Below are 56,668 nucleotides of genomic sequence, written 5' to 3'. Positions count from 1 at the left end.
TCATCCACGGCCGCCAATTGCTCGGCGGTCGACTCCATCCGGTTCATGCGCTGGCGGAATTCTTCGCCGCCCGGCAAGTCCTCGACATACCAGCCGATGTGCTTGCGCGCCGTGCGCACGCCCAGGAATTCGCCGTAGAACGCGTAGTGGGCAGGCAGGTGTTCGTTCATCAGGCCGCGCACTTCCTCGACCAGGGGCGCGGGCAGCAGTTCGCCCGTGCGCAGGTAATGGTCGATCTCGCGGCAGATCCAGGGACGGCCCTGGGCGGCGCGGCCGATCATGACGGCGTCGGCGCCCGTGTAGTCGAGCACGAACTTGGCCTTTTCCGGCGTCGTGATGTCGCCGTTGGCGACGACGGGAATCGAGACGGCCGCCTTCACCGCCTTGATCGTGTCGTACTCGGCGTCGCCCTTGTAGCCGTCGGCGCGCGTGCGGCCGTGCAGCGTCAGCATGGCGATGCCGGCCTGCTCGGCCATGCGGGCGATGGTCAGGGCATTCTTGTTTTCGCGGTCCCAGCCGGTGCGGAACTTCAGCGTGACGGGCACGTCGACGGCACCCACCACGGATTCGAGGATGCGCTGCACCAGGTCTTCGTGCTGCAGCAGCGCGGAGCCGCACCAGTTGTTGCAGACCTTCTTGACCGGGCAGCCCATATTGATGTCGATGATCTGGGCGCCGCGCTCGACGTTGAACTTGGCGCATTCGGCCAGGTCGTGCGGGTCGGCGCCGGCGATTTGCACGGCCTTGGGCTCCATCTCGCCTTCGTGGTCGGTGCGGCGCGCCGATTTTTCGCTGGCCCACAGGCGCGGGTTCGACGCCGCCATTTCCGACACCGCGTAGCCGGCGCCGAGCTGCTTGCAGAGCTGGCGGAACGGCCGGTCCGTCACCCCGGCCATCGGGGCGACGAACACGTTATTGCGCAGCGTATAGGGACCAATTTGCACGGCAGAAAATCACGGGAAAGATCGGGAACTCGCTATTTTACCCGAAGTGCTGCTTAATTTCTCAGCACTATTTTTTGCGAGCTGTTGCGCACATGACATAAGTGGGCTTGCAAAACGGGGCGTCCGTGCTCACGGCGTCCGTGCTCACGGCGTCCGTGCTCATCGCGGTCCGGCTCAGGGCAATTCGTCGAGCACGGCCGGACGCAGGTGTTCGACCTCGCCCCAGCTGCACAGTTCGAGGCGGCCATCCGACGGGTGATAGCGGAAGCGGTTGATGCTGGCGTTATAGACCTTGAAGTCGCGCGGCGTGTCCAGCGGCAAGCCGCGCGCCAGGCGGTAGGCGCATTCCAGCACGCCGCCGTGGGCGACCAGGGCCAGCGTCGTGCCCGGGCTGGCCGCGGCCAGGCGCAGGATGGCGCCGGTGCAGCGGGCAAAGAAGGCGCGGAAGGTCTCCGCCGTGTTGCGCCCGGCCGGCAGGGAAGCGTCGACGTCGCGCGCCTGCCAGGCGGCGAACTCGCGCGGGAAGCGCTGCTCGATCTCGCTGTACAGCAAGCCCTCGAAGCCGCCGTAGCCGCGCTCGCGCAATTGCGCGTCCTGGCGCAGCGGCAAGCCCTTGATGTCGGCCACGGCCTGGGCCGTCTGGCGTGCACGCATCAGGTCGCTGGAAACGACGGCGTCGATGGACTCGGCGGCCAGCGCCGCCGCCAGCAGGGCGGCCTGGCGCTCGCCTTCCGCGTTCAGCGGGATGTCGAGGTGGCCCTGCAGGCGGCGTTCGGCGTTCCAGGCGGTTTCGCCGTGGCGGATCAGGAGGATGTCGGTGGGGGCGGCGTTGGTATCGATGGTCATGCGTCAGGAAGGTTGCCCGATCAGGTCCGGGACCGTGCCGGGGTTCAGCGTATAGATGCCGAAGATGCGCGCCTCGTCGAGGATGTGGCCGGTGATCGCCAGGCGCGCCTCCTGCCCGGTGAAGCGGCCGTCCAGCGGCAGGCGCGGGATGTCGAGCGCGTACAGCGTGAAGACATAGGTGTGCACGCGCTCGTCGTTCCAGGGCGGGCACGGGCCGTCGTAGCCGAAGTACTCGCCGGCCATGTCCGGGTCGTTCGCGAACCAGCCCGTATAGTCGTTGACGCCGTGGCGCAGCTGGTGCTCGGTGCCGTTCTTGATCGTGAACGGCACCAGCGGCCCGGCTTTCCCGCCCGGGGTGACCATGTCCGAGAACAGGCCCTCGCCGAAGGACTCCAGGCAGACGGGAATGTCGGCCAGCACCCAATGGTAGAAGTCCTGGCGCGGCACGGCGTCGGCGACCGTGCGCCCTTCCTGGTTGACGTCCGTGCCGACGGCGGGCACGTCGAGGTCGTGCGCCAGCAGCAGCAGCGACTGGGTACCTGCCGGCACGTCGTCCCACGCGATGTGGGGGCTGCGGTTGCTCGACAGCCGCACATGGCTGTCCGGATCCATTTCCGCGAACGCACAGCGCGGCGGAATCATGTCGCCTTCGGTAAAGGAATCGCTCCAGATTTTCATGATCGTGTCTCCTGCCACCCGGCCCATATGACCCGCGCCCGGCGGCGCAGTTTCATGCATTCAGCTGGCCGGCCTGGGTGGATCAATGCGCAGCCAGAAGGTCACCGGTCCGTCGTTGACCAGGGCCACCTGCATGTCGGCGCCGAAGCGGCCGGTCTCGACGATAGCGTGGCGTTCGCGCGCGCGGCGCACGGCATGGTCGAACAGGCGGCGGCCGTCCTCGGGGGCGGCGGCGGGGGAAAACGACGGGCGGGTGCCGGAACGGGTGTCGGCGGCCAGCGTGAACTGCGGCACCAGCAGCAGGCCACCGGCGACGTCGACGACGCTGCGGTTCATCTTGCCGGCCTCGTCGGAGAACACGCGGTAGCCGAGCAGCTTCGCCAGCAAGGCGTCGGCTTCGCGCTCGGTGTCGCCCTTCTCGGCGCACACGAGCACCATCAGGCCCGGCCCGATCGCGCCGACGACCTCGCCGCCGACGGTGACGCTGGCCTGCGTCACCCGTTGCAGCAGGCCGATCATGCGCTCAAGGTCACGCGGGCGAACTTGCGCTTGCCGACCTGCAGGACGAACGTGCCGGCCTGGACCTGCAGCGCCTTGTCCGACACAACGGCGCCGTCGATGCGCACGCCGCCCTGGTCGACCATGCGCATGGCTTCCGAGCTGGACGCGCACAAGCCGGTCTGGCGCAGCAATTGGGCCAGGCCCAGCGGCGCACCCGAGACGGCCACTTCCGGCACGTCGTCCGGGATGCCGCCCTTGGAGCGGTTGACGAAGTCGGCCAGCGCATCCTCGGCCGCCTGCTGCGAGTGGAAGCGGGCGACGATTTCCTGGGCCAGCGCGACCTTCGCGTCGCGCGGGTTTTTGCCGCCCTCGACCTCGGCCTTCAGCGCGGCCAGGTCCTGCAGCGAGCGGAACGACAGCAGCTCGTAGTACTTCCACATCATCACGTCGGAGATGCTCATCAGCTTGCCGAACATGGTGTTGGCCGGCTCGGTGATGCCGATGTAGTTGTTCTTCGACTTGGACATCTTGTCGACGCCGTCCAGGCCCTCCAGCAGCGGCATCGTGAGGATGCATTGCGGCTCCTGGCCGTAGTCTTTCTGCAACTCGCGGCCGACCAGCAGGTTGAATTTCTGATCCGTTCCACCTAGCTCAAGGTCCGCTTTCAAAGCCACGGAATCATAGCCTTGCATCAAAGGGTAGAGGAACTCATGCACCGAGATCGGAGTCCCACTCTTGTAGCGCTTGGTGAAGTCGTCGCGTTCCATCATGCGGGCCACGGTGTAGCGCGAGGCCAGCTGGATCATGCCGCGGGCGCCCAGCGGATCGCACCATTCGGAGTTGTAGCGGATCTCGGTGCGCTCGGCGTCGAGCACCAGGGAGGCCTGCTTGAAATAAGTCATCGCATTCGCCTCGACCTGCTCGCGGGTCAGCGGCGGACGCGTGACGTTGCGGCCCGACGGGTCGCCGATCATCGACGTGAAGTCGCCGATCAGGAAGATCACCTGGTGGCCCAGGTCCTGCAGCTGGCGCAGCTTGTTCAGCACCACGGTGTGGCCCAGGTGCAGGTCCGGGGCGGTCGGGTCCAGGCCCAGCTTGATGCGCAGCGGGGTGCCGGTCTTTTCCGAACGGGCCAGTTTCTGGGCGAATTCGGCTTCGATCAGCAGTTCGTCGACGCCGCGTTTGGTAATCGCAAGCGCTTCTTTTACAGCGTCAGACAGGGGAAGAGGCGCGGCTGCACTTGTCATTTGTGCATTACCAGATGTTTCTGCGGAGGTCATAAAAATCTTGTAGGAGTAGGACTAAAACGGTTGTAGGACCCCATACTTTGGTATAATTCGCGATCCCGTCAATCTTGCTGCATGAAAAGTTTTACCGACAACAAGAAGCAAAATAACAACAAAGTGGTGTTGGTCTAGGCTGTTCAAGCGGTAAATTTTAACTGATTGCATGAACCCTATACAGAAAATCACCGGCAAGCGCTGGTTCGGCCTTGCCGAGACGAGCCGCAAGACCCGCATCGTTGCCGGCGGCACTGCAGCACTGGCCCTGTGCGCGTTCGGTGCCACCGCAGTCGCCCCGATCGCGCCCGATCCCGCCGACATGCCGGTCAAGTCGATCTCCCAGGACCTGCAACTGCCGAACCTGGCCGACCAGATCGCCGCCCTCCAGCAAGACGAACAGCAATTCATCCGCGAAGAACGCATCCGCCCGGGCGATTCCCTGGCTTCCGTGTTCACCCGCCTCGGCATCGAAGACCAGCAAGCCCAGGCCTTCGTCCGCTCCGACAAGACGGCCCGCGCCATCCTCTCCCTGAAAACCGGCAAGCGCGTGCAAGCCGAGACCGACGAAAACGGCATGCTGCTGACGCTGCGCGCTACCGTGCCGTCGAACAGCAACGAATTCAAGACCATCACCGTCACCCGCAAGGGCGAGAAATTCGTCTCCGACCTGGCCCCGGCCCAGCTGGAACGCCGCGTCGAGATGCGTTCGCGCGAGATCTCGACCTCGCTGTACGCCGCCACCGACGCGAATACCGACGGCGCCCAGATCCCGGATTCGGTGGTCAACCAGATCATCGAGATGTTCTCGACCAATATCGACTTCCGCGGCGACCTGAAGCGCGGCGACCGTTTCAACGTCGTCTACGAAACCTTCTGGATGGACGGCGAGATGGTCAAGACCGGCCGCGTGCTGGCGGGCGAGTTCATCAACCGCGGCGTGGCCTACCAGTCCGTCTGGTATGAAGACCCGGTCACCAAGCAAGGCGGCTACTACAGCCTGGACGGCAAGTCGCTGAAGAAAGCCTTCCTGAAATCCCCGGTCGCGTTCAACCGTATTTCCTCGGGCTTCTCGATGCGCGTGCACCCGGTGTTCGGCACCTGGAAGCAGCACAAGGGCGTCGACATGGCCGCGCCGTCGGGCACCCCGATCCGCGCTTCCGGCGACGGCACCGTGGACTTCGTCGGCGTCTCGAACGGCTACGGCAACATGGTCGTCCTGAAGCACTGGTCGAACTACAGCACCGCCTACGGCCACATGAGCCGCTTCGCCTCGAACCTGCGCAAGGGCCAGAAGGTCGCCCAGGGCGACGTGATCGGCTACGTCGGTTCCACCGGCTGGGCCACCGGCCCGCACCTGCACTACGAATTCCGCATCGGCGGCCAGGCAACGGACCCGATGAAGCTGAAGAACCTGCAGCAACAGCCGCTGACGACGGGCGAACTGAACCGCTTCCGCACCGCGGCGGCCGACATGTCGCACCGCTTCTCGCTGCTGACCCCGGCCGGCGGCGCGATGGCTGCCCGCTGATCCGATCCAGCCCCGACAAGAACGCCTTGCCCCGCCCGCGGAGCAAGGCGTTTTGCTTTTGGAGCCCCGTCGGGTGGGCACCATGCGCCCACCCGACCAATATAGATAGAACAGACCATGGCTGCTTCCACTCTCTACATCGGCCTGATGTCCGGCACCAGCCTGGACGGCGTGGACGGCGTGCTCGCCGACTTCTCCGGCCGTGGCATCCGCACGCTGGACGCCGCCTTCGCCCCCTTCCCTGCCGAATTGCGCGCCGAGCTGATGGCCTTGCAAGCCGCCAGCGCCAACGAGCTGGAACGCGAAGCGCTGGCCGCCAACGCGCTGGCGCACTGCTACGCCGAGTGCGTGCAGGCGCTGCTGGCCAAGGCGCCGGGCCCCGTGCGCGCCGTCGCCGTGCACGGCCAGACCATCCGCCACCGCCCCGAACTGGGCTTCACGCGCCAGACCAACAACCCGGCCCTGCTGGCCGAGCTGACGGGCGTCGACGTGATCGCCGACTTCCGCAGCCGCGACGTCGCGGCCGGCGGCCAGGGCGCCCCGCTGGTGCCGGCCTTCCACGAAGCCCGCTTCGGCAAGCGCGGCCAGGTGCGGGTGGTGGTGAACATCGGCGGCATCGGCAATATCAGCGTGCTGCACGGCGACGGCCGCATCGGCGGCTACGACACGGGACCGGGCAACGTCCTGATGGACTTGTGGATCGCCCGCCACCTGGGCAAGCCCTACGACGAGGACGGCGCCTGGGCCGCCAGCGGCCGCGTCGACAACGCCCTGCTGCACACGCTGCTCGACGAACCCTTCTTCCGCCAGCCGCCGCCCAAGAGCACGGGCCGCGACCTGTTCCATGCCGACTGGCTCGACGCCAGGCTGTCGCGCCATCCGGGCCTGGCCCCGGCCGACGTGCAGGCGACGCTGACGCGTTTGACGGCCGTCTCGATCGCCGACGCGATCCGCCAGGAAACGGGAGGACAGGCCCCGCACGCCGTCTACGTGTGCGGCGGCGGCGCCTACAACGCCATGCTGCTGCGCGACATCGCCGCCGCCCTCGGCGGCAAGGTCCCGGTAGCGTCCACCGAGACGCTGGGCGTGGCGCCGAACCGCGTCGAAGCCCTCGCCTTCGCCTGGCTCGGCTACCGCTTCATGCGGCGCCAGCCGGGCAATCTGCCGGCCGTCACGGGCGCGGCGGGGCTGCGGGTGCTGGGGGCGCTGTATCCGGCGTGATCCGGCAGACGTTACCGCCGGGAGCCGGTGCTCCTGGCCAGTGATGGGCCAACCGTTTCCTTGGGCGAGATATGGCATTCTCACCCTCTGCCTCATTCATGCCAGCGATGCAGAGCATCGTGCCGCATATCGGAACGTGGTCGAGCGCCTTGCCGGAGATAGATTTCAGCGATTACCAAGTTCGGCGCCCAGGACAGCCATGCGATGCACCGGTAGGCAACGGCGAAATCGATACCGATCACTTGGGATAACCGCAGGTATCCACCTATGACGCGGATCGATTCCGAATGTTCGCCCATGGCAGGAGGCGGTCTCTACTGAAGGACCACAATCGACCCATTTCAGACGTTCACCATATGAGGTGCAGCAGACTGTTTTCTCTCCAACAGAAGACGAGTGTCATTGCCCGAACGGGAACTTCTGCAGGATTTGTTCGTGCTCTACTTTCAGCCGTAATCCCCAAGATGGTCTCAAATCTGCCATTAACTTCTCTTGATATGGGAACCACACAGCCCTGCCATCACCAGTCGGCTTTCGATTGCGTAATTCGTACGAAGTGGCCATGATCGAAGTGATCCCCGCAAAAAGCAGGTACAGAACCTCATCATTGTCAAGCCCCGATATCCTTTCAAGCTCCGAGCCACGCTCAGTTACCACGAACTCAAACTTTCCGGACCTCATCTCAACATGGGGCGTCCCATCATGCTGCGGAGACGTATGAAATGCTTTGTAGTATGGCTCTACATCCAGTTGCTCAGCCAATGAACGAAACTCGGCCTCAAGACCGGATAGCGACAGTTTTCCCATCGTAGGTCGTTTTCCGTAACAGGTCGTTTTGATGATCGCAAGAGGTTCGTTTCTGGCCGACTGCTGCCGTTCAATGTACGGCAGTCTTCGACCCGAAGCGAACGAAGTTTTCTATTTCCACTCGTATGACGCGCCACGAATCAATGAGTCAACCGCGCGCTTACTCAACCACGGATACGTCCGCTCTAACTCTTGACGAATCAGTGCATCAGAAGTTTGAAACCTTGGTTCCCGCCAGTACTTCGCATCAGTTACCTCGGCCCAGAGTTCGTTAATAGTCTGTATATCCGAGCTCTCAAGCCCCTGATGCACAAGCACAGCGTGAATGTATTCCCAAGGTCGCCCCCCACTCGTAAAAGCCCCCAAGCGCATCGTTCACCCGACTCCTGTCTGCCATATGCGGTCACCCAGTTCAAGTTGGGAAAGAGGTTGCTCAGCAAAGTCCGCTTCTGGCCGATAGCTGACGGTCTTACGGTTCAGCTTACGAGTCTATTACTTTTATTGCAAGCCGGACATCGTCCGCAGGTCGTCCTTCTCGTAATGCTCTTTATCAGCGAGCCCGCACCGCCGGCTGCACAGGACACGACGCCAACAACATCTCGATCAACGCCCGCGACGCCGCTGACAAGCCGCGATGAGCTGGATAGATGACGGACACGGTACGCGTGCGCCCGCCCAGGCCCGGCAGCACCTCGACGAGGCGCCCGGCCGCCAGGCTGGCTTCCACGAACATGCGCGGACACAGCGCGATGCCCATGCCCTGCTCGGCCAGCCATACCACGCCCAGCGCATCGGTCGACACGGTGACGCTGGCCGGCGGGATCCAGTCGATGTCGCGGCCGCCGCCGCGCAGCTGCCAGGGAATCACTCGGCCGGTGCTGGGGCGGATGAAGGCGAGGCAGCGCTGGCGCGCCAGGTCGTCGAGGCTGGACAGCGGCCCGGCGGCCTCCACGTACTCCGGCGACGCGATCAGGCACAGCGGCGATACCTCGATCGGGCGCGCCACCAGGCTGCTGTTGGGGATGGGACCCGAGCGGATCGCCAGGTCAAAGCCCTCGGCGACCAGGTCGACGAGGCGGTTGCTGATGTCCACCTCCAGCTCGACCAGCGGATAGGCGCGCGCATAGGCGGCCAGCAAGGGCGCCAGGCGCTGCTGGCCGTAGCTGTTCGACACGCTCATGCGCACCTTGCCACTCAGTTGCAGCGTCGTGCTGCGGATGGCCTGCTCGGCCTGCTCGATCTGGCTGAAGGCGACGCGTACGTCGTCGGCATAGCGCCGGACCGCGTCGGTGAGGCTCAGGCTGCGCGTGGTCCGCCTGAGCAATTGGGCACCCAGGCGGCTCTCCAGCCGCGCGACGGCGCGGCTCAGCACCGAAGCCGTGGTCGAGAGTACCACTGCCGCGGCACTGAACGAGCCATGCTCGACCACGCTGAGCAATACTTCGACATCCGACAAGTGATCGAACCTGCGCCCCATCTTCACCTTTCACGAACAAATCATTTGCTGACCTCCTAGTTTATTGCTTGGTGAAGAGGGAATACAATGCTGTCACCCATTATTAACGAGGTCCGCAATGGAATTACTGAATAAACTGCAATGGCGCTACGCCACCAAGGCGATGGATCCGACCCGTCCGGTCGCCGAAGACAAGATCGAACGCATCATCGAGGCGGCCCGCCTGGCGCCGACCTCGTCCGGCCTGCAACCGTATGAAATCTTCGTCATCAAGAATCCGGCCCTGCGCGCGCAGATCCGCGAAGTGGCGTGGAACCAGGCGCAAGTGACGGATGCGTCGCACCTGCTCGTGTTCGCCGCCTGGGACGACTACACGGCCGAGCGCATCAACCACATGTTCGACCTGACCAACGAAGTGCGCGGCTTCCGCAACGAAGGCTGGGAAGCGTATCGCCAGCAACTGCTGTCGACCTATCCGGGCCGCGGCGAGCAGGTGAACTTCGAACACGCGGCGCGCCAGGCGTACATCGGCTTCGGCGCGGCCGTCATCGCGGCCGCCTTCGAGGAAGTCGATGCGACCCCGATGGAAGGCTTCGATCCGGCCGCCGTCGACGGCATCCTGAAGCTGCGCGAGCGCAACCTGCGTAGCGTCGTGATGCTGCCGTTGGGCTACCGCAAGGCCGACGCCGACTGGCTGGTCGACCTGCCGAAGGTGCGCCGCCCGCGCGACCAGTTCGTCACCGAGATCAACTGAACGCGTATCCCGGTAACGCGCACACTGGTGGGCACATGGTGCCCACCCTACGTGAACAGGCCCGTCATTTCTCGTGCACGGCGCTCCATGCCATCTCCGGAGCGCGAACGCATCCACCGCACTCGCTTGCAACGCGAGCTTCTTGAAAGCGACGAGCCACTTCGGCGCTCCCCCCCTGCCGCCTGCGCATCACGCGCAAGGAAAGACGGCCCGCCCCCTGTCGCGTCGCACTCCTGGCCGTTCTGGCCCAGGTACCAATACGGGTCTGGAAATAACAACACCAGAAACGAAAACGGCCGCCGCGGCAATGCCGGGGCGGCCATTCAATGGGACGAAACGTCGATCAGGCGGAGAACGAGGAACCGCAGCCGCAGGTCGAGGTGGCGTTCGGGTTCTTGATGACGAACTGGGCGCCTTCGAGGTCGTCCTTGTAGTCGATCTCGGCGCCGACCAGGTACTGGTAGCTCATCGAGTCGATCAGCAGCTGGACGCCGTTCTTTTCCATCGTCGTGTCGTCGTCGTTGACGATTTCGTCGAAGGTGAAGCCGTACTGGAAGCCCGAGCAGCCGCCGCCCTGCACGAAGACGCGCAGCTTCAGGTCGGGGTTGCCTTCTTCTTCGATCAGCTGGGCGACTTTGTCTGCGGCGCTGTCGGTGAAGATGATGGGCGACGGGATGGTGGTGTCTTGCGACTCTTGCACGTCGGCGACTGCATTCATGGATAAACTCCTGATTGGATTACGGATTTCGTCCATTATAGACCGTTGGCGCAAGTCATGCTGGCGCACCTTCAGGGGCCACCCCGAGGTGGAACACGGGTTCTTCGGTCAGCAATTCGGGCTGGTGGGTCAGCTTGCCCGTGACGAGCGCGCCGCCGTGCATTTCGAGCAGGCGGTAATGGACATCACCATGTATGCGGCCTTTCGGCTGCAATTCAAGTAGCTCGGAGCAATATACGGTACCCGCGATCGAGCCGTTGACGACCAGGTTGGCGCAGCGCACCTCTCCCTCGATGCGCGCATGTTCCGAGACGATCAGCACGCTGTCGGTATCGCCGCCGGCCAGCACGTTGCCGTGCACTTCGCCGTCGATGCGCAGGCCTCCGGTGAAGACCAGGTCTCCTTCGATGCGCGCGGAAATACCGATCAGGCTATCGATTTCGCTTTTTGCGTTACGACCGAACATGGCAATCCCCTCGCAATGAGATCCGGAAAGAAATGGTGCAACGGACAATTTACCGTCCCCCATCCGGCTCGCCTTGATCTGCATCTTGTCGCCAAACCTTGCCAAAAAACAACGCGGCGTCTCCCCCAGGGAAGACGCCGCGTCGATGTGTTGCGGATCGAGCAGATTACGGCAGCAGCGCGATCTGCTTCAGGCCCATGCTTTCCGGCAGGCCGAACATCAGGTTCATGCACTGCACGGCCTGGCCCGAGGCGCCCTTGACCAGGTTGTCCTGCACGACCAGGATCACGACGGTATTGCCGTTGTCCGGGCGGTGCAGCGCGATGCGCAGCATGTTCGAGCCGCGCGTCGAACGGGTTTCCGGGTGCGAGGCGAACGGCATGACGTCGACGAACTCGGCGTCCTTGTACTGCTCCTCGAACAGCTGCTGCAGTGCCTCGTTGGAAATATCCTTGTTCAGGCGCGCGTACAGCGTCGCGTGCATGCCGCGGATCATCGGCACCAGGTGCGGGGTGAAGATCAGGCCGACCTGCTGTTCGGTGTAGCGCTGCAGCTGGGCCGAGGTTTCCGGGGTGTGGCGGTGGCCATGCACGCCGTAGGCCTTGAAGTTGTCGCTCGCCTCCGAAAACAGCGTGCCGATCTCGGCCTTGCGGCCGGCGCCGGACACGCCCGACTTGGCATCGGCGATCAGGCTGCCCGCATCGATGATGCCGGCTTTCAGCAGCGGATAGAAGCCCAGCTGCATCGTGGTCGGGTAGCAGCCCGGGTTGGCGATCAGGCGCGCGTTCTTGATGTCCTCGCGGTTCAGCTCGGGCAGGCCATAGACGGCCTCTTCCAGCAGTTCCGGCGCGGTGTGCGGGATCTTGTACCACTTCTCGAAGGTCGCCTGGTCCTTCAGGCGGAAGTCGGCGGCCAGGTCGATCACCTTGACGCCGGCGGCCAGCAGCTCGGGCGCCTGGGCCATCGCGACGCCGTGCGGGGTGGCAAAGAACACCACGTCGCACTGCTTCAGGTCGGCCTTGTCCGGGCTCGAGAAGGCGATGTCGACATGGCCGCGCAGCGACGGGAACATGTCGGCGACGGGCAGGCCGTCTTCCTTGCGCGACGTAATGGCGGTCAGCTCCGTTTCCGGATGGGCTGCGAGCAGGCGCAGCAGTTCTACCCCCGTGTAACCGGTTCCGCCAACGATGCCAACTTTGATCATGTCTATTCCTTCTTGGTAATAAAGAGTCATTCCCGTACGAGCCCGCAATTCTAGCAGGCTGCTCCCGCTTGTGTTGCATTGCACTGGCTGGCGCCGCCCGTATATTCCCGTGAGGCAGCCGCGCGCGCCGGTCGGGGTGGCAATGCTAGCATCCGCTGCATCGCAACAAAAAACAGGAGAGCGCATGAAGCCGATCGCCGAGCAAGTCGTCGTCATCACGGGTGCGTCCAGCGGTATCGGCCGCGCCAGCGCCCTCGCCTTCGGCGCCAAGGGGGCCCGCGTGGTACTGGCGGCACGCAACCGCGATGCACTCGAGCACGTCGCGACGCAGATCGAGGCCAGCGGCGGCCAGGCGCACGTGGTCGTCACCGACGTCGCCGAGTGGCCCCAGGTCGAGCGCCTGGCCGAGCAAGCGGTGCAACGCTTCGGCCACATCGACACCTGGCTCAACAATGCTGCAGTGAACGAGCACGCCTCGGTACTGGACATGACGATCGAAGAACTCGACCGCATCATCCAGGTCAACCTGATGGGCCAGATCTACGGCGTGAAGGCGGCACTGGGCCCGATGCGGCGCCAGCGCAGCGGCACCATCATCAACATGGGATCGGCGGCATCGAACCGGGCGGTGCCCCTGCACTCCGCCTACGTGGCGTCCAAGCACGGCATCGCGGGCTTCACCGACAGCATCCGGCTGGACCTGATGCGCGAAGAGATGCCGATCACGGTGACGCTGATCCAGCCCGGCTTCCTCGACACACCGTTCTTCCACAACGCCCGTGCCAAGCTGGGCGGGCACCAGTCCAGGCCGATCCCGCCGATCTACGCACCGGAAGTGGTGGCCGAGACCATCCTGTTCGCAGCCACGCACCCGCGCCGCAACCTGGTCGTCGGCGGCCAGGCGGCGATGGCGATCTTCCTGGAGAAGCTCAGTCCGGGACTGGTCGACAAGCTGATGCTCGCGCGCGGCGCCGGCTTCCGGCTGCAGACGGAAAACACGCCGGACGACGGCGTCGACAACCTGTTCGCACCGATTCCCGGCACCGGCGCCGTGCGCGGCACCTGGGGCAATGAAGCGATCGTGTCGAGCTTCTACACGCGCCACATCGAATGCTATCCGAACCGCAAGCGCATGCTGTGGGCGGCGCTGGGTATCGGCCTGGTCGCGCTGGCGCGGCGCGGACCGCCGGGGGCAAGCAGATAAACAAAAAAGCCGCCGGCTTTGCAGCGGGCGGCTTTTTGTTTGGGAGCAGCACCGAGGTGCTGCAATCCAATTAACGCTTCGAGAATTGCTTTGCGCGACGTGCTTTGCGCAGACCAACTTTCTTACGCTCGACTTCACGGGCGTCACGGGTGACGAAACCGGCACGTGCCAGGTCGCCCTTCAGGCCTGCGTCGTAGTCGATCAGCGCGCGGGTGATGCCGTGGCGCACTGCACCTGCCTGGCCGGACTCGCCGCCGCCGTGCACGTTGACCTTGATGTCGAAACGCTCGACGTTGCCGGTCAGTTCCAGCGGTTGACGGATGACCATCAGGCCGGTTTCGCGCGAGAAGTATTCGGCGGCCGGTTTGCCGTTCACGATGATCTGGCCGGTGCCAGCCTTGATGAACACACGGGCCACTGCACTCTTGCGACGGCCGGTGCCGTAGTTGTAGTTACCGATCATGGCAATTCCTTACAGTTCGAGTGCTTTGGGTTGCTGGGCAGCGTGCGGGTGGGTGCCTTCCGCGTACACTTTCAGCTTCTTGATCATGGCGTAGCCCAGCGGGCCCTTCGGCAGCATGCCTTTGACGGCCTTTTCCAGGGCACGGCCCGGGAAGCGCTGTTGCATTTTCAGGAAGTTGGTTTCGTAGATACCGCCCGGGTAGCCCGAGTGACGGTAGTAGGTCTTCGCGGTGGCCTTGGTGCCGGTCACGCGCAGCTTGCCTGCATTGACGACGACGATGAAATCGCCGGTGTCGACGTGCGGAGTGAATTCGGGCTTGTGTTTGCCGCGCAGTCGGAGTGCCACTTCGCTGGCAACACGTCCGAGGACTTTGTCCGTCGCGTCAATCACGTACCAATCGCGCTGGACTTCATGGCCCTTAGCGGAAAAAGTTTTCATGTTGACTTCCTATATATAGGTGTAAATGCTCAAATGGTGGTTCCGCGGGGTCGATGCTGCCGGACTCGCGGACTCGGCCTTATTGTCTTTTCCTGAGCAAATGGAAAGCCTGCGATCATAGCCGATTTTCCACGCACCAGTCAAGCCAGCCGTCGCCTGCCCGCCGCCCTTGGAGGCAGCGCAAGCGGCTTGTTCCCGGAACACTGGATCATGCAATTTTGCAACTTTCAATTGACCGCCAAAAGAATAGCAAACTACTATGATCGGCATCGAAGAGGAGAGCTCGTGAAATCAAGTCCGATCCGGGGAGCGCTGCTGGCGCTCCTGCTGCTGTGCGGCGGCCAGTCCTCGGCGGCGACGCCTGCCGCCGCCCATCCCGAACCGCATGCCTGCCACCTGCCCGGCGTCGAGGAATCCCTGCGTTGCCTGAAGCTGCCCGTGCCCCTGCAGCCGGGCCAGCCGGCCACGCTGTCCCTGCACGTGACGATCGCCCCGGCGCTGCGCGAAGGGGCGCAGCCGGACCCCGTGTTCGTGCTGGCGGGCGGTCCCGGCGAAGCGGGCAGCGACGTGCTGCCCCTGCTCGCCACCGCATTCAAGCGCGTGCGCGCCACCCGCGACATCGTGTTCATCGACCAGCGCGGCACGGGCCTGTCGGGCCGGCTCGAATGCAAGTCCGGTCTCGAGGAAGACGTCCAGCTCAGCGACGACGAGGTCGATGCGGAACTGCGGCGCTGCATCAAGTCCAGCAAGGCGCCGTTCGCGGCCTACACGACAACCAATGCGGCGCGCGACATCGAGGCCGTGCGCCGTGCGCTCGGCTACGGCAAGATCAATCTCTGGGGCGGCTCCTACGGCACCCGTCTCGGCCAGGTGTATGCGCGCGCCTATCCGGCCAGCGTGCGCGCGCTGATACTGGACGGCGTGGCCGCGCCCGAGCAGGTGATCCCCGCCGGCGGGCGCGACAGCCAGGCCGCGCTCGACCGCCTGTTCGAGCAATGCGCCAAGGATGCCGCCTGCCGCGCCGCCTATCCGACCCTGCGCGCCGACTTCGCGGCCCTGGTGGGCAAGCTCGATGCCACCCCGCTCAAGCTGAATTTGCCCGACCCGCGCACCGCGCGCCAGGTCGACGTCACGATGACGAGCGCGCGCCTGCTCGACACGGTGCGCAACATGCTGTACGCCCCGGCCGACGCGCGCCGCCTGCCCTTCCTCGTGCACAGCGCCTTCGCAGGCCGCTGGCAGCCGTTCGTCGCGCGCCGCAACCTGGCCGCCGACTTCGCGCCGGACGCCTCGCCCGCCACGCTGATGCACCTGGCCGTCGTCTGCGCCGAGGACGTGCCGCGCTTGACGCCGGCGCTGGCCGCGCAGGATGCCTCGCCGCTGACGAAGGAGCTGACCGTGCGCATGCGCGGCCTGTGCCAGGCGATGAACGTGCCGGCCGTGCCGTATGTCGCGCCGACGCGCATCGAGGCCCCGGCCCTGCTGCTGTCCGGCGCCCTCGACCCGGTCACGCCGCCGCACCGCGCGGCCAGTGCGGCGCGCCACATGGCGCATGCCCAGCAGCTGGTCGTCGCCAACGTCGGCCACGGCGTCTCGCAGCTCGGCTGCGCGCCGCGCCTGCTGCGCGCCTTCCTCGACCAGCCCGGGAAGCCCGTCGACGGCAGCTGCCTGAACGAGATCCCTGCCCCCACCTTCCAGCTCGGCAGCGCCGGGCCGCAACCGTAAACGTAGACATAACGACGACTTATGATCGAAGCCAACGAAGTCCGCAAGCAGTTCGGTGCCGTGCAGGCGCTCGGCGGGGTCAGTTTCCAGGCGCGCGACGGCCACATCACGGCCCTGCTCGGCCCCAACGGCGCCGGCAAGACCACGCTGCTGCGCACCCTGGTCGGCATGCTCAGGCGCGACCACGGCACCATCCTCGTGGACGACGTCGACCCGGAACGGGATCCGATGCGCGTGCGCGCCAACATCGGCTTCCTGACCGACCAGTTCGGCCTGTACGAGCGCCTGTCGACGCGCGAATACCTGACGTATTTCGGGGAGCTGAACGGCATGGCCGGCAGCGCGCTGCGCGAGCGCATCGACGAGGTGTCGCAGATGCTGTCGATGGACGACATCCTGGAGCGCCGCAGCAAGGGCTTCTCGCAGGGCCAGCGCATCAAGGTCGCGCTGGCGCGCGCGCTGCTGCACCGGCCGCGCCACCTGCTGCTGGACGAGCCCACGCGCGGCCTGGACGTGATGAGCACGCGCGCCGTGCGCCATGCGCTGGCGGCCCTGCGCGACCAGGGCTGCTGCGTCGTCATGGCGACCCACGTGATGCAGGAAGTGACCCACCTGTGCGACGACGTGATCGTGATCGCCAAGGGCCATACGGTGGCCCAGGGCACGCCGCAGGAACTGTGCCGGCGCACCGGCATCGCCAACCTGGAGGACGCCTTCGTGTCCCTGGTCGGCACCGACGAGGGGATCGCCGCATGAAGCCAAGGTTCCTCATCGTCTTCCTGAAGGAGTTCCGCGAAACCCTGCGCGACAAGCGCTCGCTGGGCGTACTGGCGCTGTTCACGCTGATGTACCCGATCATGCTGGGCTACATCCTGAACCAGCAGATCGACCGCGCCACCCGCCCCGAGCGCGAAGGCATCAAGCTGGCCGTCATCGGCGGCGCCCAGGCGCCCACGCTGATGTCCCAGCTCAAGCAGAAGAACATCGAACTGCAGGAGACGGCCGCTCTGGACGAGCCGGCGATCGGCGAGCTGCTGCGCTCGCGCAAGGTCGCCGCCGTGCTGCGCCTGCCGGAGAAATTCGCCGCCGACTACCAGGCCATGCGGCCGGCGCGCATCGAGCTGTGGTACGACACGGCCGCCGATCAGGATGGCCGGCGCGACATCGAGGACGTGCTGCGCGCCTACGAATCGAACATCGCCAGCGCGCGCCTGCTGGCGCACGGCGTGTCGCCGGCCACCATGTCGCCCGTCGACCTGCAGCGCTACGACACCGGCAGCAATGCCGCGCGCTCGGCCGGCGTGATCGGCGGCATCCTCGGCTTCCTGTTCTTCCCCGCCTTCGTGTGCGGCCTGTCGGCGGCCGTCGACAGCACCGCCGGCGAACGCGAACGCCGCTCGCTCGAAGTGCTGATGGCGCAGCCGGCCGCGGCCTGGGAACTGGTCACCGGCAAATGGCTGGCGGCGGCCCTGATCGCCATCGTCGGCATCACGCTCGAACTGATGCTGGCGCATGCGATCCTGTCCTGGCTGCCTCTGGAGGAAATCGGCATGTCCTGGCGCGTCACCTGGAGCGCCCTGCTGCTCGTGTGCCTGGCCTCGGTGCCGCTGTCGCTGTTCGCGGCCGGCCTGCAGATCGCGGTGGCGATGAACGCGAAGTCGTTCAAGGAAGCGCAGAGCGTGCTGACCTTCGTGATGCTGCTGCCGATGATCCCGGGTATCGCCGTGTCCATGCTGGACCTCAAGACGGCCACCTGGATGTACCTGGTGCCGATGCTGTCGAACCAGACGCTGCTGCGCGAGACGGCCAAGGTCGGAGAGCTGGGCATGCTGCCCTTCGTGCTGACCTTCGCCTGCTCGAGCGTGGCGGCGCTGGCGGCGGTCGCCTTCGCCAGCTGGCGCATGAAGAGCGAGCGCTACGTGCTGGCGGTCTGAGGGGCTTGCCAGCGCAAGGATGGGCGCTGGCTTAGAATGCATGTCTTCACACACAATCCACGATGGAGCAAGCGATGGAAGTCAAAGTCAGCTGGAACGGCCCGACCGGGATGAGCTTCCGGGCCGAGACCGGTTCCGGCCACATGGTCAGCATGGATGGGGCGCCCGAGGGCGGCGGCCACAACCTGGCGCCGCGTCCGATGGAAATGGTGCTGCTGGGTACCGGCGGCTGCACGGCCTACGACGTGGTGCTGATCCTGAAACGCGGCCGCGAGGACGTGCGCGGCTGCGACGTGACGCTCAAGGCCGAACGGGCCGACAGCGACCCGAAGGTGTTCACCAAGATCCACTTCCACTTCACGGTCACGGGCCGCAACCTGAAGGAAGCGGCCGTGGAACGCGCCGTCAACCTGTCGCACGACAAGTACTGCTCGGCGTCGATCATGCTGGCCAAGACGGCCGAGATCACGCACTCGTTCGAGATCGTCGAAGGCTGATCAACCGGCACCGCCAAACAACGTCGCCCCTGCGCAGGCAGGGGCCTAATTTCGATGCGCTGTCGTGCCGCATGCAAAATTGGGCCCCTGCCTGCGCAGGGGCGACGGTTTTCGTGCAGCGCTTAGATGTGATACGCGGTCGTCGTCATGACCTTGCCCATCGCCCGCATCAGCATCTTGACCGGCAGCGGCAGTTCGGCCGCGCCCAGAGCCTGGGCCCGGCTGGCGTGCTCGACCTCGTCGTCGCGCATCTGCGTGACGATGGCGCGCGACTTGGCGTCCTGCGGCGGCAGCTGGTCGAGGTGGCTGTCCAGGTGGGTCTCGACCTGGCGCTCGGTCTCGACCACGAAGCCGAGGCTGACGGCGTCGCCCATGCGCGCGGCCACGGTGCCGATCGCGAAGGCGCCGGCATACCACAGCGGGTTCAGCAGGCTGGTCCGGGAACCGAGTTCCGACAGGCGCTGGGCAGTCCAGGCCAGGTGGTCTTCTTCCTCGCGGCCGGCCTGGGCGAACTGGGCGCGCAGCGCGGGCGTGGAGGCCTGCAGGCCCTGGGAATCGTAGAGCGCCTGGGCGCACACTTCGCCGACGTGGTTCACGCGCATCAGGCCGGCGCTGTGGCGCTGTTCCTGTGCATTCATCTCGGCGTCCGGGGCCGCCAGGCCCGGGTTCGGACGGCCGGCCTTGGCCACGCCGCCCACCACGCGCAGCGCCTTGTCCAGGCCGACGATCAGGTGGTCGAGGGGATTGATGTGTCGTGTTGCATCTGCCATGACTTGCCTTGGGGTGTTATTCCACAAGCCTCCATTATATGCCTTCGGGGGCCGCGCCCTGTCCGCCCTGCTTCTGCTGCTGCAGCCAGTCGTGCAGCGGTCCTTCGACCTCGAGCTTCGAGATGTTCTTGGCCACGCCGAGGTTCAGTTCGAGCAGGAAGGGGATCGAATCCTGGGGCACGGCCGGGCAGCAGGACGTGAACGCCTGCACGAAGCGCTCCGACTGCACGATCGGCAGCACCCCCTTGCCGCTCATGAACTGCAGGATGCTGGTGATCGTGTGGCCGCCGCCGATGACGTGGTAGATGAAGCGGTTGTAGTCGCGGTCGACCTGCTTGAAGTCGATGGTTTCCTTGGTCATCAGGCCGGCCAGGTAATGCAGGCCGACGGCGACGCGGAACCAGTCGGTCGACTCGGCCCGGGTACGGCCCTGGCGCGTGACCGCCAGGATCTTGTCCTTGATGAGGGTGTCCATGCCTGCATTATGCATGTTTACCGCCTTCGCGGCCGCGTGTTATTTCGGCCAATGTTGACAAAGTGGACAGAGTTTTTACTGTCGCGTATTCTGTCAGCGCGTTTCCCCTGCGTCCTGTCCCGCTTTTTTGCACTCTGGGCGGGCAAAATGCCCGTGTATCGCATGGCTGCTGCCTCGACCGTTCGTTTTTAATACAATGCAATAGTCATGAAATACGCGCATTCTCACAGCTCTGCTTGCTGCCATGCGCGCGCCTTACCGGACCAGGAGTCTCCATGGAATTAGAAATCCGCAATTTGTCCAAGACCTATGCCAACGGCACGGTCGCGCTGGACAAGGTCACGCTGAGCATCCCGCCCGGGATGTTCGGCCTGCTGGGCCCGAACGGCGCCGGCAAGTCGACCCTGATGCGGATCCTGGCCACGCTGCAGGAGTGCGACAGCGGCTCGGTGTTCCTCGACGATATCGACGTGCTCGACGAAAAGGACGCCGTGCGCCGCCTGCTCGGTTACCTGCCGCAGGACTTCGGCGTCTATCCGAAGGTCACCGCCTACGAACTGCTCGACCATTTCGCCCAGCTGAAGGGCTTGTCGAACCGCACGCGCCGGCGCGAGATCGTCGACGCGCTGCTGCAGCAGACCAATCTGTTCGAGGTGCGCAACCAGCGCCTGGGCACCTATTCCGGCGGCATGCGCCAGCGCTTCGGCATCGCCCAGGCCCTGCTGGGCGACCCGCAGCTGATCATCGTCGACGAACCCACCGCCGGCCTCGACCCGCAGGAGCGGGTGCGCTTCCACAACCTGCTGTCCGACATCGCCGAGGACAAGACGGTGATCCTGTCGACCCACATCGTGTCCGACGTGGCCGACCTGTGCGCCAACATGGCGATCATCAACAAGGGCCACGTGCTGCTGTGCGGCGAGCCGGTGCGCCTGACCGAGGGCATCGAGGGCAAGATCTGGGCGCGCTTCGTCAGCAAGGGCGAACTGGCCGCGTTCCAGAAGCGCCACACGGTGATCTCCACGCGCCTGTTGAGCGGCCGCCCGCTGATCCACGTGTTCGCCGACCGCTACCCGGGCGACGATTTCGAACCGGTCCACCCGACCCTCGAGGACGTGTACTTCGCCACCATCGCCGGCCGCCACAACGACCTGGCCGGGAACTGCTGAGGCCATGCGCGCCCTGTTCGCCATTGCCGGCTTCGAAGCCCGGCAGCGCCTGAAACTGCCGTCCACCTGGATTTATTTCTTCGCTTTCCTGGCGCTGGCGCTGCTGTGGATGGCCGCCGCCGGCGGCGCCTTCCGCGAATTGAACGTGTATTTCGGCGGGCGCGTATTCATCAATGCGCCGCGCCAGCTCGCGATCAGCATGGCCTTGCTCGGCTCGCTCGGCGTGATCGTGGCGGCGGCCATGATGGGCCGCGCCGTGCAGCAGGACTTCGAGCACGACATGCACCACTTCTTCTTCAGCGCGCCGATCCCCAAGCACGCCTACGTGTTCGGCCGCTTCCTGGGCGCGCTGTCCACGCTGGCCGTGGTGTTCTCCGCGATCCCCCTCGGCCTGCTGCTGGGCGGCCTCGTGCCCGGCGTCGACCCGCAGCGCATCGGCCCGTATTCCGTGGCCGGCTACCTGCGCCCCTACTTCCTGACGCTGCTGCCCAACCTCGTCATCTTCGGCGCCATCTTCTTCGTGCTGGCCGCCCTCACGCGGCGCATGCTGCCCGTCTACGTGACGGGCGTGGTCATGCTGGTCGGCTACCTGGTGGCGCCGTCGCTGGCGCGCGACCTCGACTACAAGACCCTCGCCGCCCTGATCGACCCGTTCGGCACCTCGGCCGTGACACGCCTGACGGAGTACTGGCCACTCGCCGAGCGCAACACGGCGCAAGTGCCGCTCGAAGGCGTCTACCTCGTCAACCGCCTGATCTGGTCGCTGTTCTCGCTCGTGGCCCTGCTGCTCGGCTACTGGCGCTTCACCTTCGTCGCCACCCCGGCGGGACGGCGCGCGCAGGCACGCCCCGACGGCGACCCGGGCGCGCGCGTCAATCCGGGCAGCGCCGACCTGCACGAGGCGCCCGACTTCGCCGGCCGCAGCCTGGCGCTGCTGCTGGCCCGCGCCGCCTGGCTGAACCTGCGCGAATCCGTCAAGAACGTGTACTTCGCCGCCATCGTGCTGGCCGGCGTGCTGCTGCTGGCGGTCGGATCGCTGAACCTGGGCTCGATCTACGGCACCCCCACCTATCCCGTCACCTACATGGTGCTCGAACTGATCCGCGACCTGTTCGCCCCCTTCGTCCTGGTCGTGACGACCTTCTACGCCGGCGAGATGGTGTGGCGCGAGCGCGAGGCGCGCATGGGCCAGATGATCGACGCGCTGCCGGTGCCGAGCTGGCTGCCGCTGGCGTCGAAGACGCTGGCCCTCGTCGGCCTGCAGGTACTGCTGCTGCTGACCGCGATGGTGACGGGCATGGCGATCCAGCTGGTGCGCGGCTACGTGACGCTGGAGCCTGGCCTGTACCTGTTCACGCTGTTCGGCGTGCTGCTGCCGCGCTACGTGCTGCTGGCCGTGCTGGCGATCGCCGCCCAGGCCATCCTCAACCACAAATTCCTCGCCTACTTCGTCCTCGTCGTGTTCTACGTGGCCGGCATCCTGCTGGCCGGCTTCGGCCTGAACCACCCGCTGCTGTGGTACGCGGCGCTGCCGGACGTGACGTATTCGGCGATGAACGGCTTCGGCCACTACCTGGCGCTGCAGCGCGCGCTGCTCGCCTACTGGGGCGGCGCGGCGCTGCTGCTGCTGACGCTGGCCCTCGTGCTGTGGCCGCGCGGCGTCAGCGACAGCCTGCGCGAACGCCTGCGCCAGGGCCGCCGGCGCCTGACGACGGGCGTGCTGGCCGCGTTCGGCGCGGGCATCGTGCTGGTGGCCGGCAGCGGCGCCCTGCTGTGGTACAACCTCGACTACCTGGGCGCGTACCAGAGCGACTGGCACAAGGACGAACTGCGCGCCGAATACGAGCTGCGCTACCGCCGCTTCGCCGCGCTGCCGCAGCCGCGCATCGTCGACGTCAACCTGCAGGCCGACATCATGCCGGACACGCGCACGCTGTCCGTGCGCGGCGCCTACCAGCTCGAGAACCGCACGGCGGCGGCGATCCGCGACATCGTCCTGTACCAGCAACCCGGCCCGACGCTGCGGGCGCGCTTCTCGCAGGCGGCGCGCCAGGTGACGGCCGATCCGCAGCGCGGCTTCTACCGCTACGCCCTCGTCACGCCGCTGGCGCCGGGCGCGAAGCTGGCGCTGGACTACGAACTGGTCGACGCGCCCGGCGGCATCCTCGGCCTGGGCCGCGACACGGCCGTCGTCGGCAACGGCACCTTCTTCAGCAACGCGATCCTGCCGCGCATCGGCTACCAGCCGCATGCCGAGCTGTCCGACGAACGCGACCGCAAGCGCCACGGCCTGGCGCCGAAGGAAGCGATGGCCGCGCGCGACGACGCGAAGGCACAGGCCAACAACTACCTCGGCAACGACGCCGACTGGATCCGCTTCGACGCCGTCGTCAGCACCAGCCTGGACCAGACCGTGGTGGCGCCGGGCGTGCTGGAACAGGAATGGATGAACGGCGGCCGGCGCTACTTCCGCTACCGCGCCGACCGGCCGATCCTGAACTTCTACACGATCCAGTCGGCCCGCTACGAGGTGCGCCACGACCGCTGGCAGGACGTCCTGATCGACGTCTACTACCATCCGGGCCACGAATTCAACATCGACCGCATGATCCGCGGCGCCAAGGCCACGCTGGCCTACGGCGCGCGCCACTTCAGCCCCTACCAGCACCGCGAGCTGCGCATCGCCGAGTTCCCGCGCTATGGCGCCTACGCGCAGGCGGCGCCGGCCACCATCGCGTTTTCGGAAAGCGCCGGCTTCATCGCCAAGGTCGACCCGGAGTCTCGCAAGGACATCGACTATCCGTACTACGTCAGCGCGCACGAGGTCGGCCACCAGTGGTGGGGCCACCAGGTCGTGGCGGCGGACACGCGCGGCGCCACCGTGCTGTCGGAAAGCTTGGCCGAGTACACGGCGCTGATGACGATGAAGGCGACCTTCGGCGCCGACCGCATGCGGCGCTTCCTGCGCTACGACCTCGACCGCTACCTGATGGGCCGCGCCACCGAGCGCCGCAAGGAATTGCCGCTGGCGCAGAACGAGGACCAGCAGTACATCCACTACAACAAGGGCAGCCTGGCGATGTACCTGCTGCAGGACCTGCTGGGCGAGGACGCCGTCGACGGCGTGCTGCACGACCTGCTGGCCACCTACGCCTTCGAGGGGCCGCCCTACCCGACGGCCACCAGCCTGGTGCAGCGCCTGCGCGCCATCACGCCGCCGGACAAGGCCTACCTGATCGACGACCTGTTCGAATCGATCGTCCTGTACGAGAACCGCGCCGACAGCGCCCAGGCGCGGCGCCGCCCGGACGGCAAGTACGAGGTGACGATCCGCGCCAGCGCGGGCAAGGTGCGCGCCGGCGAACTGGGCGAGGAACAGCCGCTGCCGCTGCACGACTGGATCGAGTTCGGCGTCGACGGTGCCGACGGCGTCCCGCTGGCGCGCGAACGCCGCCGCGTCGACAGCCCTGAGCAGACCGTCACCCTCGTCGTGGACGGCCGCCCCGAGCGGGCCGGCATCGACCCGGACAACAAGCTGATCGACCGTAAACCGGCGGACAATATGCTGCCTGTCGACATCTTGTGAATCTCGCGTTATGATCTGGTAACAATTCTATGTCAGGAGTCGCCATGACCACGGTTGCAGAACTGGCCGCACAAATCCAGCAATTGTCCGCCGCCGACCGCCATGAACTGCTGCGCCTCCTGTTGGTGGACAGCGACGAAGCCGAACAGGATGCCGACGAAGCGTGGCGCAACGAGGTCGTGCGGCGCGTGAAGGCCATTCACAACGGGGAAGCGGCCATCAGGATGTTGCAGGACGATTGAGGAATGTGCTTGCCGCGGATGCGGCGGGCATGAAAAAAAACCGCGATGCCGGATGGCTCGCGGTTTTTTTTATTTTCTACGGTGACCAACCACCTCGTCGTTCCCGCGAAGGCGGGAACCCATGCTGAGCATCTTTAGCCAACTCGGTATGGGTTCCCGCCTGCGCGGGAACGACGGCAGGACTTATTCGGCAGCGACTTTCTTCGCCGGCGCCTTCTTCGCCGCCGGTTTCTTGGCCGCCACGGTCTTCGTGGCCGTCTTGGTCGCCGTCTTCGCCGCCGCTTTTTTCGCAGCCGGCTTCACCGCCACCGCCGTATCGCCGTCGCCGCCTTCATCGGCGGCCGCGGCCTTGCCCTTCGCGGCCGGCTTGCCCTTGCGCTCCTCGAACTCGAAGCTGATCTTGCCGTCCTTGCCGCGCACCAGGTAGGCCTTGAAGGCGCGGCGGGTGCGCTGCGACACGAAGCCCGGCAGCAGGTCGGTCTTGCCGTCGTTGAGGAGCTTGGCCATCTGCTCGGGCAGGATTTCCTGCTGCAGGATGATGCGGCTGCTGCGGAAGTCGCAACCCTTCGGCTTGGCCACCGTCTTTTCGCAGACGTAGGCCAGGCCCATCTCGTAGACGTTGCCGTTGCACTTCGGGCAGGGACCGAGCGCAGGCTGGCCCGTGAAGTCGACGCCCTCGCCGTCCTCTCCCTCGTCCTGGTCCTGGCCGAAGTCGAATTCCAGCTTGTAGTTGTGGATGTCCTCGTCGCGCACGATGCGCAGGATCGCCGCGAACGGACGGCCCATCTTCGAGCGGAAGCCCTGCAGCGGGCCGATGGTGCGGTCCTTCAGCAGCTGCTCGACTTCCTCGATCTCGAACTGGCGTCCGCCCGGCACCTTGGTCATCGAGAAATCGCACTTGGTGCAGGCGAAGCGGCGGTAGTTTTCCTTGACCACGCCGGCGCAGTTCGGGCACGGCGTCGTCAGGGTCGCGTAGTCGCCCGGGATGGTGTCGTTGTTGTATTCCTTGGCGCGCTTGACGATGATTTCGGTCATCTCGGCGATCTCGCGCATGAATTCGTCGCGCGTGATCTGGCCCTTTTCCATCTGCGACAGCTTGTATTCCCACTCGCCCGTCAGCTCCGGCGCCGTCAATTCGTTCACGCCCAGACCGCGCAGCAGCGTCATCAGCTGGAACGCCTTGGCGGTCGGGATCATCTCGCGCCCTTCGCGCAGCAGGTATTTTTCCGTCAGCAGGCCTTCGATGATGGCGGCGCGCGTCGCCGGCGTACCCAAGCCCTTGCCGGCCATGGCATCGCGCAGCTCGTCGGAGTCGACCAGCTTGCCCGCGCCTTCCATCGCCGACAGCAGCGTCGCTTCGTTGTAGCGTGCGGGCGGCTTGGTGACGAGGCCGTTGGCATTGACCTTCTCGGCCAGCACCTTCTCGCCCTTGGCCACCGGCACCAGGCTGGCGCCGTCCTTGTCGTCGGCGCTCGTGTCCTTGCCGTACACGGCCATCCAGCCCGGGTTGGTCATCACCTTGCCCTCGGTCTTGAACTGGTGGCCCAGGACTTCGGTGAAGCGGGTGGTGACGAGGAACTCGGCAGCCGGGAAGAACACGGCCATGAAGCGGCGCGTGACCAGGTCATAGAGCTTCTGTTCCGGCTCGGACAAATTCTTCGGCACGACGCCGGTCGGGATGATCGCGAAGTGGTCCGAGATCTTGCTGTTGTCGAAGATGCGCTTGTTCGGCTTGACCCAGCCCTTGTCGAGGATCTGCTTGGCGAACTGGTGGTAGTTCGCGTTTTCCTTCAGCACTTCCAGCGTTGACTTGACGGTGCCCAGGTAGTCTTCCGGCAGCGCGCGCGAATCGGTACGCGGATAGGTCAGCACCTTGTGCTTCTCGTACAGCGCCTGGGCCAGGCCCAGCGTGTTCTTGGCCGAGAAGCCGAAGCGGCCGTTGGCCTCGCGCTGCAGCGAGGTCAGGTCGAACAGGGCCGGCGCCATCGAGGTGGTCGGCTTGGACTCCTCGGTGACGTTGCCCTGCTTGCCCAGGCAGGCGGCGACGATGGCCTCCGCATCGGCCTTGTTCCAGATGCGCTCGGCGCGCTTTTCCGGATCGTTCTCGTCCTTCTTGAACTTGGTGTCGAGCCAGCGGCCCTCGTAGGTGCCGGCCGCGCAGCGGAACTCGGCGCGCACTTCCCAGTAGTCGCGCGGGACGAACTTGCGGATCTTTTCCTCGCGCTCGACCACGATCGACAGCGTCGGCGTCTGCACGCGGCCCACGGTCGTCAGGAAGAAGCCGCCCTCCTTCGAGTTGAAGGCGGTCATCGCGCGGGTGCCGTTGATGCCGATCAGCCAGTCGGCTTCCGAGCGGCAGCGCGCGGCATCGGCCAGCGGCATCATCTCCTGGTCGCTGCGCAGGTGGGCGAAGCCGTCGCGGATCGCGGCCGGCGTCATCGATTGCAGCCACAGGCGCTTGACGGTCTGCTTGGCCTTGGCGTTCTGGGCGATGAGGCGGAAGATCAGCTCCCCTTCGCGCCCCGCGTCGCATGCGTTGATCAGGGTGTCGACGTCCTTGCGCTTGATCAGCTTGTTGAGCACCTTGAGGCGCGATTCGGTCTTGGCGATCGGATTCAGCGCGAAATACGGCGGGATCATCGGCAGGTGGGTAAAGCTCCACTTGCCGCGCTTGACGTCGTATTCCTCGGGCACCGTGATCTCGAGCAGGTGGCCGACGGCGGACGACAGGACGTAGTCGTCGGATTCGAAATACTCATCGTGCTTGGTAAAGCCGCCGAGCGCCTTGGCGATATCGTTCGCCACGGAAGGCTTTTCGGCAATGATGAGGGCTTTGGTCATATGGGTTCTCGTACTCGGTCGATGAAGCGGGCTCGCGCATCATACATGACGCGGGCCGGCCGGGATCTCGTCCCTTTGATAACTTATTGGAAACTTTGGCGAATTAGCGGCCAATGATAAGCGGGTTGCCGCGCAATCCGCAAGTAGACGCTGTCTGGACGATCTTCAAGGCCGCCGCCCGCGCTTGCCAGGAAAACTACGCCTTTTATTTCTTCAATGCAAGAAAAAACGGGGCCGCAGCCCCGTTTTTCTTATATGCATGACAGTATTCAGTGCAGCAGGCGCGGTTCCGCGTCTTCGTCGTCGGCGCCGAACAGGTCGTCGAACATGAGCGCGTCCGGCTCCTTGCCCTGGCTCCAGAGGAGCATCAGGACGATGATCTTGAGCTTGCCCAGCGTGACGGGCGCCTCGTCCAGCGCCAGCGCGCGCTCGATGACGATTTCGCGCTGCGAGGCCGACAGCAGGCCGGCCAGTTCCAAGAACTGGATGAAGCCGACGGCGGCGGTGCCGAGGGTGTCGACTTCCTGGTCGATATAGAAACGGGTACCGCTCGATTCGAGGGCCGGGTCGACCGCGCTGGCCATCTCGGTCAGTCCATGCAACCAGTCCAGCGCTTCGGTAATTTCGACATCGTCGAAACCGACGGCGGACAGCTTGCGTGCCAGGGCAGCCGGCTCGGGGCAGGCGTCGGGACGGTAATACGTCTCGTAAAGATAGACTAGGATGTCGAACATGGTGTCGCTACTGTAGCAGCTAAGCTCCATGGGGCACAAGTCTGGCACGTGCTCGCCCATGCCCCGCAAACATCGACGTTGTTTATCGGCCTTATTCGCTTCGCACTTAGTTTCCCGCCTGTCCACAGCCCTTGTTTCCTTGTATTTCCGGCCTGCTCACGAGGCGCTGCACGCGCCCGCCGGGCAGGCGTTCGACCTGTCCCGACAGCTCCAGCAGCAGCAGGCGCGCGCTCAATTCGCCCGCGTTGCAATCGAGTTCGGCGAGCAGCGCGTCCGGGTCGACGGGGCCGTGGCCCAGCGCGGCCAGCAAGGGATCCGACGAATGCGCCGCTGCCTCCTCCATGCATGCGGCATCGGGCTGCGTGCGTGTTGATGCAGACTGCATGGCAAGCAGCGGCGACAGCGCCAGCGCCTCGAGCACGTCGTGCGCCGTGTCGACCAGCTTGGCGCCCTCACGGATCAACTCGTGGCAACCCTTGGCCAATGCGGCATGGATGGAACCGGGAATCGCGAACACCTCGCGCCCCTGCTCGGCCGCCTGGCGCGCCGTGATCAGGGAGCCCGATTGCGCCGCCGCCTCGACCACCAGCACGCCGGCGGCCAGGCCCGAGATGATGCGGTTGCGCTTGGGGAAATTGGCGGGCAGCGGCGGCGTGCCCACCGCGTATTCGCTGACGATGCAGCCCTCCTCGGCGATCCGCTCGGACAAGGCGCGGTTGCGCGCCGGATAGACCAGGTCCGGCCCCGTGCCGATCACGGCGATGGTGCCGCCGGCGCAGCGCAGCGCGCCCTCGTGCGCGGCCGCGTCGATGCCCAGCGCCAGGCCGGACACGATGGCCACGCCCGCCGCCGACAATGCCTCGGCGAAGGCCAGCGCGTTCGCCTTGCCCTGGTTGCTGGCGTTGCGGCTGCCGACGATCGCCAGGCACGGCCCGGCCAGCAACGGCAGGCGCCCTTTTATATAGAGCAGCAGCGGCGGATCGGGAATCTGCGCCAGCAGCGCCGGATAGCCGGGCGTGCCCAGCGCCAGCACGTGACGGCCGGGCGCGTCGAGCCAGCGCAGCGTGGCATCGACGAGGCGTACGGTGTCGGGGGACGGCGGCTGCAGCAGCGCGCGCGCCAGGGCCGGGCCGGCGTGCACGGCGAGCGCCTCGGGCGCGGCGGCGAAGATGGCCTCGAGGCTGCCGAAGGCGGCGAGCAGGCCGGCGGCGGTGCGCGGTCCCACGCCGCGCGTGCGGTCCAGGCGCAGCCAGGCGGCCAAGTCCGCAGGGGAAAGCGCGGGAGGAAGCGAAAGCGCAGGCGCGGGCCCGGCTGCAGCGCCAGGTCCTTCGTCGTCCTTTCCGCTGCTCGGGGCCGTGTCCTGCACGCTAAGTGCCTCCCTAAGTTACTCCCTAAGTTACTCCAGCGACTACTCCGGTGATTTCGCCACGTCGCCGACCTGGACCGGCACCGTCGCTTGCATGACCAGGCCGTACGAGACATGCCCGAACACCCGGAAGACGAACAGTTCGCCATACTGCTCGTCCGGCAATCGCAGCGTTGCGCCGGCGAAGTCCAGCAGGCCCTTGCTGCGGCCTTCCGGATCCTTCACGGTCTGGCCCAGATGATAAAGCTGCAGCACGGAGCCGACGTCGAGTCCGTCAAGTGCGCCCCGGTTGACAGCCACGACCTGGTGCTGGGACGCGTAGTTCACTTCCGACGGCACCGCCATCACGCGCGCCGCCACCGCTTGCTGCGGCACGTGCGGCACGTAGTTGCGCGGCACCGCCGGCGGGGCCGGCAGCAGCCGGTCGCCGATGCCCATTTCCTGCACCGAGCGGGTGACGACGAAGCTGTGCACGTCGGCGCCATTGCCGGCCGGCGTGACAAGGCGCGCCGTGCCGGTGAAGGTGGCCTCGTAGGCCATCGTCCTGCCCGTGTCCGGATCGACCAGCGCCTTCCCGGGCCGGAATACCTGGAAGCTGGTGGCGCCGTTCAAGTCGCCGCGCACGTAGATGCGGTCGCCCTCGCCCAGGTAGACGCGGCTCTCGGGCACGGCGGCGATGCGCGCCGCCCCCGCCAGGGTATCGTTCTCGACGATCAGCGGCTGGGTCAGGAACGGTTCGATCGCGCTGGACGGAATCGCCGGCACGGCGCCGTCGGGCCCCAGCGCATCCGTGCGCAGCTGGGGCGACAGGCGCACCAGCGGCGGCTGGCCGGCATCGGCATCGGGGTCGCCGGGACGGGTCAGCGTGAGGCGCCCGCCGCGGCGGTCGAAATACACGACCTGGCCGGGATAGATCCAGTGCGGGTTGCGGATCTCGTCGCGGTTCATGCCCCACACCTGGGGCCAGCACCACGGATGCTCGAGGAAGGCGCCGGAGATGTCCCACAGGGTGTCGCCCTTGACCACGACATGCTGGTCGGGCGCGTTCGGACGGAAACGGCATTCGATGGCGTGGGCGGAACCCGCCGCCAGGCAGGCGAGCATGGCCGCGGCGGCACGGCGGCCTGCGAGCGACCAGGCAGCGCCTGTGCTAAAATTTTTCATCAGAGAGTCCGTAAATGCGGCATTGACACGGGTGCTGGCTGCCAGCCCGGCCAGCCACGGCGCAGAATCAGACGATCCCTCGGCCGCATGGCGGACCATGACAGGTCCTTCGAGGGTTGCCGAACTGAATCAAATTCTGCCGAGAAATCCATGAAACAGCAAGACAAACCGCGTCCACCCGCCGGGACAGGACGGCTACGGGCGTTTGTGTGTTGTGTCTATGCGGCAACTTGAACCTTCGGGGCGGACACCCGATATACCTTTTATTGAATTACTTCGAACGACGACGCCATGGCCTTACTGAACATCCTCCGCTATCCCGATCCGCGCCTGCACAAGGTGGCCAAGCCGGTCACCGAATTCGGCGAGCGCCTCGAACAACTCGTGGCGGACATGGCCGAGACCATGTACGACGCCCCGGGCGTCGGCCTGGCTGCGACCCAGGTCGACGTGCACGAGCGCGTGATCGTCATCGACGTCAGCGAGACGCACGACGCGCTGATGGTCTTCATCAACCCCGAAATCGTCTGGGCCAGCCCGGAAAAGCAGGTCTACGACGAAGGCTGCCTGTCGGTGCCGGGCGTGTACGACGGCGTCGAACGCCCGGCCCGTGTGAAAGTGCGCGCGGTCGACCAGTTCAACAAGCCGTTCGAGGTCGAGGCCGACGGCCTGCTGGCCGTGTGCATCCAGCACGAGATGGACCACCTGATGGGCAAGGTATTCGTCGAATACCTGTCGCCGCTCAAGCGCAACCGCATCAAGACCAAGCTGATGAAGGAAGAGCGCAGCATGCAGAAGGAAGGCCGCCGCGCATGAAGGTCGTGTTCGCCGGCACGCCCGAATTCGCCGCCAGCGCCCTGCGTTCCCTGCTGGACGCCGGCTTTACCGTCCCGCTGGTGCTGACCCAGCCGGACCGGCCGGCCGGACGAGGCATGCAGCTGCAGGCATCCGCCGTGAAGCAGGTCGCCCTGGCCCACGGCATCGAGGTGCTGCAGCCGCTGTCGCTGCGCATGGATGCCAAGGATCCGCAGCGCGCGCTGGAAGCGAAGGCCGCGCACGAGCGCCTGCTGGCCACGGACTACGACGTGATGGTGGTCGCGGCCTATGGCCTGATCCTGCCCCGCTCCACGCTCGACATCAAGCCCTGCATCAACATCCATGGCTCGATCCTGCCGCGCTGGCGCGGCGCCGCCCCGATCCACCGCGCGATCGAGGCGGGCGATGCCGAGACGGGCGTGACGATCATGGAAATGGAAGAAGGCCTGGACACGGGCCCCATGCTGCTGATGGAGCGCATCGCCATCGAGGAAACGGACACCACCGGCAGCCTGCACGACAAGCTGGCGGCCCTGGGCGCGCGCATGATCGTCGACGCGCTGCGCCGCATGGAAGGGGGCCTGCTGGAAGCGGTGCCGCAGCCCGAGGAAGGCGTGACCTATGCGGCCAAGATCGGCAAGGAAGAAGCGAAGCTGGACTGGTCGCTGCCCGCCGCGGACCTGGCGCGCAAGGTGCGCGCCTTCAATCCATTCCCCGGCGCCTCCGGCCAGGCCGGCGCCAGCACCGTCAAGATCTGGCATGCCGAGCCGGTTGCAGGCGCGGGGCTGCCCGGACAGGTGCTGTCGGCCGATGCCCAGCGCGGCATCGTGGTCGCCTGCGGGGAAGGCGCGCTGCGCCTGACGGAGCTGCAGAAGCCGGGCGGCAAGCGCCTGGCGGCGGCGGAATTCCTGAAGGGGTTCTCGTTCGAAGGCGTGACGTTCGCATAACGCACGCAATGGTGGGCACGTGGTGCCCGCCATGCCGCCCCAAAAGCAAACGGCCGATTCATGCTGAAACATGAATCGGCCGTTTGTCATTGCGACGGGCGCTGGGCCCCGGTATTACTTAGTGCTGCTCGCCCGAAGCGCGCACGCGATTGGCTTCCATGTATTCACGCAGCACCTGGTTGATACGGGTCTGGTAGCCCGGACCGGCCGATTTGAACCATTCCAGCATGTCGACGTCCAGGCGGATGGTAACGATTTGTTTCACACCGGCGACGGCGTGGGTCTTGGCCGGAGCGGCGGTTTCTTCGCTGCGGACTGCCGGCTGGTCCCATTCAGGCACGTATTCTTTATTCATAGCAATTTTCCGAGTAGGCGGCGGGGCAACGGCCCGCACTTTCCGTTGATTTGGACTAGGAACCGCGCTCGCTGGCGGCTCCATGGCGTTTATTGTCACGCCTGTATGTATCCTGAAAATTGCTGAAATGCCGCGTTTTGTATCTCAATGTAACAACAGCGTTTTAGAAACATTACGTTACAAACGTCTTTACATCGTGGTTTTCTTGACCCGGATTGCATCATCTTATTGACGCGAGAACAAACTCTTCCAGTGACTGTATAATTTCAGACCCACCTCGCGAAACCCGCCGATCCAGCCGCCTGCAGGGCTCGTCGGGTATCCAACTAAGATCAGTCCCCAAGGAAAGCAGAACGATGACCACCGTCCACGTCCCCTCCCCCGTCGAAGCCCAGTTGCGCGCCACCCTGGCCCGCCGCATCATGATCCTCGATGGCGCGATGGGCACGATCATCCAGCAGTACAAGCTGGACGAGACCGCATACCGCGGCGGTCCGCAGGGGCGCTTCATCGATTTCGCGGCGCCCGAAGGCAGCGGCGCGCGCGAGCTGTTCGTCAAGGGCAACAACGAGCTGCTGAACCTGACGCAGCCGCAGGTCATCCAGGAGATCCACGAACGCTACCTGGCGGCCGGCGCCGACATCATCGAGACCAATACCTTCGGCGCGACCAGCGTGGCCCAGGACGACTACCACATGGCGCATCTCGTCTACGAGATGAACGTGCAAGCGGCGAAGCTGGCGCGCGCCGCCTGCGCCAAGTATTCGACGCCGGACCAGCCGCGCTATGCCGCCGGCGCCCTCGGCCCCACGCCCAAGACGGCGTCCATCTCGCCCGACGTCAACGACCCCGCCGCGCGCAACGTCACGTTCGACCAGCTGGTCGCCGCCTATCACGAGCAGGTGTGCGCGCTGGTCGAGGGCGGCGTCGACCTGCTGCTGGTCGAGACCATCTTCGACACGCTGAACTGCAAGGCCGCGCTGTTCGCCATCGACCAGTATTTCGACGAGCATCCCGAAACGCCGCGCCTGCCGCTGATGATCTCCGGTACCGTCACCGACGCCTCGGGCCGCATCCTGTCCGGCCAGACCGTCACCGCCTTCTGGAACTCGGTGCGCCACGCGAAGCCGCTGACCATCGGCCTGAACTGCGCGCTGGGCGCCGCCCTGATGCGCCCGTACGCGCAGGAACTGTCGCAGATCGCCGATACCTATGTGTGCATCTACCCGAACGCCGGCCTGCCCAACCCGATGAGCGACACCGGCTTCGACGAACTGCCGGAAGACACCTCCGCCCTGCTGCGCGAATTCGCCGACGCCGGCTTCGTCAACGTGGCCGGCGGCTGCTGCGGTACGACGCCGGAACATATCCAGGCCATCGCGCAACTGCTGTCGACCGCCGCGCCGCGCACGGTGCCCGAGATCCCGACGGCGCTGCGCCTGTCGGGCCTGGAGCCGTTCACCATCGACGACGACTCGCTGTTCGTCAACGTCGGCGAGCGCACCAACGTGACGGGTTCGAAGGCGTTCGCGCGCATGATCCTGAACGAGCAGTACGACGAGGCGCTGTCGGTGGCGCGCCAGCAGGTCGAGAACGGCGCCCAGGTCATCGACATCAACATGGACGAGGCGATGCTGGACTCCGTGGCCGCGATGACGCGCTTCCTGAACCTGGTGGCGTCGGAACCGGACATCTCGCGCGTGCCGATCATGGTCGACTCGTCGAAGTGGAGCGTGATCGAGGCGGGCCTGAAGTGCGTGCAGGGCAAAGCCATCGTCAACTCGATCTCGATGAAGGAAGGCGAGGAGGAATTCCTGCGCCAGGCGAAACTGTGCCGCCGCTACGGCGCCGCCGTCATCGTCATGGCCTTCGACGAGAAGGGCCAGGCCGACACCTTCGAGCGCAAGATCGAGATCTGCAAGCGCGCCTACGACACCCTGGTGGAGAAAGTGGGCTTCCCGCCCGAGGACATCATCTTCGACCCGAACATCTTCGCCATCGCCACCGGCATCGAGGAACACGACAACTACGCCGTCGACTTCATCAACGCCACCCGCTGGATCCACGAGAACCTGCCGCACGCGAAGATCTCGGGCGGCGTGTCGAACGTGTCGTTCTCGTTCCGCGGCAACGACCCGGCGCGCGAGGCGATCCACACCGTGTTCCTGTACCACGCGATCAAGGCCGGCATGACCATGGGGATCGTCAACGCCGGCATGGTCGGCGTCTACGACGACCTCGACCCCGAATTGCGCGAGCGCGTGGAAGACGTGGTGCTGAACCGCCGCCCCGATGCCACCGAGCGCATGATCGAATTCGCGGGCCAGCTGAAGGCCGGCGGCGCCAAGCAGGAGCAGAACCTCGAGTGGCGCAACGCCCCCGTCCAGAAGCGCCTGGCGCACGCCCTCGTGCACGGCATCACGCAGTGGATCGTCGAGGACACCGAGGAAGCGCGCCAGAAGATCATGGCCGACGGCGGCCGCCCGATCCACGTGATCGAGGGCCCGCTGATGGACGGCATGAACGTGGTCGGCGACCTGTTCGGCCAGGGCAAGATGTTCCTGCCGCAGGTGGTGAAATCCGCGCGCGTGATGAAGCAGGCCGTGGCCCACCTGGTGCCGTTCATCGAGGAAGAAAAGGCGGCGGAAGAAGCGCGCACCGGCATCGTGGCGAAACCGAAGGGCAAGATGGTGATCGCCACCGTGAAGGGCGACGTGCACGACATCGGCAAGAACATCGTCTCGGTGGTCCTGCAGTGCAATAACTTCGAGATCGTCAACATGGGCGTGATGGTGCCCGCCGCCGAGATCCTGGCCAAGGCCAAGGAGGAGAACGCGGACATCGTGGGCCTGTCGGGCCTGATCACGCCCTCGCTGGAAGAGATGGCCCACGTGGCGCGCGAGATGCAGCGCGACCCGTGGTTCCGCGACCGCAAGATCCCCCTGCTGATCGGCGGCGCCACCACCAGCCGCGCCCACACGGCCGTCAAGATCGCGCCGCACTACGAGGGCCCCGTCGTGTACGTGCCGGACGCCTCGCGTTCCGTGTCGGTGGGCCAGTCGCTGGTGACGGCCGACCTGCGCGAGGGCTACGTGGCCGAGCTGGAGTCCGACTACGAGCGCATCCGCGAGCAGCACGCCAACAAGAAGGCGCTGCCGATGGTGTCGCTGGCGCAGGCGCGCGCCAACAAGGCCAAGCTGGCGTATGCGCCGGCCAAGCCGAAGTTCGTCGGCCGCCGCGTCTTCAAGAACGTCGACCTGGCGCTGCTGGCGCGCTACATCGACTGGGGCCCGTTCTTCCAGACCTGGGACCTGGCCGGCCCCTACCCCGCCATCCTGACCGACGAGGTCGTGGGCGAGGCGGCGACGAAGGTCTTCGCCGAAGGCCAGGCGATGCTCAAGAAGATCATCGACGGCCGCTGGCTGACGGCCAACGGCGTCATCGCCCTGCTGCCGGCGAACGCGGTGAACGACGACGACATCGAGGTCTACAAGGACGACACGCGCGCGCAGGTCGACTTCACCTGGTACGGCCTGCGCCAGCAGGGCGTCAAGCCCGTGGTCGACGGCGTGCAGCGCCCCAACCAGTGCCTGGCCGACTTCATCGCGCCGAAGTCGTCGGGCATCGCCGACTACATCGGCATGTTCGCCGTCACGTCGGGCCTGGGCATCGAGAAGCACGAGCAGCGTTTCGAGCAAGCGGGCGACGACTACTCGTCGATCATGCTGAAAGCGCTGGCCGACCGCCTGGCCGAAGCCTTCGCCGAATACCTGCACGAGCGCGTGCGCACGGACCTGTGGGGCTATGCGGCGGGCGAGGACCTGAGCAACGCGGCCCTGATCAAGGAAGAATACGTGGGCATCCGCCCGGCGCCGGGCTATCCGGCCTGCCCCGAGCACACGGTCAAGAAGGAGCTGTTCGAGACGCTGCAGGCGAACGAGATCGGCATGGAGCTGACGGAATCGTACGCGATGTACCCGGGCGCGGCGGTCTCGGGCTTCTACTTCTCGCACCCGGAATCGAAGTACTTCGTGGTCGGGAAGATCGGCCAGGACCAGCTCGAGGACATGGCCAAGCGCCGCGGCATGCCCAAGGACGAGCTGGAGCGCCACCTGGCGCCGAATCTCTGATTGGCCGGTTGACGTTGCGGTGGGCACGTGGTGCCCACCCTACGTCCACATCGCCGTAGGGTGGGCATCACATGCCCACCATCACCGGCGCCGGTCAGATAGCGTAACGGACGACGTTATCGCTCCACTGATAGGCCGCCATCTCCATCTCCACCATGTCGTCGCTGGAAATCTGCAGCGACTTCAGCGTCGGCATCACCTCGTCGTCCGCGCTGTCGGCCTGCTCGATCAGCTCCGCCAGTTTCAGCAGCTCGCCGAAGAAGCCCTGGCGCGACAGCAGCGCCTTGCGGATCTCGTCGCTCACGGGGATCTGCTCGACGATGTCGGCCATCGGGATGCCGAACAGCGTATCCATCAGCGACATGATGCCGACGGTGAAGGCGACGTCGCCCAGGTAGCCTTGGGCGGGACGCAGGCGCTTGGCCAGCAGCTCCATCAGGCGGCCGCGCGTGGTCGCGAGCATCAGCAGCGGGGTCTGGTTGTGGCCGCGCGTCGCGGGCTCGGCGTACAGCATGATCTGCAGCCAGCGCTGCAGCTGGCGCCGGCCCAGCACGACGAGGGCCTGGGCGACGGAATCGATGCGCTGGCGCACGCCCACGGCCGGCGTGTTCACGAGGCGCAGCAGGTTCAGCGCCAGCGTGACGTCCTTCTTCACGGCGCGCTCGACCTCGGCGTTGTCGACGTCCGAGGTCACGAGGTTCAGCAGGTTCAGCACCGTCATCTGCGACGGCGACAGCTTGCGTCCGCCCAGCACGGACGGCTTGGCGAAATAATAGCCCTGGAAGTAGTCGAAGCCGAGGTCGAGGCAGGCTTCGTATTCCTCGCGCGTTTCCACCTTTTCCGCGACCAGCTGCCTTTCCATGCCGTGCAGGCGCCGCGCCAGGTCCGGCAAGGCGGGAAGCGTCACGCCGCGCAGGTCCAGCTTGACGAAGCCGGCCAGCGGCAGCAGGCGCTGCAGGCGCAGGCTGTCGCCCTCGATGCCGTCCAGCGCGAAGCGGAAGCCGTGGCCGGCCAGTTCGCGCATGCGCGCGATCACCGCGTCGTCGGGATCGACGGAGCCGACGATCTCGAGCACCGTACGCTCGCGCGGCAGGAAGGCGAAGATGTCGCTGGCCAGCACGTCGGCATCGACGTTCAGGAAACAGGTGGCGTCGCCGATCGCGCGCGCCAGGCCGAGCTGGGCGGCATGGGCGATCACGGCGGCGGTGGCCGTCAGGCCGCTGGGCATGGCGGCGCCCGCCGGGTCGGGCTGCGCCGGCGCGCCGGCGGCCATCGCGCTGGCCGGGACGCCACTGCGGAACAGCAATTCATAGCCGAACAGTGCCTGGTGGCGGTCCAGCACGGGCTGGCGCCCCAGATAGAAGTCGCGCACGCGCAGCGGGTAATTGGCGTGGTCCAGGCTGGCGGTATCGGTCATCTCGGACTCTTTCACATGGGAACTAGGCTACTTTACCGCATTCCACAGTGGAGGTGAAAACTGGAAATTAATTTCGCCTGAAAACGCCTGGTCGGCTCAGGTTTGCGGCCATCCGTCCACGAACAGCTTCAACTCGCCTTCCGCGAAATCGGTCCAGGTCTCGTTGGTCGTGAGCGGCGTGGTGACGATGATGGCGACCCGGTCGCTGGGCGTGGTCACCTGGGAAAAGTCGACCGACAGGTCTTCGTCGGCCAGGCAGGCGGCCGCGAACGGGTACTGGCGCACCACGTAGCACAGCTTGGTCGAGCAATGGGCGAACAGCGCGGTGCCGTCCGACAGCATCATGTTGAAGGTGCCGTGGCGCGCGATCGCCGGCACAAGGTCGGCCAGCGCGGCGCGCAGGGTCGGCAGCGGGGGCGCCTGGTCGCCGAAGCGCTCGCGCAATTGCTGCAGCAGGAAGCAGAAGGCGCGCTCGCTGTCGGTGGTGCCGACCGGGCGGTACGGCCCGTCGAGCACGGGGTCGAAGTCCTTCAGGTCGCCGTTGTGCGCGAACACCCAGTAGCGGCCCCACATCTCGCGCACGAAGGGATGGCAGTTCTCCAGCGCCACCTGGCCTTGCGTGGCCTTGCGGATGTGGGCGATGACGTTCAGCGACTTGATCGGATAGTGCTTGATCAGTTCGGCGATCGGCGAGGCGACGGCCGCCTGGTGGTCGACGAAATGGCGCACGCCGGCGCCCTCGAAGAAGGCGATGCCCCAGCCGTCATGGTGGGTATCGGTGCGGCCGCCGCGGTGGGCGAAACCGGTAAAGCTGAACACGATGTCTGTGGGGACATTGCAGTTCATGGCGAGGAGTTGACACATGGTCGAAGCTTACCATGCGTCGGCGCAAAGACGGAATGCGAAACGTGTGGCTGAGGAAGGATGCGGGGATGGGAGAAGGCGGGCTGGCCGCGTCGCCTTCCGGATGGCGCGTCACGCAGGCCAGTGGCCGGGCTACCCGCAGGGATAGGCCCGGGAAAACAAAGATTAATGCAGTACGACCGGTTGGCTCATCAGGGTATCGTAGGAACCCAGGAAGTCGTCGATCTCTTCCATCGTGGGTTCGCTGGCGATCAGGTTGTTCACGTCGCGCCGGAACGATTGTGCCAGTTTGCCGCCGATGAATGCTTCGCGCCGGCCGGATTTGTCGACGATCTCGTAGCCGCCGAAGCGCAGCGCTTCGAGGTTGTGATCGACGCCGAATTCGACGACGCTGTACTGTTCGCTGTTGTAGATCATGTTCATGATGACTCCTTCACTCGATCAGATGGGTGCAAGGTTGCGCCCGGCGGCGGACGCTAGGGTATTGCACTTCGCATACCACTTCGCGCATTCCATTTCGATTAAGAGATGAGGCTGACGAACCGGATTTCAAGAAGCGCTACAACTTGTTACGTTTGCAGCCCTGTTCGCGGGATTTGGGCGATTCAGGCTCCGAGATCCGGCGTCAGCGTCAACAGCTGATCGTATGGCTCGGATTGCAGCCACGATCGCAACTGATCAAGGTGCTCGCTCTGTGCGACGCCGATGAACAGGCGTTGCGGACGGCGCCGCAGCAGGCGATTCAATGTTACACGCAAAACGAGATTGCCGGTGCAGCACAGGCAACCGGGCGCGATGCGGGTCGCGCGCCAGTCATCGGGCAGGGTATCGAGGGGAGAGTCGCCCGAGGCCAGGCCTTCGAGGATCACGGCGGTGGCGCCGTCGATGGGAGCGGCGGCCAGGCGGGCGGCGATCGCCGCTTCCCTGGCCCGGGCGCTGGCCCCCGTGACCAGGGTGGCGGTCACGGGAGGCGCCGCCGTCATTGGACGTTTTTCTTGCCCAGCTTGCCGGGTTCGACGCCCAGCTGCTTGAGCTTGCGGTACAGGTGGGTGCGTTCCAGGCCGGTCTTCTCGGCCACGCGCGTCATCGAACCGCCTTCGCGGCCCAGGTGGTGTTCGAAGTACATGCGCTCGAAGGCGTCGCGCGCCTCGCGCAGCGGCAAGTCGAAGGACAGCGTGTAGCCGTGCGCATGCGCCTCGCCGTTGGACGGGCGCCCGATCCCGATCGCGCCGCCGCCCAGCGCCCCGCCCATCGCTCCACCCTGCTGCGGCGCGTACATCGGCTGCGCCTGGACGCTCGGCTCCGGCGCGGCCGGCACCGCCGCCGCCACCTGCGGACGCGGGGCGAGCGCAGGCGCGCGCGCCGCTTCCTGGCCGCGCGCCAGGCCTTGCTGCACCGCCTTGAGCAGTTTTTGCAGGGCGATCGGTTTCTCGAGGAAGTTCAGCGCGCCGATGCGGGTCGCCTCGACGGCCGTGTCGATGGTGGCGTGGCCGGACATCATGATGACCGGCATGGTCAGCAAGCCGTCGCGCTGCCATTCCTTCAGCAGGGTGACGCCGTCGGTGTCCGGCATCCAGATATCGAGCAGCACCAGGTCGGGCGCGCCCTGCTGGCGCGCCTGGCGCGCCTGCTGGGCGTTTTCAGCCAGTTGCACGGCATGGCCTTCGTCACCCAGGATTTCCGAGAGCAGCTCGCGGATCCCCATTTCATCGTCGACTACGAGTATGTTCGCCATCTTGTCATGCCTTCCTGGTCTTTAGCGGGCACGCCGAACAACCTACTGCGCGTTGCACCGGCGGCCTGCGATGCTCGCTGTACTTCTCGCACAGCTGCGCTTCTCGGCCACCATTGCCGCCGCTCGCGACGGTTGTTCGACGTGCTGATACTGTTACGGGCAAGCTTAAAAGCGCCACATGTGTGGCGCTTTTTTCAAGCTTACCTTACAGCCAAGATTTTATGCGCGAATCGCGCTTTAGGCCAAGTTCGCCTCTGGGGCTAACTTTAACAGCAAAATCGATACCGAAGCGCCAGTTCCATCCGAGCGGTTGGCGACGTCGATCCGGCCCCCGTGTTCGTCCACGATCTTCTTCACCATCGGCAGGCCCAGGCCCGTGCCGCGCGCCTTGGACGTGACGTAGGGCTCGAAGGCGCGCGTCAGGATCTTGGGCGCGAAGCCGGGGCCGTTGTCGACGATGGCCAGGCGCACCGCGGTGCCCGTGCAGCCGTCGGCGCCCACGTAGTGGATGGCTTCCGTGGTGATGTCGATGCGCGGCGCGGCGTCGGCGGGCGGCTGGTCGGCCAGCGCGTCCTGGGCGTTCTGCAGCAGGTTGTGGATCACCTGGCGCAGTTGGGTCGCGTCCCCCATCACGGGCGGCAGGCCGGCAGCCAGCTGCGGGTGGATCGTGTCGGAGCCGTCGTCGGACAGGTAGAGATTGAGGATTTCCTCGATCAGCGCGTTCAGGTCGAGCGGCGACAGCACGGCCGGCGGCGCCTTGGCGTAGTCGCGGAAGTCGTCGACCATGCGCTTCATCGCGGCGACCTGGTTGACGATGGTGTCGGTGGCCTTGTTCAGCAGCGCGGCGCCGTCCGCGTCGACGCGCTCGGCCAGCTTCATCTGCAGGCGCTCGGCCGACAGCTGGATCGGCGTCAGCGGGTTCTTGATCTCGTGCGCCAGCCGGCGCGCGACCTCGCCCCAGGCCACCGAGCGCTGCGCCGAGATCACGTCGGAGATGTCGTCGAACACCACGATGAAGCCGCTGCCCGCCCCCACCGGCAGGCGCGAGCCGCGCGCCAGCACGGTGATGTCGTGGTCGTCGGCGCTGCCGGGACGGCGCGGGATCTCGATCTGCTGCTGCCAGTGCGCGCGCAGCGGGCTGCGCACCCGGCCGCCGCGCCCGGCCGCCGCCGTCGCGTTCTGGGCCGCGCTTTGCGCGGAATGGGCCGAGAACGCGCGCGTGACGGCGCCGGCGAACGCTTCCAGGCCCTCGATCTCGTCCAGCGGACGGCCCGCCAGCGACGCCACGTCGACCTGCAGGATGCGGTGCACGGCGTCGTTCGAATTGACCACGACGCCGTCGGCGTCCATCACGATCACGCCGGCCGACATGTTCGCCAGCACCGACTCCAGGTGGGCCTTGGCGCTTTCCAGCGCGGCGCGGTTGCGCTCCACCGCGGAACGCGCCTCGAACAGCTGGCCCGTCATGGCATTGAAGGACTGGGTCAGCGTGCCCAGTTCGTCCTTGGTCTCGACGATGGGACGCGGCGACAGGTCGCCCTCGGCCACCGCGCGCGTGCCCTCGGCCAGCACCAGCAGCGGCTGGGCGAGGTTGCGCGCGATGAGGAAGGCGCTGCCGATGGCGGCGAAGATCGCCAGCAGCAGCGTCAGCGTCAGCGTGCCGATGTACATCTTGCGCAAGCCCGTGCGCGCGTCGGCGCGCGACTTGTATTCGGTGTAGGCCGTGCTGAGCACCTCGGCGTTGGACGCCAGGTTGACGGGCACGCCCTGCAGCAGCTGCAGGTAGCGCGGCGCCATGCCCGGCGGTTCGGGCACGGCGATCACGACGCGCAGGCGCAGGCCGGTGGCGGCGTCGAGCGCGCTGGGCTGGTCGTCGCCCATCTTGGCGAGGTCGTGGTCGATGCCGCCTTCCGGCCGCGCGTAACCGCCCGGCATGGCGGCCTGGCGCAGCATCTGGGCGGTCGGCAGGTCGGGCGTCAGGTCGGCGTTGCGCACGTCGGACGACGAGGCGACCAGCTTGCCGTCGGCCGACAGCAGCATCGCGCTCTGCATGCCGCTGATCTCCTCCACCGCGCGGATCAGGATCGCGTGCGCCATCAGGTCGTCCTGGCCCGCCAGCGTGGCCGCGGTGGTGCCGGCGTTGGCGCCGAGGTCGGTGAGCGCTTCGTCCAGCGCCGCATGGCCCAGGTTCAGGCCCGACTGCAGCGCGGCCTCGATCTTGACGTCGAACCAGGACTCGATCGAGTGCGAGACGAACTGCACCGAGACCATGAAGATGACGAGGCCGGGCAGGATGCCGATGCCGGCGAACAGCAGCATCAGGCGCGCCATCAGGCGCGAGCCGAAGCGGCCCGCCTTGTAGCCCGAATACAGGCGCGCCAGGTTGACGATCACGAGGATCAGCAGCGCGCCGGCGACGGCCGCGTTCAGTCCCAGCAACCAGTAGTAGTTACGGTCGAAGAAGCCCGAGTTGTCGGATGCCGATGCGAGCAGGAACAGCAGGATCGAAGCGATCGCGCTGCCGACCACCAGGGCGTAACGCAGGGCCTGGGTCACGGCTTACTCCGCACGGTAGGTGAAGGTCTTCTTGTGCGACGTCAGGCGCCAGTCGGAGTTGTTGAAGGCATCCACCTGGAGCGGCTTCTGCAGGTACTCGCGGTCCATGAACATGCGCAGGGAGACGTTGTAGGTCTCGCCGGGCTTGAGCGTGCCCTTGGCGCCGATCAGCCAGCGGCCCGGACGGCGGATCAGGAACAACGCTTCGTCGAGGGTATCGAAGGTCTGCTGCACGCTGCCCGGCGCGGACACGTGGTAGACCCGGGTCAATACGTCGTAGTACAAGCGCACCGTGCGCTTGGACGAGATGGCGCGGTCGTCGGTCCAGTACCAGCGCGGGCGCGTCAGTTCGATCTCGGTGGTGAAGTACAGCGGGGTGCCGTGCTGGACGGCCTGCTGCAGGCCGTAGGGCAGTTCGAACGCATAGTTCACCGACAGGCGGTAGCCGTCGTCGGAAGCCTCGATGCTGGCGCGGGTGATCTCGATCCCATCGGCCGCCTGCGCGCCCGCGCATGCGAAAGCCAGCATGAGCTGGCAGGCGAGGAGGCGGAAAAATCGTAAAGTCACTAGGGCCAGAGCCTTAAAAAGCGTTGTCGGGAAGTCTCACGCCCCAGCCTTGTGGAACAGGGCGTAGAACAGACCGTCATGATCCTGCCCGGCGCCGCTTTCGGGAAGCAGTTGGCCCGGTGCATCGAGTCGGACCGCGTTATTGCGCGCCGCGAAGGCGGCGGCCTGCGCTTCCGATTCCTGCGGCCAGAGCGAACATGTCACGAACAGCAATTTACCATCGGGGCGGAGCATTCGCCAAAGATTGTCGAGTATTTTCCCGGAAAGTGTTGCAAGTTGGTGGGTATCGCTTTTACGGCGCAGCCAGCGGATATCCGGGTGGCGGCGGACGATACCGGAGGCCGTGCACGGCACGTCCGCCAGGATACGATCGTATTGACGACCATCCCACCAATCGGCGTCTTCCGCGGCCCCCGCCTTGACGCTGGCGGACAAGCCCAGGCGCTGCAGGTTCTGCTCCACGCGCAGCAGGCGGCGCGCGTCGACGTCCAGCGACGTCAGCTCCACGTCCGCGCATTCGAGGATGTGGCCGCTCTTGCCGCCCGGGGCGGCGCAGGCGTCCAGCACGCGCATGCCGTCCCGCAGGTCCAGCAGCGGCGCGGCGAGCTGGGCGCCCGCGTCCTGCACCGACACCAGGCCTTCCGCAAAGCCGGGAATCTGGCCGACATTGACGGCGTGCGCCAGGCGCAGCGCGCTCGGCCCGATTCGCTGTGCCTGCATGCCGGCCGCGGCCAGCATCTGCAGGTAGGCGTCGACGTCCGTCTTGCGGCGGTTCACGCGCAGCGTCAGCGGTGGCTGGCGGTTGCCTTCCTTCAGGATCGCCTGCCACTGGCGCGGATAGGCGGTGCGCACGGCATCGATCCACCACTGCGGGTAGTTCCACTGGGCCAGCGACTCGCGCAGCGCCTCGGCGACCAGCGCGTCGCGCTCGCGCAGGAAACGGCGCAGCACCGCGTTCACCATCGCCTTCGCGTGGGCGAAGTCGGGGTGGGCGGCGGCCGCGCCGACGGCCTGGTCGACCACCGTGAAGGCTTCGTACGGCGCCGCCGTGCCCTCCGGCTGGTCGAGCAGCGCGAGCGCGGCATGCAGCAGGCCGGCCAGCATCGGCGGCTCCGGCGCCTTGCTCGTCATCAGGCCAAGCAGGACTTCGCTGCGTCCCAGCTGGCGCATGGCGCGGTAGGCGATGTCCTGGATCGCGCCGCGCGCCTGCGGGGTGGCGTCGTAGGCATCGAAGGTCTCGGCCAGCGCCTGCGGCAGCGCGGTGCCGGCGCGCACGCGCGCCAGGCTGCGCGCGGCGCCCAGCAGCGCAAAGGCGAGCGCATCCGGCTTCAGTTCGGGACGGTAGTCGAGCTGGACCGGGTTCTTGACTTCATGGCTGTGGCGCAGGCGCGCCTCGGACTGGTGCCCGGCTCCGCCCGCCGCACCGCTCGCCGTCCCTGCCTGCTCGACGACGGGTCGCTTCTCGGCCGGCGCCGGCGCCTGCGCGCGCGCCTGGGCCTGCTTCGGCGCGGGACGCGGACCTGCCGGCTTCGCGCCGCCGGCACGTGCCGGCCCACCCGGGCGCGCGCCGGGCTGCCCCGGGCGCTTGGCCGCGCCGGCCGCCTTGGCCTTGGGTTTGAGGGTGAGCGTCGGGCGCTTTTCGGTCATGGCAATCAGTCAATGCATAAAGACGCACATTGTAACGGGTAAGCGTTGCGCAGGCTTAAGCGAGGCTTTGGAGATGTGCCCGCGATGGGCGACGCGGCGGTTGGCCGGGCGCGGCAAACCAGTATAATGACCGCTGTTTGCCCGCGGCACGACCATCGCCCGGCACCGCTGTCCATTATATTTTCGACCATTCCCATGCTCGCCCAACAAAAACAAGAGATCGTCGCCCTGTTCCAGGCCGCCCTGGCTCCCATCGTCGCCGGCAGCGACCTGACGCCGAACGTCGTATTGGAGCGTCCGCGCGACCCCAGCCACGGCGACATCGCCTGCAACATCGCCATGCAGCTGGCCAAGCCGCTCAAGACCAATCCGCGCGAACTGGCCACCCGCCTGGTCGCCGCGCTGCTGGCCGACCCGAAGGCCCAGGGCCTGGTGGAGTCGGCCGACGTGGCCGGCCCCGGCTTCATCAACCTGCGCGTGTCGGCCGCCGCCAAGCAGTCGGTCGTGCGCACCATCCTGCAGCAGGGCGAGCAGTTCGGCCGCGGCACGGGCGGCAACGGCCACCACGCGATCATCGAATTCGTCTCGGCCAACCCGACCGGCCCGCTGCACGTGGGCCACGGCCGCCAGGCGGCGCTGGGCGACGCCCTGTCCTCGCTGTTCGAAGCGCAGGGCCACCAGGTGACCCGCGAGTTCTACTACAACGACGCCGGCGTGCAGATCGCCACGCTCGCCACCTCGGTCCAGGCGCGCGCGCGCGGCTTCAAGCCGGGCGACGCCGAGTGGCCCGAGTCGGCCTACAACGGCGACTACATCGCCGACATCGCCGCCGACTTCCTGGCGAAGAAGACCGTGTCGGCCAGCGACGGCGCGCCCGCCACGGCCAGCGGCGACGTCGACGACATCGAGTCGATCCGCCGCTTCGCCGTGACCTACCTGCGCAACGAGCAGGACCAGGACCTGCAGGCCTTCGGCGTCAAGTTCGACAACTACTACCTCGAATCGTCGCTGTACGCCGACGGCAAGGTCGAGGCGGCCGTGCAGGCGCTGGTCGATGCCGGCGTCACCTACGAACAGGACGGCGCGCTGTGGCTCAGGACCACCGACTACGGCGACGACAAGGACCGCGTGATGCGCAAGTCCGACGGCACCTATACCTATTTCGTGCCGGACGTGGCGTACCACATCCAGAAGTTCAAGCGCGGCTTCGACCAGGCCATCAACATCCAGGGCAGCGACCACCACGGCACCATCGCGCGCGTGCGCGCCGGCCTGCAGGCGGTGAACATCGGCATCCCCCAGGGCTATCCCGACTACGTGCTGCACAAGATGGTCACCGTCATGAAGAACGGCGAGGAGGTCAAGATCTCCAAGCGCGCCGGTTCCTACGTCACCGTGCGCGACCTGATCGAATGGTCCGGCAACGGCGACGTCACCCGCGGCCGCGACGCCGTGCGTTTCTTCCTCATCTCGCGCAAGGCCGACACCGAGTTCGTGTTCGACGTCGACGTGGCCCTGGCGACCAACGACGAGAACCCCGTCTACTACGTGCAGTACGCCCACGCGCGCATCTGCTCGGCCCTGGCCAACTGGGGCGGCGATCCGGCGACCCTGGCCGGCGTCGACCTGTCGCCGCTGACGGAGCCGCACGAGCAGGCGCTGCTCGCGAAGCTGGCGTCGTATCCGGAGATGCTGCAGCGCGCCCAGGCCGAACTCGGCCCGCACCAGGTGGCGTTCTACCTGCGCGAGCTGGCCGGCGAGCTGCACAGCTACTACTTCGCGCACAAGTGGCTGCTGGACGACGACGAGGCGCTGAAGCTGGCGCGCCTGGCCCTGGCCACGGCGACGCGCCAGGTGCTGCGCAACGGCCTCGCGCTGATCGGCGTGTCCGCCCCCGACAAGATGTAAGCGTTTACTTTTTCGATCGTTACGACACCGCACCAATGACCGCCGCATTTCGCCCAGACTTCCGCTCAGCTCTCAGTCTTCGCTCTCTTTCGCGCCAACGCGGCAGCACGCTGACTGGCCTCATCATCGGCCTGATCATCGGCCTGGGCATCGCGGTCGCGGTGGCCCTGACGATCACCAAGGGCGCCTCGCCCTTCACCGACAAGACGGCCAAGTCGGGCCGTCCGGCCGACCCGGCGCCGGGCCAGGCCGCCGATCCGAACAAGCCGCTGTACGGCAACCGCGACGCCGCCCGCGAAGCGAACCGCGCGCTGGCCGACAAGGCCACGCGCGCGCCGGTTGCACCGACCGCACCGGCCGCGCCGAGCGAGACGAAGGCGGCGGACGCCGATCCGCTGGGCCAGATGATCGCCGGCCTGAAGGATCCGTCCGAGAAGCCCGCGGCGCCGGTCGCCCATGCCCCATCCCAGGCCGCCCGTGCACCGTCGGCACCGCCCGCGCCGGCGAGCGCCACGGCGGCCCCGCCGGCGCCCGCCCCGGCGTCCGGCGACTACATCTATTACCTGCAGGCCGGCGCGTTCCGCGACATCTCGGACGCCGAGGCGACCCGCGCCAAGCTGGCCCTGCTCGGCTTCGAGGCCTCGATCAGCGACCGCACCAGCGGCGACAACGTGCTGCACCGCGTGCGCCTCGGCCCCTACAACCAGGTCGAAACGATGAACAAGGCGCGCGCCAAGCTGCTCGACAGCGGCGTCGACGTCGCCATCGTGCGCAACCAGCGCTGATCTGCGCCCGATCTGCGCGCCCGATCCACGCAAACTCAGCGTCATCAACCAAGGAGAAGCCATGCGCGCACTGCGCCGCCTGTTCTGCACCGCCCTCGCCGGCCTGGCCGCCGCCGCCGTCCTCCCCGCCGGCGCGTCCGAGCCGCAAGCCGGCAAGGATTACGTGACCCTGGCCAATGCCCAGCCCACCGAGTCCGGCAAGAAGGTCGAGGTCATCGAGTTCTTCGCGTACTACTGCCCGCACTGCTACGCCTTCGACCCGATGCTGACGGAATGGGTCAGGAAACAGGGCGACAACATCGTGTTCAAGCGCGTGCACGTGTCGGCCGGCGCGTCCGCGGTGCCGCAGCAGCGCCTGTTCTACACGCTCGAGGCCATGGGCCTGACGGAGCAGTACCACACCAGGGCCTTCGAGGCGATCCACGTGCAGCGCATCCGCTTCGCCAATGACGAGCAGGTGTTCGACTGGGCGGCGAAGAACGGCATCGACCGCGCCAAGTTCGTCGCCACCTACAACTCCTTCGGCATCGGGGCCCGCCTGCGCCGCGCGTCGGCGATGATGGAATCCTACGACGTCCAGTACTGGCCGATGATCGTGATCGACGGCCGCTACGTGACCTCGCCGTCGCAGGCCGGCAAGGGCGCGGGTCCGGGCCTGTCCGAGACCCGGCAGCAGCAACTGTCGCTGCAGGTGATGGATGCGCTGGTGGCGAAGGCGAAGGCGGAGAAGAACGCTCAGTGAACGCCGAGCGCATCATGGCGCGCTCGACGAGCGGCGTCGCCGTCGAGGTAGTGCGGGAAACCGGCTCGACCAACGCCGACCTGCTGGCGCGCGCGCCCACGCTGCAGGCGCCGCTGCTGCTGGTCGCCGAACACCAGACCGCCGGACGCGGACGGGCCGGCCGCAGCTGGCTGTCGGCGCCGGGCCATTCCCTTACCTTCTCGCTGGCCTGGCGCCTCGAGGGCGGGCTGCAGCGCCTGACCGGCCTGCCGCTCGCGATCGGCACGGCGCTGGCGGAGACGCTGGGCCGCCTGGGCCAGCCAGTGAAGCTGAAATGGCCGAACGACGTCCTCAAGGACGGCGACAAGCTGGCCGGCATCCTGGTCGAGACGCAGGGAGCGCAGGGAGAGCCTGGCGGCGCGACCTGGGCCGTGATCGGCATCGGATTGAACCTGGCGATGCCGGACGAACTCGAAGCACAAATCGGGCGCGCCGTCGCCTCGATGCCCTGGCTGGCGCGCATGGACCGCGACACGCTGATGGCCGCCCTGCTGGACGGCCTGGCGGGGGCGCTGGATGAATTCGCCCGGCACGGCTTCGCCGCGTTCAGCGCGCGCTGGAACCTGCTGCATGCCTACCAGGGCGAGCCGGTCGTCATTCTCGACCGCGGCGACGTGCTGCACGAGGGCCTGGCCGCCGGCGTCGACGATGCCGGCCGCCTGCTGCTGGACACGGCCGTGGGACGCGTCGCCATCGTCGCCGGCGACGTCTCGCTGCGGCCAAAGCCATAGGAGACCGCCATGCTGCTGCTCGTGGACGCCGGCAATACCCGCATCAAATGGGCGCTCGCGCCGGTCGGCGCGGCGCCCGGCGACTGGATCGCCCACGGCGCCGTGCCGCATGCGGAGCTGGAACGCCTGGTGCCCGCCTGGGCGGGACATGGCGTGACGCGAGCGATCGTCTCGAACGTGGCCGGCGCCGCCATGGCCGCGCAGCTGCAGGCCGTGCTGCCGGTGGCGCCGACCTGGTTCACGGCGCGCGCCGAACTGGCGGGCCTCGTCAACCGCTACCGCGATCCCGCGCAGCTGGGCAGCGACCGTTTCGCCGCCGCCCTCGGCGCGCGCACGCTGGCGCCCGGCAAGGCCCTCGTCGTCGCCACCTGCGGCACCGCGACCACGGTCGATGCCGTCAGCGCCGGCGGCGAATTCCTGGGCGGGATGATCTTGCCGGGCCTGGGCCTGATGCTCGGCGCGCTCGCGCGCGGCACCGCGCAACTGCCCCAGGTGGTCCCGGGCGCGGCCCCGCCGACCTTTGCCGACCATACGAGCGACGCCATCCTGTCCGGCTGCCTGGCGGCGCAGGCCGGCGCGATCGAACGCGCCTGCGCCCGCTTGCCGGCCGCGCTGTGCATCGTCTCCGGCGGCGCCGCGCCCGGCATCGCGCCGCTGCTGACGGTGCCGCACTGGATGCTGGACAATATCGTGCTGGTGGGCCTGCATGCGGCGGCCCCGCACCTGGACTGACGAGGAATCCCGATGCTGCGACTCGCCTTCTGGTCCCTGCTGGCCTTGAACCTGATCCTGTTCGCCTATGCCCAGGGCGTCCTCGGCACGGCCAGGACCCTCGACCACGAACCGGCGCGCCTGAAGCGCCAGTTCAATACCGCCAAGCTGACGCTGCTGACGCGCGAGCAGGCCGAGGCGGCCGCCAGCGCGGCCCCGGCGCCGACGGCGCCGGGCGATGCGGCGGATGCACCCGCACCCGCCCCTGCCGCGCCCTCCCCTGCCGCGGCGGCAACACCCGCCGAGGCGCCGCAGGCTGCCTTTGCCTGCACCGAGATCGGCCCCTTCGACGAGGCCGACGCGCGCCGCTTCGAGACGCGCCTGGCCGCGCTCGACCTGGGCGAGCGCCAGTCGCGCCAGGGCGTGCAGGCGCAGGACGTGAACAGCTGGCTGGTGAACATCCCGCCCCAGGGCGGCAAGGAAGGCGCCGAGCGCAAGTCGGCCGAGCTGCGCGAACTGGGCGTGACCAATTTCTACGTCTTGCAGGGCGACTCGCCGATGAAGTACGCGATCTCGCTGGGCGTGTTCAAGACCGAAAAGGGCGCCCAGGCGCTGCTGGCGCAGCTGAACAAGCAGGGCGTGCACAGCGCCCGGATCACGCCGCGCGGTCCGCAGACCACGCACTACGTGTACCGCGTGCGGGCGCTGGATGCGGCGACCCGCAAGCGCATCGAAGGGTATGCGCAGCGCTACGACGTGCCAGTGAAGAGCTGCGCGTAACCACCCCACCACCCCGTCGCCCGTGCGAAGGCAGGGGCGACGTGTTTGATGCTGCGCTTGGTCTAGCGCCGCACGACGATCGGCTTCAAGCCCAGCGACGCCGGCAAGGCCCGCGCCGCTTCCTGCGCCATCGCCCGCGTCTCGTAGGGACCGCAATACAGGCGGTTGATGCTGCCCGAGGCGACCACTTCGAGCGCCTGCGACACGCCCGACTTCTTGATCAACTCGCCCATTTCCTCGGCCTTGCCGGCGCGGCCGAAGGCGCCCAGCTGCAGGTAGTAGCCCGGGGCGGACGAGTTGGGCGAGGAAGACGATGCGGGCTGCGCGGCCGCTTGCGCAGGTTGCGGCCGCGCCACGGCGGCGTTGTCCATCTCGATACGGTCTTCCAGCATGAGGGCGGCGATGCCCGGCGGCGGCAGCGCCTGCGCCTCGGACGCGGCGGCGCGCCGTGCCGTGGCGATGCGCGCACCGTCCTCGGGGAACAGGCGCTCGACCTGGACTTCGTGGCTGCCCTTGCCCAGCAGGCCGAGCTTGAGCGCGGCCGTGTACGACACGTCGATCAGGCGGTCGGAGTGGAAGGGGCCGCGGTCGTTGATGCGCACGATGACGGACTGGCCGCTGTCGATGCTGGTGATGCGGGCATACGAGGGGATCGGCAGCGTGGGGTGGGCGGCCGTCATCTTGTACATGTCGTAGGGCTCGCCCGAGGACGTGCGCTGGCCGTGGAACTTGACGCCGTACCAGCTGGCGATGCCGCGCTGCTTGTACGGTTCCTCGTTCAGCAGGGGCGTGTAGGTGGTGCCGAATACCGTGTACGGACGGTTCGCGAATTTCGCATAGGGCTCGTACTTGACGACGGCGTCGGGCACGTCGCGCAGGCCATCCGGCGGGTTCGCGCCGGGGCCGTCGTCCTGGTAGTAGCCGCCGCGCCCGGAGCCGGCCGCGGGCAGCTTGGGCAGGTCGTTGCCGACGGGAGGATGGTTGGCCGTGACCTTGTGTTTCCAGGGCAGCGGGATCAGGCTTTTGTGTTCGCCGGTTTCCGTGGTACTGCAACCGGTGATCATTGCCAATGACGCAATGACCGCGGGCAGATACCTGGGAACGACCATTGCGTTCTTTTTCATATCAGGTCTGCATCAGGTCTGCACCAGCTTGCGGTGCCGTTGAATGCTCATCAATATACCACTGCCGAGGCCCAAAGTAATCAGCGCGGTTCCTCCGTAGCTCATGAAAGGCAAGGGAACGCCGACGACCGGCAGGATGCCGCTGACCATGCCCATATTGACGAAGGCATACATGAAGAACATCATCGAGATCGCGCCGGCGAGCAGGCGCGTGAACAGGTTCGGCGCATTCGCCGCGATCATCAGGCCGCGGCCGATCAGCAGCAGGTACAGGAACAGCAGCACCAGGTTGCCGACCAGGCCGAATTCCTCCGAATACACGGAGAAGATGAAGTCCGTCGTGCGTTCGGGAATGAACTCCAGGTAGGCCTGCGTGCCCTTCATATAGCCCTTGCCGGAGACGCCGCCGGAGCCGATCGCGATCACCGACTGGATGATGTGGAAGCCCTTGCCCAGCGGGTCGGACGTCGGGTCGATCAGCGTCATCACGCGTTCGCGCTGGTAGTCGTGCAGCATCGACCAGGCCACCGGCAGGCCGGCCGCGCCCAGCGTGCCCAGCGCGACCAGCGCCTTCCACGACAGGCCCGCCAGGAAGATCACCCAGAAGCCGGAGCCGCCGACCAGCAGGGCCGTGCCCAGGTCGGGCTGCTTGGCGATCAGGGCGAACGGGATCAGCAGGAGCAGCGCCGCCACCACGAACGACTGCCATTTCAAGAGGCCCGCGCGGGTCTGGAAGTACCAGGCCAGCATCAGGGGCGTGGCGATCTTCATGATCTCGGACGGCTGGATGTCCACGCCCACGTGCAGCCAGCGCCGCGCGCCCTTCTTGATGATGCCGAACAGCGCCACCGCGATCAGCAGCGACACGCCGAAGCTGTAGATCGGCACCGCCAGGCGCAGCAGCGTCTGGGGCGGGATGTTCGCCGCCACCCACATGACGATGAAGGACAGCAGGATGTTGCGCATCTGCCCTTCCATGCGGCCCGGGAAGTCGTGGCCCGCGGAGCTCAGGGTCAGCGTGCCGGCCGAGAACAGCAGGAACAGGATCATCGCCAGGGGGCCGTCGAAGACCGTGAAATACGGCTTCATGCGGCGCCACAGCGAGCGCCGTTCGGGAATGTGTGCCATCGCTTACTCCACGTTGCCGGCGGCGTCGGCAGGCGCGGCCGGCGCAGCCGCCGCGTCCTTCGGCGCCGCCGGCTTGTCCTTGTCGCCCGGGCGTTTGCCGAGCAGGTAATAATCGAGCGCCTTGCGCGCGATCGGCGCGGCGTAGGTCGAGCCGAAGCCGGCGTTCTCGACGACCATCGCGATCGCGATGCGCGGCTTGTCGGCCGGCGCGAACGCGGTGAACAGCGCGTTGTCGCGCAGGCGCTCGGGCGTCATGTTGTGGTTGTACTTGGCGCCCTTCAAGCCCACCACCTGGGCCGTGCCGGTCTTGCCGCCGGCGACGTAGCCGGCGTTGCGGAACGGGATGAAACCGGTGCCGCTCTGGTCGTTGATCACGCCCACCATGGCGCGCTTGATGACGTCGATGTTTTCCTGCTTGAGCGGGATGCGTCCCGATTCCTTGGGCACCGTCAGCGTGCGCTGGCGCGTGGTCGGGTCCTCGAGCATCTTGACCAGGTGGGGCTTCATCACCACGCCGTTGTTGGCGAGAGTCGCCACTGCGTGCGACAGCTGCAGCATCGTGTAGTTGTTGAAGCCCTGGCCGATCGACACCGAGATCGTGTCGCCGCCGACCCACTTCTGCGCCGCGCGGTTGCGCTTGAAGCGCTCGCGCTTCCATTCCTGCGACGGCAGCACGCCCGCCTTCTCGTGCTCGAGGTCGATGCCGGTCGCTTGGCCGAAGCCGAACTGCTTCATGAAGCCGCTGATCGCGTCGATGCCCATCTCGTTGCCGAGTTGGTAGTAATAGGTGTCGCAGGACATCACGATCGAGCGGTACATGTCCACGTAGCCGTGGCCGCCCGGCTTGTCGTCGTTGAAGCGGTGCCCGCCCAGCATGAAGAAGCCGGCATCGCTGATGCCCTGCTCCGGCCGGCGCTTGCCGAGTTCCAGCGCGGCCAGCGCCATGAAGGGCTTGAAGGTCGAGCCGGGCGGATAGGTGCCGGACAGCGGGCGGTTCATCAGCGGCTTGTCGAGCGAGGTATTCAGCTCGTTCCAGCTCTGGCTGTCGATGCCGTCGACGAACAGGTTGGGGTCGAAGCCGGGGCGCGACACGTAGGCCAGCACGTCGCCCGTCTCCGGCTCGATGGCGACGAGGGCGCCGCGGAAGTCGCCGAACGCTTCCTCGACCACCTTCTGCAGCTCGATGTCGATCGACAGGATCAGGTTGTTGCCCGGGACCGGGGCGCGGCGCGACAGCGTGCGGATGGCGCGGCCGCCCGCCGAGCGCTCGACTTCCTCGTAGCCGGTCTGGCCGTGCAGCTGGCGTTCGTAGCTCTTTTCCAGGCCTTCCTTGCCGATATGGTCGGTGCCATTGTAGTTGGCGGCCACGGCGGCGTCCTCGTCCTCCTCGATCGCCTTGGCTTCCTTCTGGTTGATGCGGCCGATGTAGCCGATCACGTGCGAGGCGATCTCGCCCAGCGGATACTGGCGGAACAGGCGCGCCTGCACCTCCACGCCGGGAAAGCGGAAGCGCTGGGCGGTGAAGCGCGCGACCTCGTCGTCGGTCAGGCGGTTGCGGATCGGGACGCTGGAAAAGTTCTTCGACTCCTCCATCAATCGCTTGAAGCGTTTCCTGTCCTTCGGCTCGATGGCGACCAGCTTGGACAATTCGTCGATGACGGAATCGAGGTTCGCCTCCAGCTTCGAGGGCGTGATCTCCAGCGTGTAGGCGGAGTAGTTGCTGGCCAGGACCACGCCGTTGCGGTCCAGGATCAGGCCGCGGTTGGGGACGATCGGCACCAGCGCGATGCGGTTGTCCTCGGCCTGGGCCATGTACTGGTCGTGCTTGAGCACCTGCAGCCACACCCAGCGCGTCACGAGCAGGCCGAAGCAGATGAAGATGAAGACGACCAGCGCCGTCAGGCGCATGCGGAACAGGTGGATCTCGCGATCGCTGTCTTTTATTTCGGTCATTGCTTAGTCGGGCATCGGTAGGTGCTCAGATCGGACGCGTATGGTCCTTGTCCACGGCGCGGCGCTGCGGCGCCAGCAGCAGCCAGGTGATCACGGGCCACAGGGCCACGGCGATCAGGCTCTCGATGAAGTGCAGCCAGCCCGGGAAGCGCCCTGTCACGAAGAAGCGTACCAGCACCTGGATCGCCTGGGTCAGCAGCAGCAGCGGGAACACGTGCATCGCCTGCGTCATCAGGGGGAACCACAGCACGCGGCGGTGGATCATGATCGCCAGGTAGGACAGCAGCGTATAGGCGAGCGCGTTCTCGCCCAGCAGCGTGGCGTCGTGCACGTCCATCAGGAGGCCCATGCAGAAGGCGATGCCGATGCCGACCTTGCGCGGCTGGTGGATGCCCCAGAACACCAGCACCAGCGCGACGAAGTCGGGCGCGCCGATCCAGCGGCCCCAGGGCAGCAGGTTGAGCATGAAGGCGCACACCAGGCTGAAGGCGATGAACAGCGGACTGGCGGGCAGCAGGATGTAGTGCGGACGGTTCGTCGTCGCCATCAGCCGCCCTCCTTTGGCTGGCTGGCCGGCTGGCGCGCGGCCGGGACTGCCGTGGCCGGCGTTGCGGCGGCCGGCGTCCTGGCGGCGGGTGCGGCTGCAGGTGCGGCTGCAGGCGCGCGCTGCGCGGGGGCAGGCGCGGTCGCCGTGCCTGCCGGCGTTGCCGGCGCGCCGG

At 66.7% G+C, this 56,668-nt stretch carries 51 protein-coding genes (1 of these 51 cut by a window edge); 20 read left to right on the top strand and 31 right to left on the bottom strand.

The window, feature by feature from the left end; translation table 11 throughout:
• From dusB to tyrS, 5 genes are all read right to left on the bottom strand, one after another.
• Positions 1–944 carry the 5' portion of a tRNA dihydrouridine synthase DusB gene (dusB, locus tag QPK32_RS22640; protein WP_290415043.1) on the bottom strand. Its footprint begins 82 nt before the window's first position, so 944 of the gene's 1,026 nt are visible here — the first part of the coding sequence; it begins with the start codon at positions 942–944; its stop codon lies beyond the left edge, outside the window.
• Between the two features lie 174 nt (positions 945–1,118).
• The gene (locus tag QPK32_RS22635; protein WP_290415042.1) at positions 1,119–1,790 is read right to left on the bottom strand and encodes a histidine phosphatase family protein; all 672 of its coding nucleotides are present in this window, start codon (positions 1,788–1,790) and stop codon (positions 1,119–1,121) included.
• Between the two features lie 3 nt (positions 1,791–1,793).
• Positions 1,794–2,468: a YbhB/YbcL family Raf kinase inhibitor-like protein gene (locus QPK32_RS22630; RefSeq protein ID WP_290415041.1), complete on the bottom strand. Its 675-nt coding sequence runs from the start codon at positions 2,466–2,468 to the stop codon at positions 1,794–1,796.
• Positions 2,469–2,528: 60 nt separating this feature from the next.
• A complete protein-coding gene (dtd, locus tag QPK32_RS22625; protein WP_290415040.1) occupies positions 2,529–2,987 on the bottom strand; it encodes a D-aminoacyl-tRNA deacylase in 459 nt (152 codons plus the stop codon).
• Positions 2,984–4,216, bottom strand: coding sequence for a tyrosine--tRNA ligase (gene tyrS / locus QPK32_RS22620; protein ID WP_290415039.1), 1,233 nt, complete (start codon positions 4,214–4,216; stop codon positions 2,984–2,986). The genes dtd and tyrS overlap by 4 nt, the downstream gene beginning before the upstream one ends.
• 202 nt (positions 4,217–4,418) lie before the next feature.
• On the opposite strand from tyrS, the gene QPK32_RS22615 reads away from it, so the two are divergent.
• Positions 4,419–5,780: a M23 family metallopeptidase gene (locus QPK32_RS22615; protein ID WP_290415038.1), complete on the top strand. Its 1,362-nt coding sequence runs from the start codon at positions 4,419–4,421 to the stop codon at positions 5,778–5,780.
• Positions 5,781–5,897: 117 nt separating this feature from the next.
• On the top strand, positions 5,898–7,001 hold the full coding sequence (locus QPK32_RS22610) for an anhydro-N-acetylmuramic acid kinase (RefSeq protein WP_290415037.1): 1,104 nt from the start codon (positions 5,898–5,900) through the stop codon (positions 6,999–7,001).
• Positions 7,002–7,400: 399 nt separating this feature from the next.
• Here the strand turns inward: QPK32_RS22610 and QPK32_RS22605 are convergent, their stop codons facing one another.
• Positions 7,401–7,808, bottom strand: a complete 408-nt coding sequence (locus QPK32_RS22605) for an Imm63 family immunity protein (protein ID WP_290415036.1) — start codon at positions 7,806–7,808, stop codon at positions 7,401–7,403.
• Between the two features lie 550 nt (positions 7,809–8,358).
• On the bottom strand, positions 8,359–9,264 hold the full coding sequence (locus QPK32_RS22600) for a LysR family transcriptional regulator (RefSeq protein WP_308632645.1): 906 nt from the start codon (positions 9,262–9,264) through the stop codon (positions 8,359–8,361).
• Positions 9,265–9,382: 118 nt separating this feature from the next.
• Between QPK32_RS22600 and QPK32_RS22595 the strand changes: the two genes are divergently transcribed.
• The gene (locus tag QPK32_RS22595) at positions 9,383–10,018 is read left to right on the top strand and encodes an NAD(P)H-dependent oxidoreductase (protein ID WP_290415034.1); all 636 of its coding nucleotides are present in this window, start codon (positions 9,383–9,385) and stop codon (positions 10,016–10,018) included.
• Positions 10,019–10,361: 343 nt separating this feature from the next.
• On the opposite strand, the gene erpA is transcribed toward QPK32_RS22595, so the two are convergent.
• The 3 genes from erpA to argC all read right to left on the bottom strand — a co-directional run bounded on the left by erpA (position 10,362) and on the right by argC (position 12,406).
• Positions 10,362–10,736: an iron-sulfur cluster insertion protein ErpA gene (erpA, locus tag QPK32_RS22590; RefSeq protein ID WP_290415033.1), complete on the bottom strand. Its 375-nt coding sequence runs from the start codon at positions 10,734–10,736 to the stop codon at positions 10,362–10,364.
• A gap of 55 nt (positions 10,737–10,791) precedes the next feature.
• A complete protein-coding gene (locus tag QPK32_RS22585) occupies positions 10,792–11,202 on the bottom strand; it encodes a polymer-forming cytoskeletal protein (RefSeq protein WP_290415053.1) in 411 nt (136 codons plus the stop codon).
• A 166-nt stretch (positions 11,203–11,368) separates the two neighbouring features.
• The gene (argC, locus tag QPK32_RS22580) at positions 11,369–12,406 is read right to left on the bottom strand and encodes an N-acetyl-gamma-glutamyl-phosphate reductase (RefSeq protein ID WP_290415032.1); all 1,038 of its coding nucleotides are present in this window, start codon (positions 12,404–12,406) and stop codon (positions 11,369–11,371) included.
• A gap of 184 nt (positions 12,407–12,590) precedes the next feature.
• On the opposite strand from argC, the gene QPK32_RS22575 reads away from it, so the two are divergent.
• On the top strand, positions 12,591–13,610 hold the full coding sequence (locus QPK32_RS22575; RefSeq protein ID WP_290415031.1) for an SDR family oxidoreductase: 1,020 nt from the start codon (positions 12,591–12,593) through the stop codon (positions 13,608–13,610).
• 70 nt (positions 13,611–13,680) lie between these two features.
• On the opposite strand, the gene rpsI is transcribed toward QPK32_RS22575, so the two are convergent.
• Both rpsI and rplM read right to left on the bottom strand, forming a co-directional pair.
• Positions 13,681–14,073 (bottom strand): 30S ribosomal protein S9, encoded by a 393-nt coding sequence (rpsI, locus tag QPK32_RS22570; protein ID WP_028102305.1) that lies wholly within the window; start codon positions 14,071–14,073, stop codon positions 13,681–13,683.
• Positions 14,074–14,082: 9 nt separating this feature from the next.
• Positions 14,083–14,511 (bottom strand): 50S ribosomal protein L13, encoded by a 429-nt coding sequence (gene rplM / locus QPK32_RS22565; RefSeq protein ID WP_290415030.1) that lies wholly within the window; start codon positions 14,509–14,511, stop codon positions 14,083–14,085.
• 285 nt (positions 14,512–14,796) lie between these two features.
• Here rplM and QPK32_RS22560 point away from each other — a divergent pair, with 285 nt between their 5' ends.
• From QPK32_RS22560 to QPK32_RS22545, 4 genes are all read left to right on the top strand, one after another.
• Positions 14,797–16,236, top strand: a complete 1,440-nt coding sequence (locus QPK32_RS22560) for an alpha/beta fold hydrolase (protein ID WP_290415029.1) — start codon at positions 14,797–14,799, stop codon at positions 16,234–16,236.
• 21 nt (positions 16,237–16,257) lie between these two features.
• Positions 16,258–16,992 carry an ATP-binding cassette domain-containing protein gene (locus tag QPK32_RS22555; protein ID WP_290415028.1) on the top strand — a complete coding sequence of 245 codons (735 nt, stop codon included), beginning with the start codon at positions 16,258–16,260 and terminating at the stop codon, positions 16,990–16,992.
• Positions 16,989–18,170, top strand: coding sequence for an ABC transporter permease (locus QPK32_RS22550; RefSeq protein ID WP_290415027.1), 1,182 nt, complete (start codon positions 16,989–16,991; stop codon positions 18,168–18,170). The genes QPK32_RS22555 and QPK32_RS22550 overlap by 4 nt, the downstream gene beginning before the upstream one ends.
• 74 nt (positions 18,171–18,244) lie before the next feature.
• Complete coding sequence (locus QPK32_RS22545; protein WP_290415026.1) at positions 18,245–18,667, top strand: OsmC family protein; 423 nt, start codon at positions 18,245–18,247, stop codon at positions 18,665–18,667.
• A 122-nt stretch (positions 18,668–18,789) separates the two neighbouring features.
• Here the strand turns inward: QPK32_RS22545 and coq7 are convergent, their stop codons facing one another.
• Both coq7 and QPK32_RS22535 read right to left on the bottom strand, forming a co-directional pair.
• The gene (gene coq7, locus QPK32_RS22540) at positions 18,790–19,437 is read right to left on the bottom strand and encodes a 2-polyprenyl-3-methyl-6-methoxy-1,4-benzoquinone monooxygenase (protein WP_290415025.1); all 648 of its coding nucleotides are present in this window, start codon (positions 19,435–19,437) and stop codon (positions 18,790–18,792) included.
• A gap of 34 nt (positions 19,438–19,471) precedes the next feature.
• Positions 19,472–19,927 carry a hypothetical protein gene (locus QPK32_RS22535; RefSeq protein WP_290415024.1) on the bottom strand — a complete coding sequence of 152 codons (456 nt, stop codon included), beginning with the start codon at positions 19,925–19,927 and terminating at the stop codon, positions 19,472–19,474.
• Between the two features lie 260 nt (positions 19,928–20,187).
• Between QPK32_RS22535 and QPK32_RS22530 the strand changes: the two genes are divergently transcribed.
• From QPK32_RS22530 to QPK32_RS22520, 3 genes are read left to right on the top strand one after another with little or no spacing between them, the layout of a single operon-like run.
• Positions 20,188–21,081 (top strand): ABC transporter ATP-binding protein, encoded by an 894-nt coding sequence (locus tag QPK32_RS22530; RefSeq protein ID WP_290415023.1) that lies wholly within the window; start codon positions 20,188–20,190, stop codon positions 21,079–21,081.
• 4 nt (positions 21,082–21,085) lie between these two features.
• Positions 21,086–24,667, top strand: a complete 3,582-nt coding sequence (locus QPK32_RS22525; RefSeq protein ID WP_290415022.1) for a M1 family aminopeptidase — start codon at positions 21,086–21,088, stop codon at positions 24,665–24,667.
• Positions 24,668–24,711: 44 nt separating this feature from the next.
• Complete coding sequence (locus QPK32_RS22520) at positions 24,712–24,909, top strand: addiction module protein (protein WP_290415021.1); 198 nt, start codon at positions 24,712–24,714, stop codon at positions 24,907–24,909.
• Positions 24,910–25,092: 183 nt separating this feature from the next.
• On the opposite strand, the gene QPK32_RS22515 is transcribed toward QPK32_RS22520, so the two are convergent.
• The 4 genes from QPK32_RS22515 to QPK32_RS22500 all read right to left on the bottom strand — a co-directional run bounded on the left by QPK32_RS22515 (position 25,093) and on the right by QPK32_RS22500 (position 31,014).
• Positions 25,093–27,750 carry a DNA topoisomerase III gene (locus tag QPK32_RS22515; RefSeq protein ID WP_290415020.1) on the bottom strand — a complete coding sequence of 886 codons (2,658 nt, stop codon included), beginning with the start codon at positions 27,748–27,750 and terminating at the stop codon, positions 25,093–25,095.
• Positions 27,751–28,019: 269 nt separating this feature from the next.
• Positions 28,020–28,484, bottom strand: a complete 465-nt coding sequence (locus QPK32_RS22510) for a DUF494 family protein (protein WP_290415019.1) — start codon at positions 28,482–28,484, stop codon at positions 28,020–28,022.
• Positions 28,485–28,590: 106 nt separating this feature from the next.
• Positions 28,591–29,745: a DNA-processing protein DprA gene (gene dprA, locus QPK32_RS22505; protein ID WP_290415018.1), complete on the bottom strand. Its 1,155-nt coding sequence runs from the start codon at positions 29,743–29,745 to the stop codon at positions 28,591–28,593.
• A gap of 147 nt (positions 29,746–29,892) precedes the next feature.
• On the bottom strand, positions 29,893–31,014 hold the full coding sequence (locus QPK32_RS22500; protein ID WP_290415017.1) for a LysM peptidoglycan-binding domain-containing protein: 1,122 nt from the start codon (positions 31,012–31,014) through the stop codon (positions 29,893–29,895).
• Between the two features lie 291 nt (positions 31,015–31,305).
• On the opposite strand from QPK32_RS22500, the gene def reads away from it, so the two are divergent.
• Positions 31,306–31,830 carry a peptide deformylase gene (def, locus tag QPK32_RS22495; RefSeq protein ID WP_290415016.1) on the top strand — a complete coding sequence of 175 codons (525 nt, stop codon included), beginning with the start codon at positions 31,306–31,308 and terminating at the stop codon, positions 31,828–31,830.
• Positions 31,827–32,777 (top strand): methionyl-tRNA formyltransferase, encoded by a 951-nt coding sequence (gene fmt, locus QPK32_RS22490; RefSeq protein ID WP_290415015.1) that lies wholly within the window; start codon positions 31,827–31,829, stop codon positions 32,775–32,777. Before def ends, fmt begins: the two co-directional genes overlap by 4 nt.
• Before the next feature lie 118 nt (positions 32,778–32,895).
• On the opposite strand, the gene QPK32_RS22485 is transcribed toward fmt, so the two are convergent.
• The gene (locus QPK32_RS22485; RefSeq protein WP_290415014.1) at positions 32,896–33,132 is read right to left on the bottom strand and encodes a BrnA antitoxin family protein; all 237 of its coding nucleotides are present in this window, start codon (positions 33,130–33,132) and stop codon (positions 32,896–32,898) included.
• Positions 33,133–33,488: 356 nt separating this feature from the next.
• Here QPK32_RS22485 and metH point away from each other — a divergent pair, with 356 nt between their 5' ends.
• Entirely contained in the window at positions 33,489–37,262 is a 3,774-nt protein-coding gene (metH, locus tag QPK32_RS22480) for a methionine synthase (protein ID WP_290415013.1), read from the top strand.
• Between the two features lie 94 nt (positions 37,263–37,356).
• Here the strand turns inward: metH and QPK32_RS22475 are convergent, their stop codons facing one another.
• From QPK32_RS22475 to rsmB, 8 genes are all read right to left on the bottom strand, one after another.
• A complete protein-coding gene (locus QPK32_RS22475; protein ID WP_290415012.1) occupies positions 37,357–38,679 on the bottom strand; it encodes an EAL and HDOD domain-containing protein in 1,323 nt (440 codons plus the stop codon).
• Positions 38,680–38,775: 96 nt separating this feature from the next.
• Complete coding sequence (locus QPK32_RS22470; protein ID WP_290415011.1) at positions 38,776–39,543, bottom strand: class II glutamine amidotransferase; 768 nt, start codon at positions 39,541–39,543, stop codon at positions 38,776–38,778.
• Between the two features lie 165 nt (positions 39,544–39,708).
• On the bottom strand, positions 39,709–39,966 hold the full coding sequence (locus QPK32_RS22465; RefSeq protein ID WP_036172695.1) for a DUF3567 domain-containing protein: 258 nt from the start codon (positions 39,964–39,966) through the stop codon (positions 39,709–39,711).
• 182 nt (positions 39,967–40,148) lie between these two features.
• Positions 40,149–40,526, bottom strand: a complete 378-nt coding sequence (locus tag QPK32_RS22460) for a GTPase (RefSeq protein ID WP_374046778.1) — start codon at positions 40,524–40,526, stop codon at positions 40,149–40,151.
• Positions 40,523–41,278, bottom strand: coding sequence for a response regulator (locus QPK32_RS22455; protein ID WP_290415009.1), 756 nt, complete (start codon positions 41,276–41,278; stop codon positions 40,523–40,525). Before QPK32_RS22455 ends, QPK32_RS22460 begins: the two co-directional genes overlap by 4 nt.
• A gap of 237 nt (positions 41,279–41,515) precedes the next feature.
• On the bottom strand, positions 41,516–43,834 hold the full coding sequence (locus QPK32_RS22450; protein WP_290415008.1) for an ATP-binding protein: 2,319 nt from the start codon (positions 43,832–43,834) through the stop codon (positions 41,516–41,518).
• A gap of 3 nt (positions 43,835–43,837) precedes the next feature.
• Positions 43,838–44,362 (bottom strand): DUF4390 domain-containing protein, encoded by a 525-nt coding sequence (locus tag QPK32_RS22445; protein WP_290415007.1) that lies wholly within the window; start codon positions 44,360–44,362, stop codon positions 43,838–43,840.
• A 75-nt stretch (positions 44,363–44,437) separates the two neighbouring features.
• A complete protein-coding gene (gene rsmB / locus QPK32_RS22440; protein WP_290415006.1) occupies positions 44,438–46,048 on the bottom strand; it encodes a 16S rRNA (cytosine(967)-C(5))-methyltransferase RsmB in 1,611 nt (536 codons plus the stop codon).
• Between the two features lie 195 nt (positions 46,049–46,243).
• Here rsmB and argS point away from each other — a divergent pair, with 195 nt between their 5' ends.
• The 6 genes from argS (at position 46,244) to QPK32_RS22410 (ending at position 51,744) form a co-directional block, all read left to right on the top strand.
• Positions 46,244–47,956: an arginine--tRNA ligase gene (gene argS, locus QPK32_RS22435; protein ID WP_290415005.1), complete on the top strand. Its 1,713-nt coding sequence runs from the start codon at positions 46,244–46,246 to the stop codon at positions 47,954–47,956.
• A 35-nt stretch (positions 47,957–47,991) separates the two neighbouring features.
• A complete protein-coding gene (locus QPK32_RS22430; RefSeq protein ID WP_290415004.1) occupies positions 47,992–48,741 on the top strand; it encodes an SPOR domain-containing protein in 750 nt (249 codons plus the stop codon).
• 61 nt (positions 48,742–48,802) lie between these two features.
• Entirely contained in the window at positions 48,803–49,483 is a 681-nt protein-coding gene (locus tag QPK32_RS22425) for a thiol:disulfide interchange protein DsbA/DsbL (protein ID WP_290415003.1), read from the top strand.
• Complete coding sequence (locus tag QPK32_RS22420) at positions 49,480–50,253, top strand: biotin--[acetyl-CoA-carboxylase] ligase (protein ID WP_290415002.1); 774 nt, start codon at positions 49,480–49,482, stop codon at positions 50,251–50,253. Before QPK32_RS22425 ends, QPK32_RS22420 begins: the two co-directional genes overlap by 4 nt.
• A 9-nt stretch (positions 50,254–50,262) precedes the next feature.
• On the top strand, positions 50,263–50,985 hold the full coding sequence (locus QPK32_RS22415; protein WP_290415001.1) for a type III pantothenate kinase: 723 nt from the start codon (positions 50,263–50,265) through the stop codon (positions 50,983–50,985).
• A gap of 12 nt (positions 50,986–50,997) precedes the next feature.
• The gene (locus QPK32_RS22410) at positions 50,998–51,744 is read left to right on the top strand and encodes an SPOR domain-containing protein (RefSeq protein WP_290415000.1); all 747 of its coding nucleotides are present in this window, start codon (positions 50,998–51,000) and stop codon (positions 51,742–51,744) included.
• A 62-nt stretch (positions 51,745–51,806) separates the two neighbouring features.
• Here QPK32_RS22410 and QPK32_RS22405 read toward each other — a convergent pair whose 3' ends face one another.
• The 4 genes from QPK32_RS22405 to mreD all read right to left on the bottom strand — a co-directional run bounded on the left by QPK32_RS22405 (position 51,807) and on the right by mreD (position 56,496).
• Positions 51,807–52,808 carry a septal ring lytic transglycosylase RlpA family protein gene (locus QPK32_RS22405; RefSeq protein ID WP_290414999.1) on the bottom strand — a complete coding sequence of 334 codons (1,002 nt, stop codon included), beginning with the start codon at positions 52,806–52,808 and terminating at the stop codon, positions 51,807–51,809.
• Between the two features lie 72 nt (positions 52,809–52,880).
• Positions 52,881–53,996 carry a rod shape-determining protein RodA gene (gene rodA, locus QPK32_RS22400; protein ID WP_290414998.1) on the bottom strand — a complete coding sequence of 372 codons (1,116 nt, stop codon included), beginning with the start codon at positions 53,994–53,996 and terminating at the stop codon, positions 52,881–52,883.
• A 3-nt stretch (positions 53,997–53,999) separates the two neighbouring features.
• Complete coding sequence (gene mrdA / locus QPK32_RS22395) at positions 54,000–55,949, bottom strand: penicillin-binding protein 2 (RefSeq protein ID WP_290414997.1); 1,950 nt, start codon at positions 55,947–55,949, stop codon at positions 54,000–54,002.
• Positions 55,950–55,974: 25 nt separating this feature from the next.
• Positions 55,975–56,496, bottom strand: coding sequence for a rod shape-determining protein MreD (mreD, locus tag QPK32_RS22390; RefSeq protein ID WP_290415052.1), 522 nt, complete (start codon positions 56,494–56,496; stop codon positions 55,975–55,977).
• Positions 56,497–56,668: the final 172 nt, after the last annotated feature.

Origin of the sequence: Massilia sp. YIM B02763 (assembly GCF_030412015.1) — a bacterium.
In the GTDB taxonomy this organism is placed as follows: Bacteria; Pseudomonadota; Gammaproteobacteria; order Burkholderiales; family Burkholderiaceae_D; genus Telluria.
This window is presented reverse-complemented; position numbering and strand designations above follow the sequence as displayed.

Coding starts and splice junctions, on each gene's coding strand:
- QPK32_RS22410 (WP_290415000.1), top strand. CDS start 50,998: ATGCTGCGACTCGCCTTCTGGTCCCTGCTGGCCTTGAACCTGATCCTG.
- QPK32_RS22585 (WP_290415053.1), bottom strand. CDS start 11,202: ATGTTCGGTCGTAACGCAAAAAGCGAAATCGATAGCCTGATCGGTATT.
- QPK32_RS22605 (WP_290415036.1), bottom strand. CDS start 7,808: ATGGGAAAACTGTCGCTATCCGGTCTTGAGGCCGAGTTTCGTTCATTG.
- QPK32_RS22615 (WP_290415038.1), top strand. CDS start 4,419: ATGAACCCTATACAGAAAATCACCGGCAAGCGCTGGTTCGGCCTTGCC.
- QPK32_RS22445 (WP_290415007.1), bottom strand. CDS start 44,362: ATGCTGGCTTTCGCATGCGCGGGCGCGCAGGCGGCCGATGGGATCGAG.
- QPK32_RS22575 (WP_290415031.1), top strand. CDS start 12,591: ATGAAGCCGATCGCCGAGCAAGTCGTCGTCATCACGGGTGCGTCCAGC.
- QPK32_RS22555 (WP_290415028.1), top strand. CDS start 16,258: ATGATCGAAGCCAACGAAGTCCGCAAGCAGTTCGGTGCCGTGCAGGCG.
- QPK32_RS22455 (WP_290415009.1), bottom strand. CDS start 41,278: ATGGCGAACATACTCGTAGTCGACGATGAAATGGGGATCCGCGAGCTG.
- argS (WP_290415005.1), top strand. CDS start 46,244: ATGCTCGCCCAACAAAAACAAGAGATCGTCGCCCTGTTCCAGGCCGCC.
- metH (WP_290415013.1), top strand. CDS start 33,489: ATGACCACCGTCCACGTCCCCTCCCCCGTCGAAGCCCAGTTGCGCGCC.
- QPK32_RS22535 (WP_290415024.1), bottom strand. CDS start 19,927: ATGCATAATGCAGGCATGGACACCCTCATCAAGGACAAGATCCTGGCG.
- rsmB (WP_290415006.1), bottom strand. CDS start 46,048: ATGACCGAAAAGCGCCCGACGCTCACCCTCAAACCCAAGGCCAAGGCG.
- QPK32_RS22635 (WP_290415042.1), bottom strand. CDS start 1,790: ATGACCATCGATACCAACGCCGCCCCCACCGACATCCTCCTGATCCGC.
- def (WP_290415016.1), top strand. CDS start 31,306: ATGGCCTTACTGAACATCCTCCGCTATCCCGATCCGCGCCTGCACAAG.
- QPK32_RS22500 (WP_290415017.1), bottom strand. CDS start 31,014: ATGAAAAATTTTAGCACAGGCGCTGCCTGGTCGCTCGCAGGCCGCCGT.
- tyrS (WP_290415039.1), bottom strand. CDS start 4,216: ATGACAAGTGCAGCCGCGCCTCTTCCCCTGTCTGACGCTGTAAAAGAA.
- QPK32_RS22425 (WP_290415003.1), top strand. CDS start 48,803: ATGCGCGCACTGCGCCGCCTGTTCTGCACCGCCCTCGCCGGCCTGGCC.
- rodA (WP_290414998.1), bottom strand. CDS start 53,996: ATGGCACACATTCCCGAACGGCGCTCGCTGTGGCGCCGCATGAAGCCG.
- QPK32_RS22430 (WP_290415004.1), top strand. CDS start 47,992: ATGACCGCCGCATTTCGCCCAGACTTCCGCTCAGCTCTCAGTCTTCGC.
- argC (WP_290415032.1), bottom strand. CDS start 12,406: ATGATCAAAGTTGGCATCGTTGGCGGAACCGGTTACACGGGGGTAGAA.
- coq7 (WP_290415025.1), bottom strand. CDS start 19,437: ATGGCAGATGCAACACGACACATCAATCCCCTCGACCACCTGATCGTC.
- QPK32_RS22530 (WP_290415023.1), top strand. CDS start 20,188: ATGGAATTAGAAATCCGCAATTTGTCCAAGACCTATGCCAACGGCACG.
- QPK32_RS22525 (WP_290415022.1), top strand. CDS start 21,086: ATGCGCGCCCTGTTCGCCATTGCCGGCTTCGAAGCCCGGCAGCGCCTG.
- fmt (WP_290415015.1), top strand. CDS start 31,827: ATGAAGGTCGTGTTCGCCGGCACGCCCGAATTCGCCGCCAGCGCCCTG.
- rplM (WP_290415030.1), bottom strand. CDS start 14,511: ATGAAAACTTTTTCCGCTAAGGGCCATGAAGTCCAGCGCGATTGGTAC.
- mreD (WP_290415052.1), bottom strand. CDS start 56,496: ATGGCGACGACGAACCGTCCGCACTACATCCTGCTGCCCGCCAGTCCG.
- QPK32_RS22550 (WP_290415027.1), top strand. CDS start 16,989: ATGAAGCCAAGGTTCCTCATCGTCTTCCTGAAGGAGTTCCGCGAAACC.
- rpsI (WP_028102305.1), bottom strand. CDS start 14,073: ATGATCGGTAACTACAACTACGGCACCGGCCGTCGCAAGAGTGCAGTG.
- QPK32_RS22415 (WP_290415001.1), top strand. CDS start 50,263: ATGCTGCTGCTCGTGGACGCCGGCAATACCCGCATCAAATGGGCGCTC.
- QPK32_RS22405 (WP_290414999.1), bottom strand. CDS start 52,808: ATGATCACCGGTTGCAGTACCACGGAAACCGGCGAACACAAAAGCCTG.
- QPK32_RS22460 (WP_374046778.1), bottom strand. CDS start 40,526: ATGACGGCGGCGCCTCCCGTGACCGCCACCCTGGTCACGGGGGCCAGC.
- QPK32_RS22470 (WP_290415011.1), bottom strand. CDS start 39,543: ATGTGTCAACTCCTCGCCATGAACTGCAATGTCCCCACAGACATCGTG.
- QPK32_RS22595 (WP_290415034.1), top strand. CDS start 9,383: ATGGAATTACTGAATAAACTGCAATGGCGCTACGCCACCAAGGCGATG.
- QPK32_RS22610 (WP_290415037.1), top strand. CDS start 5,898: ATGGCTGCTTCCACTCTCTACATCGGCCTGATGTCCGGCACCAGCCTG.
- QPK32_RS22465 (WP_036172695.1), bottom strand. CDS start 39,966: ATGAACATGATCTACAACAGCGAACAGTACAGCGTCGTCGAATTCGGC.
- QPK32_RS22485 (WP_290415014.1), bottom strand. CDS start 33,132: ATGAATAAAGAATACGTGCCTGAATGGGACCAGCCGGCAGTCCGCAGC.
- erpA (WP_290415033.1), bottom strand. CDS start 10,736: ATGAATGCAGTCGCCGACGTGCAAGAGTCGCAAGACACCACCATCCCG.
- QPK32_RS22515 (WP_290415020.1), bottom strand. CDS start 27,750: ATGACCAAAGCCCTCATCATTGCCGAAAAGCCTTCCGTGGCGAACGAT.
- dtd (WP_290415040.1), bottom strand. CDS start 2,987: ATGATCGGCCTGCTGCAACGGGTGACGCAGGCCAGCGTCACCGTCGGC.
- QPK32_RS22630 (WP_290415041.1), bottom strand. CDS start 2,468: ATGAAAATCTGGAGCGATTCCTTTACCGAAGGCGACATGATTCCGCCG.
- QPK32_RS22545 (WP_290415026.1), top strand. CDS start 18,245: ATGGAAGTCAAAGTCAGCTGGAACGGCCCGACCGGGATGAGCTTCCGG.
- QPK32_RS22520 (WP_290415021.1), top strand. CDS start 24,712: ATGACCACGGTTGCAGAACTGGCCGCACAAATCCAGCAATTGTCCGCC.
- QPK32_RS22510 (WP_290415019.1), bottom strand. CDS start 28,484: ATGTTCGACATCCTAGTCTATCTTTACGAGACGTATTACCGTCCCGAC.
- QPK32_RS22475 (WP_290415012.1), bottom strand. CDS start 38,679: ATGACCGATACCGCCAGCCTGGACCACGCCAATTACCCGCTGCGCGTG.
- mrdA (WP_290414997.1), bottom strand. CDS start 55,949: ATGACCGAAATAAAAGACAGCGATCGCGAGATCCACCTGTTCCGCATG.